59 protein-coding genes (2 of these 59 cut by a window edge) are annotated in these 54795 nt (G+C 76.6%); 29 read left to right on the top strand and 30 right to left on the bottom strand.

Annotation, left to right across the window (positions count from 1 at the left end):
* Both ACQPX6_RS25500 and ACQPX6_RS25505 read right to left on the bottom strand, forming a co-directional pair.
* Nucleotides 1-857, bottom strand: the 5' portion of a protein-coding gene (locus tag ACQPX6_RS25500; RefSeq protein ID WP_433783416.1) for a hypothetical protein. The gene continues 538 nt to the left of window position 1, outside the view; 857 of the gene's 1395 nt are visible here — the first part of the coding sequence; it begins with the start codon at nucleotides 855-857; its stop codon lies off the left edge, out of view.
* An 85-nt stretch (nucleotides 858-942) separates the two neighbouring features.
* Nucleotides 943-2046 (bottom strand): hypothetical protein, encoded by a 1104-nt coding sequence (locus ACQPX6_RS25505; protein WP_433783417.1) that lies wholly within the window; start codon nucleotides 2044-2046, stop codon nucleotides 943-945.
* Between the two features lie 75 nt (nucleotides 2047-2121).
* Here ACQPX6_RS25505 and ACQPX6_RS25510 point away from each other — a divergent pair, with 75 nt between their 5' ends.
* Entirely contained in the window at nucleotides 2122-3240 is a 1119-nt protein-coding gene (locus ACQPX6_RS25510; RefSeq protein ID WP_433783419.1) for a glycosyltransferase, read from the top strand.
* Nucleotides 3241-3292: 52 nt separating this feature from the next.
* Here ACQPX6_RS25510 and ACQPX6_RS25515 read toward each other — a convergent pair whose 3' ends face one another.
* A complete protein-coding gene (locus ACQPX6_RS25515; RefSeq protein WP_433783420.1) occupies nucleotides 3293-4624 on the bottom strand; it encodes a right-handed parallel beta-helix repeat-containing protein in 1332 nt (443 codons plus the stop codon).
* A gap of 127 nt (nucleotides 4625-4751) precedes the next feature.
* Here ACQPX6_RS25515 and ACQPX6_RS25520 point away from each other — a divergent pair, with 127 nt between their 5' ends.
* The 3 genes from ACQPX6_RS25520 to ACQPX6_RS25530 all read left to right on the top strand — a co-directional run bounded on the left by ACQPX6_RS25520 (nucleotide 4752) and on the right by ACQPX6_RS25530 (nucleotide 5528).
* Nucleotides 4752-4877, top strand: coding sequence for a hypothetical protein (locus tag ACQPX6_RS25520; protein WP_433783421.1), 126 nt, complete (start codon nucleotides 4752-4754; stop codon nucleotides 4875-4877).
* Between the two features lie 127 nt (nucleotides 4878-5004).
* Nucleotides 5005-5238 carry a hypothetical protein gene (locus tag ACQPX6_RS25525; RefSeq protein ID WP_433783422.1) on the top strand — a complete coding sequence of 78 codons (234 nt, stop codon included), beginning with the start codon at nucleotides 5005-5007 and terminating at the stop codon, nucleotides 5236-5238.
* A 131-nt stretch (nucleotides 5239-5369) separates the two neighbouring features.
* Complete coding sequence (locus tag ACQPX6_RS25530; RefSeq protein ID WP_433783423.1) at nucleotides 5370-5528, top strand: hypothetical protein; 159 nt, start codon at nucleotides 5370-5372, stop codon at nucleotides 5526-5528.
* A gap of 18 nt (nucleotides 5529-5546) precedes the next feature.
* Here the strand turns inward: ACQPX6_RS25530 and ACQPX6_RS25535 are convergent, their stop codons facing one another.
* The 4 genes from ACQPX6_RS25535 to ACQPX6_RS25550 form a co-directional block, all read right to left on the bottom strand.
* A complete protein-coding gene (locus ACQPX6_RS25535; protein ID WP_433783424.1) occupies nucleotides 5547-6143 on the bottom strand; it encodes a histidine phosphatase family protein in 597 nt (198 codons plus the stop codon).
* Entirely contained in the window at nucleotides 6092-7162 is a 1071-nt protein-coding gene (locus tag ACQPX6_RS25540; RefSeq protein ID WP_433783425.1) for a lysylphosphatidylglycerol synthase transmembrane domain-containing protein, read from the bottom strand. The genes ACQPX6_RS25535 and ACQPX6_RS25540 overlap by 52 nt, the downstream gene beginning before the upstream one ends.
* A 63-nt stretch (nucleotides 7163-7225) precedes the next feature.
* A complete protein-coding gene (locus ACQPX6_RS25545; RefSeq protein ID WP_433783427.1) occupies nucleotides 7226-8125 on the bottom strand; it encodes a class I SAM-dependent methyltransferase in 900 nt (299 codons plus the stop codon).
* Nucleotides 8056-9090, bottom strand: coding sequence for a glycosyltransferase family 4 protein (locus ACQPX6_RS25550; RefSeq protein ID WP_433783428.1), 1035 nt, complete (start codon nucleotides 9088-9090; stop codon nucleotides 8056-8058). Before ACQPX6_RS25550 ends, ACQPX6_RS25545 begins: the two co-directional genes overlap by 70 nt.
* 153 nt (nucleotides 9091-9243) lie before the next feature.
* Here ACQPX6_RS25550 and ACQPX6_RS25555 point away from each other — a divergent pair, with 153 nt between their 5' ends.
* A complete protein-coding gene (locus ACQPX6_RS25555) occupies nucleotides 9244-9738 on the top strand; it encodes a L,D-transpeptidase (RefSeq protein ID WP_433783429.1) in 495 nt (164 codons plus the stop codon).
* Between the two features lie 55 nt (nucleotides 9739-9793).
* Here the strand turns inward: ACQPX6_RS25555 and ACQPX6_RS25560 are convergent, their stop codons facing one another.
* The 4 genes from ACQPX6_RS25560 to ACQPX6_RS25575 form a co-directional block, all read right to left on the bottom strand.
* A complete protein-coding gene (locus tag ACQPX6_RS25560; protein ID WP_433783430.1) occupies nucleotides 9794-10195 on the bottom strand; it encodes a 6-pyruvoyl trahydropterin synthase family protein in 402 nt (133 codons plus the stop codon).
* Nucleotides 10196-10218: 23 nt separating this feature from the next.
* Nucleotides 10219-10407, bottom strand: a complete 189-nt coding sequence (locus tag ACQPX6_RS25565) for a hypothetical protein (RefSeq protein WP_433783431.1) — start codon at nucleotides 10405-10407, stop codon at nucleotides 10219-10221.
* Nucleotides 10408-10560: 153 nt separating this feature from the next.
* Entirely contained in the window at nucleotides 10561-10815 is a 255-nt protein-coding gene (locus ACQPX6_RS25570) for an FmdB family zinc ribbon protein (RefSeq protein WP_433783433.1), read from the bottom strand.
* Between the two features lie 89 nt (nucleotides 10816-10904).
* Complete coding sequence (locus tag ACQPX6_RS25575; protein WP_433783435.1) at nucleotides 10905-11870, bottom strand: zinc-dependent alcohol dehydrogenase; 966 nt, start codon at nucleotides 11868-11870, stop codon at nucleotides 10905-10907.
* A gap of 51 nt (nucleotides 11871-11921) precedes the next feature.
* Between ACQPX6_RS25575 and ACQPX6_RS25580 the strand changes: the two genes are divergently transcribed.
* Nucleotides 11922-14240: a CDP-alcohol phosphatidyltransferase family protein gene (locus ACQPX6_RS25580; RefSeq protein ID WP_433783437.1), complete on the top strand. Its 2319-nt coding sequence runs from the start codon at nucleotides 11922-11924 to the stop codon at nucleotides 14238-14240.
* A gap of 4 nt (nucleotides 14241-14244) precedes the next feature.
* Here the strand turns inward: ACQPX6_RS25580 and ACQPX6_RS25585 are convergent, their stop codons facing one another.
* The 3 genes from ACQPX6_RS25585 to ACQPX6_RS25595 all read right to left on the bottom strand — a co-directional run bounded on the left by ACQPX6_RS25585 (nucleotide 14245) and on the right by ACQPX6_RS25595 (nucleotide 16172).
* Nucleotides 14245-14517, bottom strand: a complete 273-nt coding sequence (locus ACQPX6_RS25585) for a hypothetical protein (RefSeq protein WP_433783438.1) — start codon at nucleotides 14515-14517, stop codon at nucleotides 14245-14247.
* A gap of 33 nt (nucleotides 14518-14550) precedes the next feature.
* A complete protein-coding gene (locus ACQPX6_RS25590) occupies nucleotides 14551-15240 on the bottom strand; it encodes a Clp protease N-terminal domain-containing protein (protein ID WP_433783440.1) in 690 nt (229 codons plus the stop codon).
* A gap of 272 nt (nucleotides 15241-15512) precedes the next feature.
* Entirely contained in the window at nucleotides 15513-16172 is a 660-nt protein-coding gene (locus tag ACQPX6_RS25595) for a hypothetical protein (protein WP_433783442.1), read from the bottom strand.
* Between the two features lie 164 nt (nucleotides 16173-16336).
* Here ACQPX6_RS25595 and ACQPX6_RS25600 point away from each other — a divergent pair, with 164 nt between their 5' ends.
* Nucleotides 16337-16735 (top strand): hypothetical protein, encoded by a 399-nt coding sequence (locus ACQPX6_RS25600; protein WP_433783443.1) that lies wholly within the window; start codon nucleotides 16337-16339, stop codon nucleotides 16733-16735.
* A 198-nt stretch (nucleotides 16736-16933) separates the two neighbouring features.
* Here ACQPX6_RS25600 and ACQPX6_RS25605 read toward each other — a convergent pair whose 3' ends face one another.
* Nucleotides 16934-17161, bottom strand: coding sequence for a hypothetical protein (locus ACQPX6_RS25605; protein WP_433783445.1), 228 nt, complete (start codon nucleotides 17159-17161; stop codon nucleotides 16934-16936).
* A gap of 120 nt (nucleotides 17162-17281) precedes the next feature.
* Between ACQPX6_RS25605 and ACQPX6_RS25610 the strand changes: the two genes are divergently transcribed.
* The 6 genes from ACQPX6_RS25610 (at nucleotide 17282) to ACQPX6_RS25635 (ending at nucleotide 24268) form a co-directional block, all read left to right on the top strand.
* Nucleotides 17282-18565 carry a hypothetical protein gene (locus ACQPX6_RS25610; RefSeq protein ID WP_433783446.1) on the top strand — a complete coding sequence of 428 codons (1284 nt, stop codon included), beginning with the start codon at nucleotides 17282-17284 and terminating at the stop codon, nucleotides 18563-18565.
* 33 nt (nucleotides 18566-18598) lie between these two features.
* Nucleotides 18599-20116, top strand: a complete 1518-nt coding sequence (locus ACQPX6_RS25615) for a class F sortase (protein WP_433783448.1) — start codon at nucleotides 18599-18601, stop codon at nucleotides 20114-20116.
* Nucleotides 20117-20144: 28 nt separating this feature from the next.
* Entirely contained in the window at nucleotides 20145-20657 is a 513-nt protein-coding gene (locus ACQPX6_RS25620) for a mycothiol transferase (RefSeq protein ID WP_433783450.1), read from the top strand.
* 97 nt (nucleotides 20658-20754) lie between these two features.
* Nucleotides 20755-23568: an AAA family ATPase gene (locus ACQPX6_RS25625; protein WP_433783452.1), complete on the top strand. Its 2814-nt coding sequence runs from the start codon at nucleotides 20755-20757 to the stop codon at nucleotides 23566-23568.
* Between the two features lie 155 nt (nucleotides 23569-23723).
* Nucleotides 23724-23981 carry a hypothetical protein gene (locus tag ACQPX6_RS25630; RefSeq protein WP_433783454.1) on the top strand — a complete coding sequence of 86 codons (258 nt, stop codon included), beginning with the start codon at nucleotides 23724-23726 and terminating at the stop codon, nucleotides 23979-23981.
* On the top strand, nucleotides 23978-24268 hold the full coding sequence (locus tag ACQPX6_RS25635) for a hypothetical protein (RefSeq protein ID WP_433783456.1): 291 nt from the start codon (nucleotides 23978-23980) through the stop codon (nucleotides 24266-24268). Before ACQPX6_RS25630 ends, ACQPX6_RS25635 begins: the two co-directional genes overlap by 4 nt.
* Here the strand turns inward: ACQPX6_RS25635 and ACQPX6_RS25640 are convergent.
* Complete coding sequence (locus ACQPX6_RS25640) at nucleotides 24265-24618, bottom strand: VOC family protein (RefSeq protein WP_433783458.1); 354 nt, start codon at nucleotides 24616-24618, stop codon at nucleotides 24265-24267. The two genes, ACQPX6_RS25635 and ACQPX6_RS25640, sit on opposite strands and share 4 nt — an antisense overlap.
* Before the next feature lie 225 nt (nucleotides 24619-24843).
* Between ACQPX6_RS25640 and ACQPX6_RS25645 the strand changes: the two genes are divergently transcribed.
* Nucleotides 24844-25470: a hypothetical protein gene (locus ACQPX6_RS25645; protein WP_433783460.1), complete on the top strand. Its 627-nt coding sequence runs from the start codon at nucleotides 24844-24846 to the stop codon at nucleotides 25468-25470.
* A 38-nt stretch (nucleotides 25471-25508) separates the two neighbouring features.
* On the opposite strand, the gene ACQPX6_RS25650 is transcribed toward ACQPX6_RS25645, so the two are convergent.
* Both ACQPX6_RS25650 and ACQPX6_RS25655 read right to left on the bottom strand, forming a co-directional pair.
* On the bottom strand, nucleotides 25509-26588 hold the full coding sequence (locus ACQPX6_RS25650) for a C39 family peptidase (protein WP_433783462.1): 1080 nt from the start codon (nucleotides 26586-26588) through the stop codon (nucleotides 25509-25511).
* A gap of 76 nt (nucleotides 26589-26664) precedes the next feature.
* On the bottom strand, nucleotides 26665-26829 hold the full coding sequence (locus tag ACQPX6_RS25655; protein ID WP_433783464.1) for a hypothetical protein: 165 nt from the start codon (nucleotides 26827-26829) through the stop codon (nucleotides 26665-26667).
* 195 nt (nucleotides 26830-27024) lie between these two features.
* Between ACQPX6_RS25655 and ACQPX6_RS25660 the strand changes: the two genes are divergently transcribed.
* A complete protein-coding gene (locus ACQPX6_RS25660; protein ID WP_433783466.1) occupies nucleotides 27025-27207 on the top strand; it encodes a hypothetical protein in 183 nt (60 codons plus the stop codon).
* Nucleotides 27208-27230: 23 nt separating this feature from the next.
* Here the strand turns inward: ACQPX6_RS25660 and ACQPX6_RS25665 are convergent, their stop codons facing one another.
* Nucleotides 27231-29249, bottom strand: a complete 2019-nt coding sequence (locus tag ACQPX6_RS25665) for an acyltransferase family protein (RefSeq protein ID WP_433783468.1) — start codon at nucleotides 29247-29249, stop codon at nucleotides 27231-27233.
* Between the two features lie 108 nt (nucleotides 29250-29357).
* Between ACQPX6_RS25665 and ACQPX6_RS25670 the strand changes: the two genes are divergently transcribed.
* On the top strand, nucleotides 29358-30857 hold the full coding sequence (locus tag ACQPX6_RS25670; RefSeq protein WP_433783470.1) for a DUF2235 domain-containing protein: 1500 nt from the start codon (nucleotides 29358-29360) through the stop codon (nucleotides 30855-30857).
* A gap of 2 nt (nucleotides 30858-30859) precedes the next feature.
* On the opposite strand, the gene ACQPX6_RS25675 is transcribed toward ACQPX6_RS25670, so the two are convergent.
* Complete coding sequence (locus ACQPX6_RS25675; protein WP_433783472.1) at nucleotides 30860-31726, bottom strand: hypothetical protein; 867 nt, start codon at nucleotides 31724-31726, stop codon at nucleotides 30860-30862.
* On the bottom strand, nucleotides 31723-32604 hold the full coding sequence (locus tag ACQPX6_RS25680) for a hypothetical protein (RefSeq protein WP_433783474.1): 882 nt from the start codon (nucleotides 32602-32604) through the stop codon (nucleotides 31723-31725). The genes ACQPX6_RS25675 and ACQPX6_RS25680 overlap by 4 nt, the downstream gene beginning before the upstream one ends.
* Nucleotides 32605-33127: 523 nt before the next feature.
* Between ACQPX6_RS25680 and ACQPX6_RS25685 the strand changes: the two genes are divergently transcribed.
* Both ACQPX6_RS25685 and ACQPX6_RS25690 read left to right on the top strand, forming a co-directional pair.
* Nucleotides 33128-34513, top strand: coding sequence for a heparin lyase I family protein (locus tag ACQPX6_RS25685; protein WP_433783476.1), 1386 nt, complete (start codon nucleotides 33128-33130; stop codon nucleotides 34511-34513).
* Between the two features lie 46 nt (nucleotides 34514-34559).
* A complete protein-coding gene (locus ACQPX6_RS25690) occupies nucleotides 34560-35507 on the top strand; it encodes an endonuclease/exonuclease/phosphatase family protein (protein ID WP_433783478.1) in 948 nt (315 codons plus the stop codon).
* Between the two features lies 1 nt (nucleotide 35508).
* On the opposite strand, the gene ACQPX6_RS25695 is transcribed toward ACQPX6_RS25690, so the two are convergent.
* The 4 genes from ACQPX6_RS25695 to ACQPX6_RS25710 form a co-directional block, all read right to left on the bottom strand.
* Nucleotides 35509-35925 carry a hypothetical protein gene (locus tag ACQPX6_RS25695; protein WP_433783479.1) on the bottom strand — a complete coding sequence of 139 codons (417 nt, stop codon included), beginning with the start codon at nucleotides 35923-35925 and terminating at the stop codon, nucleotides 35509-35511.
* Nucleotides 35926-36130: 205 nt separating this feature from the next.
* Nucleotides 36131-36913 (bottom strand): DUF1990 family protein, encoded by a 783-nt coding sequence (locus tag ACQPX6_RS25700; RefSeq protein ID WP_433783480.1) that lies wholly within the window; start codon nucleotides 36911-36913, stop codon nucleotides 36131-36133.
* Nucleotides 36914-36941: 28 nt separating this feature from the next.
* Nucleotides 36942-37415, bottom strand: coding sequence for an SRPBCC family protein (locus ACQPX6_RS25705; protein WP_433783481.1), 474 nt, complete (start codon nucleotides 37413-37415; stop codon nucleotides 36942-36944).
* A gap of 90 nt (nucleotides 37416-37505) precedes the next feature.
* Nucleotides 37506-38879 carry a UDP-glucose dehydrogenase family protein gene (locus ACQPX6_RS25710; RefSeq protein WP_433783483.1) on the bottom strand — a complete coding sequence of 458 codons (1374 nt, stop codon included), beginning with the start codon at nucleotides 38877-38879 and terminating at the stop codon, nucleotides 37506-37508.
* A 104-nt stretch (nucleotides 38880-38983) separates the two neighbouring features.
* Between ACQPX6_RS25710 and ACQPX6_RS25715 the strand changes: the two genes are divergently transcribed.
* The gene (locus tag ACQPX6_RS25715; RefSeq protein WP_433783484.1) at nucleotides 38984-39790 is read left to right on the top strand and encodes a class I SAM-dependent methyltransferase; all 807 of its coding nucleotides are present in this window, start codon (nucleotides 38984-38986) and stop codon (nucleotides 39788-39790) included.
* Here ACQPX6_RS25715 and ACQPX6_RS25720 read toward each other — a convergent pair.
* Genes ACQPX6_RS25720 through ACQPX6_RS25730 form a run of 3 tightly spaced genes read right to left on the bottom strand, consistent with a single transcriptional unit; the run spans nucleotide 39778 to nucleotide 42128 of the window.
* The gene (locus tag ACQPX6_RS25720) at nucleotides 39778-41220 is read right to left on the bottom strand and encodes a PepSY-associated TM helix domain-containing protein (protein ID WP_433783485.1); all 1443 of its coding nucleotides are present in this window, start codon (nucleotides 41218-41220) and stop codon (nucleotides 39778-39780) included. The two genes, ACQPX6_RS25715 and ACQPX6_RS25720, sit on opposite strands and share 13 nt — an antisense overlap.
* Nucleotides 41221-41253: 33 nt before the next feature.
* The gene (locus ACQPX6_RS25725; protein WP_433783486.1) at nucleotides 41254-41904 is read right to left on the bottom strand and encodes a DUF5134 domain-containing protein; all 651 of its coding nucleotides are present in this window, start codon (nucleotides 41902-41904) and stop codon (nucleotides 41254-41256) included.
* Complete coding sequence (locus tag ACQPX6_RS25730; protein WP_433783488.1) at nucleotides 41901-42128, bottom strand: hypothetical protein; 228 nt, start codon at nucleotides 42126-42128, stop codon at nucleotides 41901-41903. Before ACQPX6_RS25730 ends, ACQPX6_RS25725 begins: the two co-directional genes overlap by 4 nt.
* Nucleotides 42129-42421: 293 nt before the next feature.
* Here ACQPX6_RS25730 and ACQPX6_RS25735 point away from each other — a divergent pair, with 293 nt between their 5' ends.
* The 4 genes from ACQPX6_RS25735 to ACQPX6_RS25750 all read left to right on the top strand — a co-directional run bounded on the left by ACQPX6_RS25735 (nucleotide 42422) and on the right by ACQPX6_RS25750 (nucleotide 45513).
* Nucleotides 42422-42982, top strand: coding sequence for a sigma-70 family RNA polymerase sigma factor (locus ACQPX6_RS25735; protein ID WP_433783489.1), 561 nt, complete (start codon nucleotides 42422-42424; stop codon nucleotides 42980-42982).
* Nucleotides 42979-43755 carry a zf-HC2 domain-containing protein gene (locus ACQPX6_RS25740; protein ID WP_433783490.1) on the top strand — a complete coding sequence of 259 codons (777 nt, stop codon included), beginning with the start codon at nucleotides 42979-42981 and terminating at the stop codon, nucleotides 43753-43755. The genes ACQPX6_RS25735 and ACQPX6_RS25740 overlap by 4 nt, the downstream gene beginning before the upstream one ends.
* 84 nt (nucleotides 43756-43839) lie before the next feature.
* Nucleotides 43840-44562 (top strand): DsbA family protein, encoded by a 723-nt coding sequence (locus ACQPX6_RS25745; RefSeq protein ID WP_433783491.1) that lies wholly within the window; start codon nucleotides 43840-43842, stop codon nucleotides 44560-44562.
* Between the two features lie 120 nt (nucleotides 44563-44682).
* Nucleotides 44683-45513: a DUF559 domain-containing protein gene (locus ACQPX6_RS25750; protein ID WP_433783492.1), complete on the top strand. Its 831-nt coding sequence runs from the start codon at nucleotides 44683-44685 to the stop codon at nucleotides 45511-45513.
* Nucleotides 45514-45594: 81 nt separating this feature from the next.
* Here the strand turns inward: ACQPX6_RS25750 and ACQPX6_RS25755 are convergent, their stop codons facing one another.
* Nucleotides 45595-46230, bottom strand: a complete 636-nt coding sequence (locus ACQPX6_RS25755) for a vitamin K epoxide reductase family protein (protein WP_433783493.1) — start codon at nucleotides 46228-46230, stop codon at nucleotides 45595-45597.
* Nucleotides 46231-46586: 356 nt separating this feature from the next.
* On the opposite strand from ACQPX6_RS25755, the gene ACQPX6_RS25760 reads away from it, so the two are divergent.
* From ACQPX6_RS25760 to ACQPX6_RS25780, 5 genes are all read left to right on the top strand, one after another.
* A complete protein-coding gene (locus ACQPX6_RS25760; RefSeq protein WP_433783495.1) occupies nucleotides 46587-47432 on the top strand; it encodes a hypothetical protein in 846 nt (281 codons plus the stop codon).
* Between the two features lie 2 nt (nucleotides 47433-47434).
* On the top strand, nucleotides 47435-48196 hold the full coding sequence (locus ACQPX6_RS25765; RefSeq protein ID WP_433783497.1) for a hypothetical protein: 762 nt from the start codon (nucleotides 47435-47437) through the stop codon (nucleotides 48194-48196).
* On the top strand, nucleotides 48193-49197 hold the full coding sequence (locus ACQPX6_RS25770) for a hypothetical protein (RefSeq protein ID WP_433783498.1): 1005 nt from the start codon (nucleotides 48193-48195) through the stop codon (nucleotides 49195-49197). The genes ACQPX6_RS25765 and ACQPX6_RS25770 overlap by 4 nt, the downstream gene beginning before the upstream one ends.
* Complete coding sequence (locus ACQPX6_RS25775) at nucleotides 49194-50450, top strand: OmpA family protein (RefSeq protein WP_433783499.1); 1257 nt, start codon at nucleotides 49194-49196, stop codon at nucleotides 50448-50450. Before ACQPX6_RS25770 ends, ACQPX6_RS25775 begins: the two co-directional genes overlap by 4 nt.
* Nucleotides 50451-50748: 298 nt before the next feature.
* A complete protein-coding gene (locus ACQPX6_RS25780) occupies nucleotides 50749-52440 on the top strand; it encodes a methyltransferase domain-containing protein (RefSeq protein WP_433783501.1) in 1692 nt (563 codons plus the stop codon).
* Between the two features lie 133 nt (nucleotides 52441-52573).
* Here the strand turns inward: ACQPX6_RS25780 and ACQPX6_RS25785 are convergent, their stop codons facing one another.
* On the bottom strand, nucleotides 52574-53407 hold the full coding sequence (locus tag ACQPX6_RS25785; protein ID WP_433783503.1) for a hypothetical protein: 834 nt from the start codon (nucleotides 53405-53407) through the stop codon (nucleotides 52574-52576).
* 777 nt (nucleotides 53408-54184) lie between these two features.
* Here ACQPX6_RS25785 and ACQPX6_RS25790 point away from each other — a divergent pair.
* Nucleotides 54185-54795, top strand: partial view of a glutamate-1-semialdehyde 2,1-aminomutase gene (locus tag ACQPX6_RS25790; RefSeq protein WP_433783504.1) — the beginning only. It continues 769 nt past the right edge of the window; the window shows 611 of its 1380 coding nt (coding positions 1-611); the start codon lies at nucleotides 54185-54187; its stop codon lies beyond the right edge, outside the window.

Genomic DNA, 54795 nt, shown 5'->3' on the forward strand with positions numbered 1-54795 from the left:
GCCACCGCGAGCCACCCGGCGGCGGCGATCGCGACGAGCCCACCGACCTGGCGCACGAACCCCGTCAGCGCGATGCCGCCCCGGGGGCGCAGGAAGAGGTCGAGGGCGAGGACGACGACGAAGACGCCGAACCCCGCGGTGGAGAGCGTGCCGACCAGACCCGCGAGCAGCAGCACCTTGACCCACCGCGCCCGGTAGCCCGCGGCGTCGGCGAGGAACCACGACGCCGCGCAGAACATGGCCATCCAGCCGGACTCGCGCCCGAACCCGTTCAGACGGGGCACGGCCTGCCCGAAGACGTCGAAGGTCGAGTAGGTGATCGTGAAGGGGAAGTACACCGGCTGCGGCTCGTACGTGCCCACGGGGACGGTCCCGATCTGGGCGGCGCCGATGCCCGCCACGGCCCAGATCATCGCGGTGACCACCCAGCCCGCGCAGACCACGACCGTGACGACGACGACGCCCCGGACCACCGCGCGTCGTGCGCGCGGGTCGGCGAGCACCAGGGCGAACGCGACGAGCGAGCCGACCGTCAGCACGACGTCCTGGAACAGACCGTTGATCCGGCCGGGCGCGAACACCATCGCGCCGTGGCCGACCATCCACAGGTAGGCGAGCGCCAGGAACCCGACGAGCACGGGGACGGCCGGTACCGGTCGCGCCGGCACGCGCTCGCGGCGCAGGAGCGCAGCCCCGCCGGCGGCCAGCGCGAGCGCGCAGCCCGCCAGCGCCGCCATCTCGCCGAGGATCCCGGGCCGCAGCAGCGGGAGCGACGCGAGCACCAGGGCGGCCGGGACGATCGCGGGCAGGGTGGGCGCGGTCAGCGAGCCCCAGAGGCCACGTCCGCGCCCTGCCATCACGCTCCCCCCACTCGTGATCGTCGAGATCCCCGCGAACGGTACCGAACGGGTCAACGCGCGCCGCCGAGTGGCGGTCAGGATCTCACTGCGCGTCGCCGACCAGCCGGGAAGCGAAGTCCTGTACCCCGAGCGAGCGACCCGCCTGCCGGGCGGCCTGCACGTAGCGCGCCCGGTCGGCGACCAGCTGCCCGAGGGACGCCGCGACGGCCGCCGGGTCGTCGACGCGGGCGGGCACGCCGCACCCGGTGGCCGCCAGCACCGTCGCGACCCAGCCGCGGTCGGGCCCGAGCACCGGCACCCCGCGCGCGCACGCCTCGGCGACGATGCCGCTCGGGGCGTCGTTGTCGTGCAGCACCGCGGCCACGTCCACCGACCGCAGCGCGGCGTCGAACTCGGCGTCGTCGAGCAGGCGGTCGTCGACGTCGAGGCGGCCCTCCGCACGCAGGCGCGCCACGTCGGGGTCGGTGGCGAGGAAGTCGCGCACGTCGTCCTCGCACCGCCCGGCGAGGACCACGTCGACCTCGGGGCAGTCCGTGGCCGCGCGCACGAGCACCGGCACGTTCTTGCGCGCGCTGATCACGCCGAGGACGCCGACGCGGGCGCGCCCGTTCGTCGTGCGGGGCGGGGTCTCGGCCGGCGGGCTGACCGGGTCGCGCACCGGGGTCACCCCGGGGAAGCCGCGCCGGCGGGTGACGACGCCGAACGCGTCGGTGAGGAACAGGACCCGCACCCCGGGCAGCCGCCGCAGCGCCGCGACGAGCACGGGCTTGAGCGCCATCCCCACCGTTGCGGCCTCGGACCCGCCGGGCAGGGCCGTCCGCATGAGCAGCACGGTGACGCGGGGCCGGCGGGGACGCGCCCGGGTCAGCGACTCGCGCAGCAGCGCCGCGAGCAGGGGGCGGACGGCCTTGTCGCCGTCGGGGACGACGAGGTGCCCGACGCCGCGGGCGGTCGCGGTGACCAGGGCCTCGGTGACGGCGGCGTCGTGGTCGTCGGCGTCCAGCACCACGACGTCGGCCTCGGTGTGCGCGAGGTACTCCGCGAACTCCGGCGACCGGGCGACCCGCCGCGAGACCAGGAGGACACGCTGCGCGACAGGCAGACGCTCCAGGAGCAACCGGACATACTGCAGACGGTGGCCGAGCGGGTCCATCTCGACGATCGCCGTCGCCCGCGAGTGATCCACGCTGCTCCGTTCTCGCACCGGTTGTGTCCCACGGCTACCGTGCGCAGGCAGCATAGGCACGAACCGGGAGCGGGCATGCAGATCGCGTGGTTCACCGACGCGCAGGCCCCCTATCGGGAACCGCTGTTCTCCGAGCTCGCGCGGCGCAGTGACCTGCTCGTCCACTTCCTCTACGCCGAGGAGCCCGAGCGCCACTTCCGCTACCGGCCCCACCCGGGCTACGCCTCCGAGCTGGTGCCCTGCTGGCAGCTGCCGCGCAAGGGGCCGCTGGCGAGCCTCGACTCGTACCAGGCGGTGCTGCGGCCCGGCGCCGCGAAGCGCGTGCTCGACACCGACGTCGTGGTCATCCCGACCTGGGCGCAGCTCGCGAGCGCCTGGACGATGGCGCGGGCGGTGCGCCGCGGCGTCCCGTACGTGATCTTCTCCGAGAGCACGCTGACCAGCCGCCGCTTCACGCGCGGCCCCGTCGACCGGCTGCGCCGCTGGCTGTTCACGCACGCCGGCGCGGTGGTCGTGCCCGGCCCCGCCGCCCGCGACGCGGCGATCACGTCCGGCGTCGCGCCCGAGCGGATCGTCGAGTCGGTCAACAGCGTCGACCTCGAGCTCTTCGGCGAGCGCCCCCGCCGGCTGCGCGAGGAGGCCGGGGTCGGCGACGGCCCGGGGCCGGCGGCGCACCGCTTCGTCTACGTCGGTCAGCTCATCGCGCGCAAGAACGTCGGTGCGCTGATCGACGCCTTCGCCCGCCTCGACGGCGCGCCCGAGCTGGACGTCGTCGGCGACGGGGTCGAGATGCCGGCGCTGCGGGCGCGCGCGCAGGAGCTGGGCGTCGCCGACCGCGTGCGGTTCCGCGGGTTCCTCGACGAGGACGCGGTCGTCGAGGTGCTGGCGACGGCGCAGACGCTCGTGCTGCCGTCGCTGGAAGAGGTCTACGGGTTCACGCCGCTCGAGGCGCGGGTCGCGGGCCTGCAGGTGGTGGTGTCCGACCGCGCCGGGATCGCGGAGAACCTGCGCGGCGTCGACGGCGCGTGGATCGTGGCGCCGGACGTCGACGGGCTGCACGCGGGGCTCGAGAGGTCGCGCCGGGCGTGGACCGGCTGGGCGGCCGACGTGCCCACCGACTCCGCGTCCCCCGAGCGCTCCGCCGACGACGTCCTCGCCGCCGCGAAGATCGCTGTGTGCGCTCCGCGCACGTGAGCACACCTCGGTGCCGGAGCACCGATTTCTGCTCACGAGCGCGCAGCGCACCTCACGACGGGCGGCCGTTGAGGACGTTGCCCTCGACGCGGACCGCCCCGGTGCCGCGCAGCACGAAGGCGTCGTCGGGGGCGTCGAGGTCGGGGCCGTCGACGCGGTTGCCGGTGATCGCGCCCACGGGGACGTCGTCGAAGGCCACCGCGGTGATGCCCGCGGCGCAGCGCATCTCGTTGTCGGCGACGGTGACCTCGGTCGGCGGGTCCAGCGGGCGCCCGCCCGCGGTCAGCCCCTCGCCGCCGGGCAGCCCGCCGACGATCGGGATCGGGCGGGTGTTCATCGTCGCGTCGTGCCGGTTGCCCCGGACCGTGACGCGGCGGGCGCCGGCGATCACCTGGACGTGCGCGAACTCGGTGAGCCCGCACGCGGTGAACGTGTTGTCCTCGACGAGCACGTCGGTGGAGAAGTCCTCGACGTGCACGGCCTCCATCCGGTAGCGCTCCACCGTGCAGCCGCGAATCGCGACGTCGGCGCAGTGGGCGACGCCGACCGCGAAGCCGGGGGCGTCGTGGTCGCGGAACGTGCAGCGCTCGACGCGCACGTCGCGGAACGAGCCCGACGGGCTGTTGAACTCGAGGTCGGTGTCGGCGTTGCGCACGAACGTGCAGCCCCGGACGGCGACGCCCTGGGTGACCGCGCGGGACGGGTTGGCCTGGTAGAGCCCGTAGGTCGTCGTGGCGACGCTCGAGTCGGTCAGCGCGAGGTCGGAGCTGGTCCCGTCCGCGGTGCCGACCTGCACGCCGTGCGCGAACCGCGTCAGCGCGTCGGTGTGCCCGAGCAGCACCGAGCGCGACAGCCGGAAGCCGTCGACCTGACCCAGCCGCACCAGCACGGTGTCGACGTCGACGAGGCGCTCGACGACGAGCCCGTCGAGGGTCACCCCGGGCGCGTCGACGAGCAGGCCGACGAGCTCGGCGCGCGTGCCCGGCGCGGGCTCGGGGAGCAGGAACGAGCGCCCCGGCTCGCCGGCCACGATGACGCCCGCCGGCACCCGCAGGGGCTCGTCCAGCGCGAGGCGGTACCGGCCGGCGGGGACGGCGAGGGTGCGTGGCCCGCCCGGGGTGGCGACGCCCTGCAGCGCCCGGCGGAAGGCCGGGGCGTCGTCGGCGCGCCCGTCGCCCCGCGCGCCCAGCGCCCGCACGTCGGCCACCGGGCCCTCGCGCAGCGGGGCGCCCGCGGGCGTGGGGACGTCGGCGGGGATGCCGGGCACCAGGGGCACCGGCGCGGCGCTCGCGCACGCGGCCGGCGCGGCCACGACGGCCAGCCCCGTCGCCCCGGCGAGGCGCAACGCGCCCCGGCGCGACCAGGCCCGGCCCGCGTCGATCACCCGCGCAGTATGCCGCCGCGGACCGTCCGGCGACGGCGCGACACCGGATCGGCGACCGGCGTAACACCGGCGCCCCGTCCCGGCGACAGAGCCGTCAGACGTTCCGGGAGCGCGGAGGTTGCCTGCGATGACCATCATCTTCACGGCGGTGGCGGGTGCGACGGCGGGAGCCGCCGCATGGCTGATCGCGCCCTGGGCCAGCATGGCCGTCCACGGCACGGTCGACGAGCGCCAGTGGAGCACCCGGCGCTGACGTCGGGTCACCGGTCGCCTCTTCACGTTCCGGTCTCTTTCCCCCCGCTGACCCCGGACCACCTCCAGGATGGCCACACCACGTCACACGTGGCGGCTTCCGGGGGGATGCCGGCGAGGGAGCGGGCATGGCCACAAGAGCAGTCGTCCTCGGCATCGCGGGCGCCGCGATCGCCGGGTGGATCGTGACGCCCGTCGTCGACCTGGCCCGCCGCGGCACGCTCGACGACCGCACCGTCCGCGCCTGGCGCGGCGAGGGCCGTCCGCGCCGGCGCCCCGCCGTCCCCTGCGCCCCCGTCCCGGACCCGCGGAGGCCGGACGAGCCGTCACGCCCCGTCGACGAGCCGACCGGCGCTCCCTGACCTGTCCCCCGGACGGCCCACGTCGTTCGGGCGGGTGAGTGTCTCTGGTGTCGCTAACGGCGGAGGCCCCGCGCGCGAGAAGCAGGCACGAGCCGGCGACGAGGCCGACCGTCGACCCCGGGGGGACTCCGATGGCCAAGCACGAGGCGCCGCGCGACGGCACCCCCCGCAGCGTCGGGATCATCCGCCCGGTCGCCCTGACCGCCGAGGACTACCTCCGCTCGCGGGCCTCGACGACCACGGCCGTGATCACGGCGGCGCCGCCGCCCGGGCGGCACTCGCGGGCGTGAGCGGTCACCGCGCCGGGATCACGCCGGCTGGACGGTGCCCGCGTGCAGGGGTCCCTCGTCGTTGACCGCGAGCAGCAGGGGCACCGGTCCGCTGGTGTCGATGCGGCAGACCGCGGCGTCGAGCAGGTACATCCGCCACGCGATCTCGATGCCGACGCCGAGCGCCCAGCTGATCGCCGCCTTGATCGGCGAGACGTGGCTGACCACGACGACCTCGCCGCGCGCCGCCTCGTCCGCCAGCTCCGTGCACGCCGCCGCGACGCGCGCCCGCACCGCCGCGAGGGACTCGCCGCCCGCGGGGACGTGGTCGGGGTCGGCCTGCCAGGTGCGCCAGGCCTCGCCGTCGAGCGCGGTCATGGGCTGGCCGTCGAGGTCGCCGTAGTCCATCTCGGTCCAGCGCGGGTCGATCTCCACCGGCACGTCCGCGCCGAGCAGCGCCGCCGTCTCGCGCGCCCGGGCCAGGGGGCTCGAGAGCAGCCGCGTGGGCCGCGGCAGCCCCGAGGCGAGCGCCCGGGCCTGGCGCCGCCCGGTGTCGGTCAGCGGCGGATCGGACCGCCCGCACATCAGCCCACGGGCGTTGGCTGCACTCTGACCGTGGCGGACGAGGGTGAGCACGTCCGCCACGGTAGTGCCGCAGCGGTGAGCACCCGGTGCGCATTCGGACGACCGAGGGCGTCCGCGAGCAGGACGAGCGCGCCGGGCAGGCAGGAGATCAGGGCGAGCACCCCGTAGACGACGGCCGTCGCGAGGCCCTGGCCCGGGTCGAGGCCGACCGCGGCGAAGGCGAGCGCCGCCGCGGCCTCGCGGGGACCCCAGCCGCCGACGGTCAGCGGCACCGTCATCGCCAGCAGCGCGACGGTGACCAGCGGCAGCAGCTGCCCGAGCGGGGCGGTGACGCCGGCGACGCGCGCGGCGAGCACGAACATCGCGAGCAGGCCACCGAGTGCCACCAGCGACAGGGCGACGACGGCCGGGCCCGTGCGGCGCGTGGTCAGGCCCTCGCGCAGGTCGCGGAGACCGGCGAGCAGACCGACCCGCCAGCGGGCGGCGCGGCGGGCCATCGCCAGCCAGGTGCCCGCCGCGGCGAGGACCAGCAGCAGCGCGCCCCCGGCGACCAGGGCCCCGGGCCCGACCAGCGCCGCGCGCAACGACGGCTGCGCGAGCAGCACGACCGCGCCGACCACGGCCACCACGGCCTGGCCCGCGACGCGCTCGAGCACCACGGCGCGGGCGCCGCGGGCGTCGCCGGGGCGGTGGTGGCGCACGGCGCGGTGCACGTCGCCGAGCACGCCGGCGGGCAGCAGGGAGTTGAGCAGCATCGCGCGGTAGGCGTCGGTGGTGGCCGCGCGCAGTGACAACGTCAGCCCGACCCCGCGCGCGACGACGCACCAGCGGGCCGCGCCGGCGACGGTGACGACGGCGCCGAGGACCAGGGCGGCGAGGACGGCGGGCGCGGTGATGCCGGCCAGCGCGTCCACGACCCCGTCCGCGCCGAGGCGGGCGACGAGCAGGACGGGCAGGCCGACGCCGACGAGCAGGCGGACGACGGCGCCGAGGGAGATCTTGGTGGGGGCCTGCGGTCTCTCGGTGGTCTCGGGGCTGGTGCGGGGAGCGGGGATGTCGGGGAGCGACACGGAGGAGTCCAGTGGGGAGCTGGGGAGCGTTCCGGACAGATCGGGGGTCGGGGTTCTCGGGGTTCAGGGCAGGGCGAGGAGGTCGAGGTGGCCGACGGTGACGCGCAGGCGCCCCTGCTCGGCGGCCTCGAGGCGGCGGTCGAGGTAGGCATCGGCGTGGCGCGCGAGGTCGGGGTCCTGCGCGACGGCCGCCGCCACCCAGCCGAGGAGCCAGGCGACCGCGAGATCGACGTCGTCGAGCCCGAGCTGCCACGGGCTCGCACGGGAGCGGACGTGCGCGCCGCGGCGGGTGAACGCGGCCTCGGCGGCGGCCGCGGCGGTGGGGCCGAGGAGGTGCCGCCCGCCGACGGGGCGCTGCTGGTGGGCGTCGAACGCGGCGCCGAAGGCGAGGTCGCGGGGCTCCGAGGGCTCGAGGCGCACCTGGCCGACCACCGAGAGCGTCAGCAGCGCCGCGCACCCCGCGCCGACGCAGGCCGCGGCGATCGCGTCGACCTCGTCGGCGGTGAGCACGTCGAGCAGCGCGGAGGCGGTGACGAGGTCGACGTCGGCGAGGTCGTCGGCGGTCAGCGCCGCGATGTCGAGCACGCGGGTCTCGGCGGTGACCGGCGACCCGTCACGGGCCGTGGCGGGCAGGCGCGTGCGGGCGTGGGCGAGCAGGTCGGTGTCGCGGTCGACGAGCACCCAGTGCTGGGGGCCGGGCATCCGCGACGCGAGCCAGCGCGCCATCGCGCCCGTGCCGGCGCCGAGGTCGAGGATCCGGCCCGGCGCGGGGTGGCCGGCGCGCAGGTCCTCGACGAGGTCGATCGCCCGCGCCTCGGCGTCGGCGGGCTCGCGCAGGGCGAGCCAGTCGGGGGCCGCCGGGGCGCCGGGACGCGCGTGGTCCGGGCGCTCGCTCAGCCCGGTGAGGGGTCCGCGAGGAGGGTCGCCAGCACCTGGGCCACCCGTCGCGACGTCTGCGTCCACGGGAGAAGCCTGCAACGCCGAGATATCGCTGAGATCCGTCGCCCGTTGCGGTGTGCCGGCTCGGCGAACCAGCGGTCCAGGCTTGCGACGAGTGCCGGTACGTCCTCAGCGGGCGTTAAGACTCCGCCGTTCGCCAACGTCTCCGGCAGCCCTCCGGCGGAACTCGCCAGCACCGGGATGCCCCGTGCGAGGGCTTCGGTCACCACCATGCCGTAGGTCTCGGTGCGCGAGGGCGCGACGAGCAGGTCGGTGGCGCGCCAGATCGCGGCGAGGTCGGCGCCGTGGCGGGGTCCGTGGAGGTGGACGCGGCCGGCCAGGCCGTCGCGCGCGATCGCGGTGCGCAGGGCGGCGACGAAGGCGGGGTCGCGGTCGGTGGGGCCGACGAGGTCGAGGGTCCAGGAGTGGTGCGGCAGCGCGGCGAGCGCGTCGACGAGCAGGTCCTGGCCCTTGGTGGGCGTGACGGCGCCGAGGCAGAGCAGGCGGTGCGCGCCGTCGGTGCCGGGGGCGAGCGGGGCGGGGTCGACGCCGGGCGGGGCGACGATGGCGTCGACGCCGTGTTTTTCGCGGAGCCGTCCTGCGGCCCACGGGCTGGTGACGAGGACGGCGTGGGCCGCGCGCAGGACCTCGCCCTCGCGGGCGTCGAGGTCGGGCGACTCCTCCCCGAGCGGCAGGTGCACGAGCACGGCGAGGCGTCGCCGCGCGGCGTGGGGGACGACGACCTCCGGCACCCCGCACGCCACGAGGCCGTCGAGGAGGACGGGGCCGTCGGTCTTGCCGAGGGCGGCGTCGAGGCGGGCGCGGGCGGCGTCGTCGGGGCGGGGCCAGGCGCCGGGCAGGGGGTGCTCGTGGACGGTCCAGCCCTCGGCGCGCAGGCCGTCGAGCACCCGGCGGTCGTAGACGTTGCCGCCGCTGACCAGGGCGGGGTCGTCGACGTCGGCGGGGAGCACCGCGTGGAGGACGGGCACTCGAGCACCTTGTCGCAGCGAACGGCGTGTTCGCTGCTTCTACGCGTACGAACTCCCCGTTCGCTCGATCGGGTGGCGGGGGCGTGGGGGTCGGGAGGTGGCGGGCACGCCCGGTGTGCCCCGCCAACCCCGACCTCGAGGAGGGGCACCCTCATGACTGCTCACCGCACCGGCCGCCACCGCTCCCCCGCGCGCGCCGCCCGCGTCGTCCGCACCGCCCTCTGGCCCGTCGGCGTCGCCTCGGCGGCCACGCTGGCCGCCGCCCCGCTCGCCGCCGCCGCGCCCGCCGCGGACGCGCCCCCGTGCGACAGCACCGCCGACGTCTGCGTCGACCTCTCCGAGCAGCAGGCCTGGCTCACCGACGACGGCCGGGCGACCAGCGCGCCGATGGACATCCACTCCGGCTCGCGGGAGGACCCGACACCGACCGGCACGTTCACGGTGCAGCGCAAGGAGCGCCACCACGTCAGCAAGGAGAGCGGCAACGCGCCGATGCCCTACTCCGTGTTCTTCGACGACGAGGGCCGCGCGTTCCACAGCGGCGACACGACCCGCGCGTCCCACGGCTGCGTCCGGCTCGAGCGCGACGACGCCCGCGACGTGTTCGCCGCCCTGGAGCCGGGCGACGAGGTACAGATCGTGCGGTGAGCGTTGGCGCTGCGCGCTCGTGCGCGCTTGTCCGTGCCCTGGCACGGACAACCGCTCACGAGAGCGTCAGCTCAAAGCTCGCCGACGCCGCGTGGGACTCGTGCAGGGTCACCGAGATGCCGGCGAGCTCCCGTCCGCCGTCGCCGAGTCGGCCGTCGCGGGCGCGGGCGGCGAGGCGCTCGGCGATCACCTTGGCCAGGAACTCGGTGGTCGTGTTGGTGCCCGCGAACTCCGGGTGCTCGTCGAGGTTGCGGTAGTTGAGGTCCTCGAGGGCGGTGTGCAGCTCCTCGGTGGCCCGCCCGATGTCGACGACGATGTTGTCGGCGTCCAGCTCGGCGCGGCGGAACGCGGCGTCGACGACGAACGTCGCGCCGTGCAGGGCCTGCGCCGGGCCGAACACCTCCCCGGCGAAGCTGTGGGCGATCATGATGTGGTCGCGGACGGTGACGGCGAACATGCGCCCATCGTCGCGGGCCCGGCTCAGAGCAGCACGGTCAGGACCGCCACGACCATGCCCAGCGCCAGCACCAGCAGGAACAGCAGCAGGTCGTCGAGCAGCCGGCGCTGCCACGTGCCGGTCGGCGCGGTCGGAGCCGGCACGGACGCGGGCCGGCGGACGGGTCGACGGACGCGGCTCGGGCCGGCCAGCCAGGACGTGGTCACGGACACGGTGATCTCCCCGACGAGGAACGCCGGAGGGTGACGTCGCACTCCTCCGAACTGGTGCTCACCGGCCCAGGAAACGCGCGCTGGTGACCGCGTGCAACATCCGTGTCGAAAAACGGAGTCCGGTTGGGCCGAATAGGTGACGAGCGGCGCGGGTCACCCGCAGCCGCAGGAACCGCCGCAGCAGCCGCCTCCGCCGCCCCCACCGCCGCCGGGCCGGGGCGCCATGGACCGCGGCGTGCCCGTCGGCTGGGCCGTGCGCGCCTTCCCGCCCAGCCCGACCGTGTTGAGCATCTTCACGGTGTCGTCGTGCCCATCGGGGCAGTCGGCCGGGTCGCTGGCGGCACTCATCGGCCGGTCGACCTCGAACGTCGACGCGCAGGTTCGGCAACGGAACTCGTAGCGCGGCATGGACCGCAGCCTAGGGGGGTGCGCTCCGCGCACGTGAGCACCAATTGGTGCTCCAGCACCGAGAAGTGCTCACGTGCGCGCAGCGCACCTCAGTACGAGACCCGCACCCCCAGGCCCGGGCGCTCGCCCGCCGACAGGGCCGCGAGGACGTCGGGCAGCTCGTCGAACGCGCAGGTGTCGGTGACCAGCGCGTCGAAGCGGGGGTCGGCCAGCAGGCGCAGGGCGAGCGCGAGGCGGTCGCGCAGGCTCCACCGGGGCCGGCGGGCCGGGGCGACCTGGCCCACCTGGCTGGCGCGGATCGTCAGGCGCCGGGAGTGGAAGGCCTCGCCCAGCGGCACCCGGGGCGCGCGCTCGCCGTACCAGGACATCTCGACGACCTCGCCCTCGTCGCCCAGCAGCTCCAGCGACCGCGCGAGCCCGGCCTCGGACGCGCTGGCGTGCAGGACGAGGTCGCACTCCCCCGCCGCCGCGTCCGGTGTCGCGAACCCCACGCCCAGCGCGTCGGCCACCGCGCGGCGGGCGGGGTCGACGTCGACCAGCTCCACGCGCACGCCCGGGAACGTCGCCAGCACCCCCGCCACCGACGCGCCGACCATGCCGGCGCCGACGACGGCGACGCGGTCGCCCACCCGGGGCGCGGCGTCCCACAGCGCGTTGACCGCGGTCTCGACGGTGCCGGCCAGCACCGCCCGCTCGGGCGGCACGCCGTTGGGCACCTCGACCACCATCGACGCCGGCACCACGAACCGGTCCTGGTGCGGGTGCAGGCAGAACACGGTGCGCCCGGCGCCGGGGCCCTCCTCGACGACGCCGACCGCCAGGTAGCCGTAGACGACGGGGCCGGGGAAGTCGCCGGCCTGGAACGGCGCCCGCATGCGGTCGTACTGGCTCACGGGCACCTCGCCGCGGAACACCAGCGTCTCGGTCCCCCGGCTGATCGCGGAGTGCCGGGTGCGCACGACGACGTCGTCGGGACCCGGGTCGGGCAGCGGCACCTCGACGATCCCCGCCCGCCCCGGCGCCTCGATCCGGAACGCCCGCGCCGTGCCCGCCATCGCCCACCCTCCTGACACCACGGTCATCCGCGGGCGGTCATGCTGGCACGCGTGACGCGTCCGTCCCCGACCCTCGTCGCCGAGCTCACCGCCGGCGCCCTCGGGAGCGTGGTGCTCCTCGCGGCGCTGGCCCTCGGGGTCGGGCTGGGTCCCGTCGGGCTGGTCGCGGGGGCGACGGCGGCCGCGGCGCTGGTCGCGGTGCTGCTCGGCAGCGGCGTCGACCGGCTCGGTCCCGCGGGACGGGTGACGCTCGCCCGCGGGGTGCTCATCGCCGGAGTGACGGCGCTGGTGGCCGACCCGGTGTCGGTGCCCGTGCTCGTCGTCTGCGCCGCCGTGGCGCTGGCGCTCGACGGCGTCGACGGAGCCGTCGCCCGGCGGCGGGACGTGGCCTCGGCGTTCGGCGCACGGTTCGACATGGAGCTCGACGCGGTCCTGGTGCTCGTGCTGTCGGTGCACGTCGCGGGCCTGCTCGACAGCAGCTGGGTGCTGCTGATCGGGCTCGCGCGCTACCTGTTCGTCGCCGCCGGCGCGGTGCTGCCGTGGCTGCGCGGGGAGCTGGCGCCGCGGTTCTCGAGCAAGGTCGTCGCGGCGACGCAGGGCGTCGTGCTCGTCGTCATCGCCTCCCAACTCCTGCCCGGAGTGCTCGCCCGCGTGCTGGTGGCGCTCGCCCTCGCCGCGCTCGCGTGGTCGTTCGGCCGCGACGTCGTGCGGCTGTGGCGGGCCGCCGACGAGCACCCCGTGCGCTTCCGCCCGGCGCTCGCCGCCGTCGTCACCCTGGCCGCCGCGGTGCTCGTGCTCGTCGCGCTGCTGACCCCCGGCGACTTCGCGCTCCTGAACCGGCTGACCTGGCTGCGCGTGCCGCTCGAGGTGGTCGTCGGCCTCGCCGTCGCGGCGGTGCTCCCGGCGCGGCTGCGGCGGTGGGCGGCGTGGGTCGGCGGGATCGTGCTCGGGCTGGTGCTGGTGCTGACCCTGTTCGACCTCGGGTTCTCGGTGTCGCTCGCCCGCCCGTTCGACCCGGCGCGCGACACGGTGCTGCTCGGCAACGCCTACGACTTCGTCGCCGAGACCTCCGGGCCCGCGGTCGGCGTCGTCGTCGCGGTGCTGGTGGCGGTGCTCGCGGTGGTGCTGGTGGTGGCGACGGGCGGGGCGGTCGCGCGGCTGGCACGGATCGCCGGGACGCGGCGCTCGGCGAGCCTGCGGCTGGTCGCGGTGCTCGCCGTCGCGTGGGCCGTGGCGTGGGCGGGGTCGGCGCAGCTCGTGCCGACGGTGCCGCTGGCGTCGCGGGACACCTCGATCCGCACGGTCGAGCGCGCCGAGGCGGTCGGGGCCGGGGTGCGCGACCAGGCGGCGTTCGAGGCCGAGGCGTCGGTCGACGCGTACCGCGACGTGCCCGGCGACCGGCTGCTCACCGCGCTGCGCGGCCACGACGTCGTGGTCGCGGTGGTCGAGAGCTACGGGATGTCCGCGCTGCAGGACCCGGCGATGTCCGGTCCGGTGCGCGCGGTGCTCGACGACGGCGAGCGCCGCCTCGGGGCCGTCGGGTACGGGGCGCGCACGGGCGTGCTGACCTCGCCGGTCGCCGGCGGCGGCAGCTGGCTCGCGCACGCAACGCTGCTGTCGGGCCTGTGGATCGACGGCGAGCAGCGCCACCGCGACCTCGTCAGCTCCGACCGCCGGACCCTGACCAGCGCGTTCCACGACGCCGGCTGGCGCGCCGTCGCCGTCGCGCCCGGGACGACGCAGGCGTGGCCCGAGGGCTCGTTCTTCGGCTACGACCGCACCTACGGCAGCGCCGACCTGGGCTACGCCGGCCCCCGCTACAGCTGGTCGACGATGCCCGACCAGTACGCGCTGACGGCGTTCGACCGCCTGGAGCGCGGCCCGGGCGCGCCGCCGACGGTGGCCGAGATCGCGCTGACCTCCAGCCACGCGCCGTGGACCCCGCGCCCGCGCACGGTGCCGTGGGAGGCGGTGGGCGACGGATCGGTGTTCGCGCCGACCGACGACCCCCAGCAGTCGTTCGAGTCGATCTTCACGACGCCGCCGGACCAGGTCCGCGACGACTACCGGGCGTCGATCGAGTACTCGCTGGCGACGCTCGTGGCGTGGACCGAGCGCCAGGCCGTGCTCAACCCGGCGCGCGCGCCGGTGCTCGTCGTGCTCGGCGACCACCAGCCCTATCCGATGATCACCGGGCCGGGGGCGAGCCGGGACGTGCCGATCTCGATCGTCAGCCGCGACCCCGCGGTGCTCGCGCGGATCGGGGGGTGGGGCTGGTCGGACGGGCTGACGCCCGACCCCGGGGCGCCGGTGTGGCGGATGGACGCCTTCCGGGACCGGTTCCTCGATGCGTACGGGCCGCGGCCGTGACGGATCAGCCCACGGTCTCGGTGCCGAACCCGCCCTCGGCGTAGGTGATGACCGCGCCCTCCTCGGCCTGGGACAGCAGGCGGGCGAGGGCGTCGCGGCACCGGCCGGCATCCTCGGCGTCGTCGAGCTGACCCGTCACGTCGATGTTGTCGTGGCGGTGGGTCTCGATGGTGACCATGAAGCCGCCGTTGGGGTGCGGGAGCGTCTTGACCGCGACCACTTCCGACGTGCGGTACCAGTCACCGTCCGCGGCACGGATCCAGCTGGGCTTGGCCATGCCGCTGATCGTGCCCTGCCGGGACGGTGATCGTCACGCGTCGGCGGTCTCCATCGTCTCCGCCGTCGCGGGCCGGCGCCAGGCCGCGGACAGCAGGCCGCTGGGGTCGCGGGGCATCGGGCGCGGGGCGACGACCGGGCGCACGGCGATCTCCGTGGCCGCCGTCGCCAGCTGCCCGGGCTCGACGCCGAGCGCCGCGAGCATCTCGGCCGCCTGGCCCCACGGGCGGGCGAGCAGCGTGGTGAGCAGGCCCCCGCCGGTGACGTGACCGCTGTCCGCGGCCGCCTCGAGGACCTCGGCGACGGAGGTGTCGGCCACGGGGTCGTGGTCCCCGCACGGCTCCACGGGCTCCGAGATCGACGACGACGCGATCAGCGTCATCGCGGCGCCGGCGGTGCGGGCGGTGACGCCGACCGCGGCGAGCAGGCCCGCCTCGGGCCCCTCGGCGCGCACGAGCCCGAGCAGCAGGTGCCCGGTGCCGAAGCGCGCGTGGTCGCGCTCGTCGGCCTCCCGCCAGGCGAGCGCGACGACCTGCTCGGCGTCGGGGGCGACCGTCGGCGCGAGAGGGGTGTCGGCGGCGGGGTCGTCGTCGGCCTGCTCGTCGTCAACGACCGGGTCGTCGACGGCGCGGGCGACCGGGACCTCGCGGGCGAGGTCGAGGTCCTGCTGCAGTTCGCGCAGCGCCTCGGCGAGCGCGTCGTGGATGGGCGTGGTTGTCCCCATGACCCGAATTCTCTAGCGGGTTCACTCTCCGTACGCGAACCACGGCTGATCGGGCCGTGCACGTCCGGGGCTCGTGGCGCACGAGTGGTCATCCGTCGAGGTCACGACCGGGCAGGCCGCGCCGGGGCCGGGACGGGCGTGGGGGAACGACCTAACGCTGGGTGACCACGACGGCCGCATCGCGCCGCCGAGTGCACGTCTGGCGGAACCAGTGACGACACGCCGGGCCGGGGCTTCCCGGAGTGCTCCCGGCGTGGGATGCGGCGTCGCCGTCACCCCGGCTGGTCGGGGTCGCGCTGGTGGACGTCGTGGTCGTAGTACGCCAGCACCCCGCGGGCGCCGTGAGCGGCGAAGGCGGCGGTGGGGTCGGCCGGTTCGGCGGGAACGCCGGCGAGGAGGTCGCGCAGGTGGCGGTCGACGAGCGTGTCGAGGGCCCGCCAGCGCCCCACCGCCGCGGCCACGCCGTCCGGGGCGTCGTCGCCGAACGCCCGCTCCGCGGCGGCCACCGCGTCGGCGAGGGCGGTGCGCACGGCGGGGTCGACGCCCTCGAGGTCGTCCGCGGCGTCGAGCACCAGGCGCGCGGCCCAGAGCACCTCGTCGACGTGGTTCCCCAGCCAGCGCCGCTGGCGGTGCACCCCGCCGAGCCCCGACCACCGCTGGCGCGCCGCCTGCCGCGAGCGCCCGGTGACCCCGCCGAGGTCGGCCAGGCTCGCCCCGAGCCACACCGCCGCCTCCGCCCGGCCCGCCACCGCCTCCGCCGCCGCGGCGCGCACGTCGACCTCGACCGTCAGGGCCGCCCGCAGCTCCGCCATCGCGCGCCGCCGGGCGTCCCGCTCGCCCGGGCGGTCGTCCGCCTTGGCGCCCGGGTCGGCGACCTCGACGCGATCCGCCGCTTCGACGACGGCCTCCTCCACTGACAACCCCAGGTTCACACCGCCAGCATCGCATCGATGTCAACCCGAGGTTCACAGCAGCCGATCGTTCCCGAGCGGGCGCAGAACGTGATCGTGGTCACCGCCGCGGACCCGCGCTAGTCTCAGCGGGTGAGTCGGGAGGGGCGCCCACTCACGCTCAGCGATCACGTGGGGGAACGACGATGCCGAGCACGATCACCGCGCCACCGCGGGCCACGACGAGCCGAGTCCTCCAGGACCTCGCGGACCTGCCGACGCTGCGCGGCATGACGCCCGCCGAGGCCCGCGCCGCGCAGGTGCTGGGCATGGCGTGGGACCCGGCCGCGATCGTCGAGCTGGCCATCGCCTGGGTCGGCGCCGGCCTCGACGGCCCGCTGCTGGTCGACCTCGCCGGGCGCGACTGGGACGACCCCGCGCTGCCCGTGCTCTTCGACCTCGTGCTCGACGAGCTGGGCGGCCACCGGCCGGCGGCGAGCACAGCACGCCGCCGCGTCGCCGCCTATCTCGCCCGCCGGAGCCTCACGTCCTGCCCGACGTGCCGCACCGGGCCCGCCATCCCGGCGCCCCGCACGCCGAACTGACCCGCGTCAGCCACCGGCGTCGAGCGCTGCTCGGCGCGGCTGCCCGCGGCCATCGTCGTGCGCGGCCGGCGGTCTCGACACCTGCAGATGCTTCCGTTTCCGAAGCATCCGCAGACACGAGGTCGACCGCCGCCCCCGGATGCGTCGGACCTGGCTCGGCCTCGACACCTGCAGATGCTTCGGTTTCCGAAGCATCTCTCAGCTCCCGACGAAGCCCGTCCGCGGGCCCTCGTCGTGCACCCGCACCATCACGACCGCGTCGGTGCGCACGGCGGTGCCGTCGCCGAGGTCCAGGGTCGGGTGCGACTCGCGGGCCTCGAGGTGCGCGACGATGCGCGCCTGCAGGGACGTCGCGACGTCGTCGTCGAGGTTCAGGGCGGTGTGCTCGTGGCCGCTGCGCAGCGCCACGTACAGGCTCGAGCTCATGGCCCCAGCCTGGCCCGCCCCGCTCGGTGGTGTGGCCGTGTTCGCCCAGGGCAGGATGTCCGGGACCGCGCGTCCCGAGTAGTGGTCCGATCAGAGCAGTGACCCGTTAGGGTGACCGCCGTGCCGTGGGCGGAGTGGAGCGACCCGCTCCGGGCCCGGCGGTGGTGGATCGCCGCCGTGGTGGGCCTGGCGGTGCTGGTCGCCGCTCTGCTCCTGGTCCTGCGCTCGCCCACCTTCACCGCGACGGCCACCGCGGTCGTCGCCGTGCCGTCCGTCGCCGGGCGGCCGGGCCCCTCGCCGGGCCAGGTGGCGCGCAGCGCCGTCGGGCTCGCGGCGACCCCGTCGGTCCGCTCCGCCGCCGCCGACGCCGCCGCGGTGCCGGCCGGGCGCGCCGGCGACGTCGCGGTGAGCGCCTCCGACGGCGGCATCGTCGCCGTCGTCGCCGACGGCCCGTCACCGCCCGAGGCGTCGCGGCTGGCCGGGGCCACGGCGACGGCGGTCGGCGAAGCCCTCGCGCGCCTCGACGACGAGGCGCTGCGGGCCGAGCTCGCGCCGCTCGAGGCCCAGCTCGCCGACGTCACCGCGACCCTGCGCGCCACCCCGTTCGGCGACCCCGTCCGCGGCGCGCTCGAGCAGCGCTACGCCGCGCTCGCCGACACGATCGCCGACCGCACCGCCGCCCCGTCCCCGCGCCTGCTGCCCGACGGCGAGCCGGTCGTCACCACCGCCCGGTCGCCGCTGGCCGAGGCCCTGCTGGCCGCGCTCGCCGTGCTGGTGCTCGCCGTGGTCGGCGGGCTGGTCGCCCGGGGGCTGGGCGGCGAGCACCGGGGCCGGGCGCGGCGCGACCGGACCCTCGCGCTGGCCCGGGTCGAGGGCCCGCACGCCGTGCTGCACCCCGGCGACGACGTCCCCGCCGTGCTCACCCGGCTCTACGCCGACGTCGTGCGCGGACGCGGCGCGGTGCTCGTCCTCCAGCTCGCCCGCCCGGGCGCCCGCGACCTCGGGCGCGACCTCGTCGAGGCGGCCCGCATCGTCGGCGACGACCTGCCCCACCACGACCTGACCGCCGGGCCCGCCGCCGCCCGCGAGGACCCGACCGCGCCGCGGGTCGTGTCGCTGCGCCGCCCGCGGGCGGACGACACCGCGCGCGCCCTCGTGCACCGCGACGGCGTGCGCGCCGCCCTCGTCGCCGTCGACACCCGCCGGGCGGTGCCGGCCCGGCTCGCCGACGCCGTGTCCGTGCTCGACGGGCTCGCCGTCGAGGTCCGGGGCGTCGTCGTCTGGCGGGGACGGTTCCCCCGGGGCCAGACTCCCCCGATCCCCCCGATGGGTGATGCCCGCGACGGCGTCACCACCCGCACGGCCGATCGTCCCACCAGCACCGGCACCCCCACCGCCCGGTGACGACCCCCCACCCCAGCCGTCGAGGAGCTCCCCGTGCCCCCCGAGCAGGACCCGCCCACCGGACCCGTCCTCCCGCCCGCGGAGGGGCCGACCGAGCTGGTGCCCGCGCACGGCACCGCCCCGGCGCGCCCGCGACGACGGCGGGCCTGGGTGTGGGTCGCCGTGGCCGCGGTGGTGCTCGCGGTGGCGTCGGGGACAGTGGCGCTCGGGGTCCGGTCGGCCACCGCCGACACGGCCACCGGGATGCTGCGCCTCGCGCACCTCTCCCCCGCCACGCCCGCGGTCGACATGTACGTGTCGGGCCCGGATCTCCCGCAGACCCTCGTCGCGCCCGGCGTCGCCTACCGGGCCGCGTCGCCGTACCTGACGCAGCCGGCCGGCACGTACACGATCACCGCGCGCCCGGCCGGGGCCGCGGCCGACAGCCCGCCGGCGATCCAGGTGTCGGTCGAGGTGCCCGGCGGCACGGCGCAGACCGCCGCCTTCGTCGACTCGCCCAGCAGCGGGCGCCCCGAGCTCCAGGTGCTCGATGACCAGACCGCGCCCGCCGCCACCGGGAACGCGCAGGTCCGCGTGGTGCAGGGCGCGAACGGCGTCGGCGCGCTCGACGTCGACCTCACCGGCGGCCCGCCACTGGCCCGCGACCTGTTCTACGGCTCCACCACCCCGTACGCGACGGTGCCCGCGCGCGAGTGGGAGATCGACGTCCGCTCGCGGCTGGGCTCGACGAACGAGACGACGGTGACGCTGCCCGACACGGGCGTGACCACGCTGATCGTCACCCGCGAGGCCGACGGCCAGCTCGCCGTCGAGGCCGTCCCCGACGCCGCGACAGTCGCGGGCGTCCCCACCCCGGGGACCACGCCGACGACCGCGCCGCCGACGCCGACCCCGCGCGCGACGCCGGACCCGGAGACGCCGCTGCCCGCCGCGCCGCGCGTGCCGCCGGTGCCACGCGGGGGCACCGGCGCCGGCCTCGGCGGCCTGGCGTCGCCGTCCGTGCTCGGGTCGATCGGCGCGTGGTTCGGGGGCCTGTTCTCCGACGACCCGGAGGCCCCGCCGGCCCCGCGCATGCCGCTGGCCGCCGCGACCGCGCCCGTCCCGGACGGCCTGCGGCCCACGGCGATGTCGATCCCGTCGATCGGGCTGGCCGCGCTGAACCTCGCCGACCTGCGCATCGACTACCGCGGCGCGCTGCAGGTGCCCACCGACTTCGGGCAGGTCGGCTGGTACACCGCGAGCGCGGTGCCCGGCGACCCCGGTCCCGCGGTGTTCGCCGGCCACGTCGACACCCGGCGCGGGCCCGCGGTGTTCGCCCAGCTCGACCGGCTGCGTCCCGGCGACCTCGTCGAGGTGCCGCGCTCCGACGGCGGCACCGCGCGCTTCGCGGTCGACAGCGTCGAGTACTTCCCGAAGGACAGCATGCCCAGCGACCGGGTCTACGGCCCGTCGACGACGCCCCAGCTGCGCCTGCTGACGTGTGGCGGACCGTTCGACGAGGGCACGCTGTCGTACCAGGACAACGTCGTCGTCTTCGCGTCGGCGCGCTGAGCTCCGCACGCGGGAGGAGAGGATCGCCGTGGACGGCATCGAGGTGCTCGTGGACGCCTTCGGGCGCGCGCGGAGCGACGTGACGCGCGCGCTCGACGGGCTCACCGCCGGCCAGCTGAACTGGCGCCCGGACGCCGAGGCGAACCACGTCGCGTGGCTCGTCTGGCACCTCACGCGGGTGCAGGACGACCACGTCGCCGACCTGGCCGGCACCGAGCAGGTCTACACCGCCGACGGGTGGGCGCGGCGTTTCGACCTGCCCCTCGACGACGCCTCCATCGGCTACGGCCACACGAGCGAGCAGGTGGCGGCGGTGCGCGTCGACGACCCGGCGCTGCTGGCCGGGTACCACGACGCGGTGCACGAGCGCACCGTCGCCTACCTGCGCACGCTCGCCGACGCCGACCTCGACGAGGTCATCGACGACGCCTGGGACCCTCCGGTGACGCGCGGGGTGCGGCTGATCAGCGTCGTCGACGACGACATCCAGCACGCGGGCCAGGCCGCCTACCTCGCCGGGCTGGCGCGGCGCCGGGGCTGACGCCGCCGGCGGGGGCGCTCGTCCGTCGGTACCGCGCACGAGCACCGCTGGCTACGGTCGGGCCGCATCGTCGCCGAGCCCCGCCCGGACAGGTGCCATGGACCGCCCCACCGCCGACCGTGCAGCACGGCCCCCTGTCCGCGGGCGCGACGACGTCCTCGCCCGGTACGACGCGGCCCTCGCCCACGCCATCGACGGCTGCGCCGGCCTGCTGGTCGTCGAGGGCGACCCGGGGTCGGGCAAGACGACGGTCGCGGCCGAGGCGGTCCGGCGCGCGGGCCGCAGCGGCGTCCGCGTGGTCGAGGTGGCGGGCCACGACGGCGAGGCCGACCTCGCGCTGGCCGGGCTCTCGCTGGTCCTGCGCCGCCTGGGCGACCACCTCGACGCCCTGACCGACGGCCAGCGCCGGGCGATCGGGGTGGCCACCGGCGCGGTCGACGAGCCCCTGGTCGACCGGTTCGCCCTCGGTGCGGCGACCTTCGCCCTGCTCGGTGCGACGGCGCGGGACCGGCCGCTGCTGCTGGTGCTCGACGACGCCCAGTGGCTCGACGTGACCTCGGTCGACGCGCTGGCCTTCGCGATCCGGCGGCTGGACACCGAGCGCGTGCTGGTCGTGGCCACCACCCGGCCCGGCCTCTCCGCGCTCGCCGACCTCCCCGAGGCCCACCGTCTCGCGCTCCCCGGCCTGGCGACGGCCGAGCTCGGCACGGTGCTCGCGGACCGTGGGCTGCCGACCGCCCCGGACGTCGTCGCCCGGATCGCCGAGGCCACGGCGGGACTGCCGCTCGCGGTCGTCGAGACGGCCCGGACGCTCGACGGCGTGCAGCGCGCCGGGCGCGGCCCGCTGCCCGACCCGCTGCCGATCGGCGGACAGGTGACCCGCGCTTACGAGGTCCGCCTGCGGGCCCTGCCGGCGCGCACGCGCGACGCGGTCGCGCTGCTCGCCCTGGCCGGGTCGGCGCCCGCGCCGATGCTGGCGGCGGCGATGCGCGCGCTCGACCTCGCCGTCGCGGACCTCGCCCCGGCCGAGGACGTCGGCGCGGTGCGGGTCGGCGGCGGGATCGCCTTCACCCACCCCCTCCTGCGGGCGGCGGCCCTGACCCTCGAGGTACCGGCGCGGCGCCGCGAGCTGCACGCGGTCCTCGCCCGCGCCGCCGGCGACGACGTCGAGCGCCGGGCCCGCCACCTCGCCGCGGCCGCGGTCGGACCGGACGAGCACGCCGCGGCGACCCTGGACGCTGCGGCCACGGTCGCCGAGGGCCGTGGTGCCGCGGCCAGCGCCGCCCTGGTCTGGGAGCGGGCCGCGGAGCTCGGCGGACCCGGCAGGCCGCGGTGCGAGCGACTGCTGGCCGCGGCCCGTGGCTTCGCCCTGGCCGGCCTGGGCGACCACGCGCGCCGCGTCGCCGAGGACGTCCTGGTCGCGACCGGCGACCCGGTGCACCGCGCCGACGCGGCGGCCGTGCTGTCGGGCGCCGGGGTCTGGAGCACCGAGGTCGAGCACGCGCTCGCCGTGGCGAGCGAGGCCGCCGAGGAGGTGGCGTCCCTGGACCGGGGCCGCGCGGTGCGGGCGCTGACCCAGGCGCACACGGCCGCGATGATCGCCGGCGAGGTCACGACGGCGCGGCGGCTCGCCGAGAGGGCGGTGGAGCTGGCGGGCGGAGAGGCACCCGGCGCGATCCGGGAGGACGCCCGTCGCACGCTCGCGATGTCGCTGCTCCTCGCGGGCCGGGCCGCGGAGTCCGATCGCTGCCTGGCCGGGTGGCGCTGCCCCACGGTCCACGACGTGACCGTGGACGATCTGCGGGGGCTCCCCCTCATCGGCACGGTCCAGACGCTGCGGGGGCTCGGACGCCTCGCCGAGGCGGCCGAGCTCGTCCGCGTCCTCCTCGCGGCCTGTCACCGCGAGTCCGCGCCCGCGGCGAAGGCGCTGGTCCTCGGCCTGGCCGCCGAGGTGTGGTGGTGGCGGGGGCAGTGGTCCCGGGCGGTCGCGGCGGGCGCGGAGGCGGCGCACCTGGCCGAGGAGACCGGACAGCCGGCGCTGGGGTGGTTCTCGCGCGGAGTCGCCGCGCGGGTGCACGCGGCCCGGGGCGACGAGACGCCGTGCCGGCGGGACGCCGAGGCCGCGCAGGTGGCCGCCGAGCCGCACGGGCTGCGCCCGATCCGGGTGTACACGAGCGCGGCGGTCGGCCTGCTGGAGCTCGGCCTGGGCCGTCCCGCCGCGGCGGCGGACCGCCTGGCCGACGCCGCCGCCGCGTACCGGGCGAGCGGGTGGCGCGACGCGACCGCGGTCCCGTTCGCGGCCGATCACGTCGAGGCCCTGGTCCGGGCCGGCCGCGCCGACGCAGCACGCGCGGCGCTTGCCGAGCACGAGGACACGGCGGCCGGGTCGGGAGCGTGGTGGGCGGACGGCGCCCTCGTCCGCTGCCGCGGGCTGCTGGCCGACGATCCCGAGGAGGCCGACCACCACTTCCGCGCAGCCGTCGAGCACGGTCCGCCCACGGTGCCCTTCGAGGTCGCCCGGAGCCGGTTCTGCTGGGGCGAGCACCTCCGCCGCCGCCGGGACCTCGCCCGCAGCCGGCCCCTGCTGCGCGATGCCCGCACCGTGTTCGTGCAGCTCGGGGCCCACCCGTGGGAGCAGCGCGCCACCGAGGAGCTCCGCGCGGCCGGCGACCGCTCGCCCGACCGCAGCACGTCCCGGACGCCCGCCCTGACGCCCCAGGAGCTCCGCTGCGCCCTCGCCGTGGCGGACGGGATGAGCAACCGCGAGGCCGCCGCCGCCCTGTTCGTCTCGCCGAAGACGGTCGAGTACCACCTGCACAAGGCGTACGCGAAGCTCGGCGTCGGCTCGCGGACGCAGCTCGCCCGCGCTCTCGAGGACCTGGTGCCGACCACCGGGAACGGCTCCGCGTAGTCGGCTGGGGACTCGTGGTTGCCCCCACAGGGGCTGGACGGGTGAACCGTCGTCACCCTCGGCTACCGACTAGGGAAACCACTGATGCCGGTCGGGTGACGGGCGACCAGGCTCGACGTCGCACGAGGGCCGCACGACCCAGGGGGACGATGACGATGGAGCCCGACGACCCGCTCGACGGTGTGGAGCGCCGCACGTACCGCGACGCGGCGGAGCTTGCCCTGCGGGCCTACCCCGGCGCGCTCGGCGAGCTCGTCCACCGCGAGCTGCGGGCGTTCGCCGACTTCGGCTACCGCTTGGCCGGGGACGGGCTCGTCGCACGGCTCGCCGTCGAGGTGCTCTCCGCGGTGCACGAGGGCGACACCGTGTGCGACATCGTGGGCGCGGGGGCGCCGAGGGGGCCCGGGCGGTGAGCACGCCGACGTGGGCCACGACGCTGGCGCACGGGTCGCTGGCGACGCACGCCGTCCCGTCGCCACCGGACGTCCGTGGCAGTGCGGCGGGCATGCCGTTCCACGAGGCGATGCGGTTCCGCGCCGCCGCGCACCACGCCCGCCGCGTCTACCCAGGGGCGCTCGGCGAGCTCGTGGCCCGCGAGCTGCGGGCCCACGCCGACTTCGGGCGCGAGCTCGCCGGCGACGGACTCGCCGCCCGCCTGGCGACGCAGGTGCTGCGGCTGCCCGCCGCGCCGGGCACCTAGCGCGGGCAGAGGCAGAACGGGTGGCCGACGGGGTCGAGCAGCACGCGCCACCGCTCGCCCGGCTGGTGCTCGGGCAGCGTCGCCCCGAGCTCCCGGGCGTGGGCGGTCGCCGTGTCGAGGTCGTCGACGGCGAGGTCGAGGTGGAAGCGCTTGGTGCCCTCGGGGTCGGGCCACGGCGGCGCCGCCCAGCCCGGGACACGGCCGAAGCCGATCGGCGCGCCCTCCCCCGAGATCATCGCGTACTCGTCCTCGGCGACGACGGTCTCCCAGCCCAGCAGGGCGCCGTAGAAAGCAGCCTGGGCACGCGGGTCGGGGCCATCGAGGTTGATCATCGCGAGCGTGGTGGACACCGGTCCTCCGGTCGGTCGACGTGCGGTGCGGGCATCTGCCACCCCGACGCTAGGCCCCGTGCCTGACACCTCCTGTCAGGTCTGCGAGGACGTTTCTCCGTCACCCGACGTGGTGAACCCGGGCTCCACGACGGATTCGGCGCTAACGCCGACCAGGCTCCCTGCGACATCGCTCACACAGCGTTCGCAGAGAGTGCGGACCACTAGGCCATCCGGGGAGCGATCATGGGGATGCACAGCCGGCGGGAGGACCAGGCGGTCACCGTCACCGCCGCCCCCGTCATGGCTGCCCCCTTCCGCCCGGTCCCGCACGACGCCCCGCCGGCCGGGCTCGGCTACCCCGCGCCCACCGCGTACCGGCCGCACCCCGTCACCGGGCTGCCGACGCCGCCCCGGGGCACCGCACCCGTCCGTCCCCGGCGCCGCGCCACCCGCGCTCCGCTGGCCGTGGCCGTCGCCGGCGCCGCGTTCGCGCTGATCGGCACCGGGGCCCAGCTGCCCGGGCTCGTCGACGCCGTCACCGCCACCACCGCGAGCACCGCGCCGGCGCCCGCGAACGTCGGCGGGACCACGCCGGCCCCGGCCGTCGCCGGCCAGTGCGCCACCGTCGTCGCCGACGCGATCGACGACACGGTCACCGCCCTCGGCGGCACCCCGAGCACGCAGTGGGCGCAGATCGTGGACGCCCGCGAGCAGACGCTCGCCGCGACCTACGGCGACACCTCGCGCGAGCAGCGCGCCTACGCCGACGGCGTCGACGACGTGCTGGGCTGGCTGCGCGACGGCAGCGAGGACTACAGCGCCGTCACCGCACGCGTCGCCCGGACCGTCGCGGCGACCTGCGCCTCCTGACCCCATGTGAGTGATCTTCTGAGCTATAGCTCAGAAGATCACGCACGTGAGCGGGCGCGGACGATCCCGCCCGCCACCAGCAGCGCCGAGACGCCGGCGGTGGCGACCGCGACGTCGCGCAGCACGATCGGCAGCAGCACCACGCCCGTCGAGCCCGGCGCGATCAGCGCGCCCGCCGCACTCGGCTTCGCGCTCGGCCCCTCGGCCGGCGGCGTGCCCTCGGGCGCCCCCTCGGGCGGCAGCTCGTGCTGCGGCGCGTTGTCCGCGGGCGCGGTCTCCGGCGGGGCCGTGTCGGTCACGAGCATCTCGTGCCCGGAGTCCGACCACGCGTCCTCGAACGTCTCCCGCGGCACCACCGAGATCGCCCCGCTCGGGTCGCCCGGGTCGGCGAGGTACACGAACTCGTCGTCGATGCCCGTCACGACCACCGCGTGGTTGAGGTCCTCGCCGCCGTCGGTGTCGTCGTCGTCCGTGCGGTTCCAGACCTCGTCGGCGTCGATGTAGGCGATGATGTCCCGGTCCTGGTCGAGCAGGCTCTCCAGCGTCTTGAGGTCGCCGTGCGTCGTCGTCGCCGGGATCCCGTAGCTCTCCAGCAGGGCCTCCGCGTCCGGCGCGCTCATACCCGACGCGTCGTCCGCGGTGCCGTCGCCGTCGGTGTCCGTGGTGGTCAGCCAGCCGTGCGCGATCGCGCGGCCGACGACCTCGCCCTCGCCGACGTTGCTGCCCTGCCACTCGCCGACGATCTGCGCCACGGCCGCGGGCACGCAGTAGCCGTTGACCGACTGCGCGGACCAGTACGACGACGCCTGCTCCGGGTCGCCGTGCATCCCGTCGTCGCGGGCCGCGGACGCCTCGCTCGGCAGCACGCCGTCGCGGAAGTTGTCCTCGTGGCGGTACCAGTCGGTGGACCACCCGCCGTCGCCGACCGGGTGCACCTCGTCGTCGGAGGCCAGCCCGTCGCCGTCGGCGTCGGTCCACGCGAGGTCGAGCACCCCGTCGCCGTCGGTGTCCACCGCGGTGACGTCGACGCGGCCGTCACCGTCGAGGTCGGTGAAGAGGTCCTCGGCACCGTCGGGGACCTCGGTGTCCAGCTCCGGGGCACCGGCGTCGACGTCCATGGCGCTCCGACGGTCCGGGGGTGCCGCTTTGTTCCCGCCGACCCGGACTCAGGGCCGGGTGGTCAGGACTGGGTGATCAGGACTGCGTGATCAGTGCCTCGGTGCGCAGCGCCGACAGGCGGCGGTCCCGCGAGGCGCGGCGCGCGCGGTCGGACGCCGTGCTCTGCGCGACGCTGACGCCCAGCAGGCCCCCCACCACGAAGACGACACCGACGACGACCAGGGCCACGATCACGAACATTTCTCTCCCTCTCGGCGAGCCGGGTACGCCCCGCACTCACGGATCCAGACGGCCGTCGCGCCTCCGGGTTGGCGGCCACGGGGCGTCACCGTCGTCACGCCCCGATCGGGGAAGTCACACGCAACCTCGGCGACGTGACGTGCCCGTGACACGCGGCGGGCGTCGGCGTCACGGCGCGGGGGTAGGAAGGGCGGGATGAGCACCGACCCCAGCACGGACACCGAGGCCCTCGACGCAGAGCAGGGCATGACCCGCCCCGAGCCCACCGACGACGCCGCGCCCGACGCCTCCCCCGACGACGTCGAGCCCGCGTTCGAGATCGACCTCGAGCCCGACGAGCAGGGGCTGGCCGGCGCCGCCGACGAGCCCTCCAGTTAGTCAGTCGCGCCAAGGAGAGCCGGTCACCAGCCGAGCAGCGCGGGCAGCTGCTGTCCCACCGCCGTCGACATGGTGCGGCTGTAGGACGCGGACACGTGGTTGTCGTCGAGGTAGACGAGCACGTTGCCGATCTCCGGCGGGCACGTCGACGCGGTGCAGAGCTCGTTCGACAGGTCGAGGAACGACACCCGCGCCGGCACGTCCTCGCGCACCGCGTAGGGCGCGTCGGCGGCCAGCAGGTCGCCGCGCGGCACCTCGCAGTCCGGCGCGCCGCGGCCGTAGCGCTCCAGGCACTCCGAGGGGCGGTGGTCGAAGCGCGGGTTGTCGCGCACGGCCACCACCGGGATGCCCAGCGCGTCGACCCGCTGCCAGGCGGCCACGAAGCCGTCGGGGGTCTGCTCGGTGAGCCCGGCACGCACGTCACGCGACGCGCTGACCACGACGGCGTCCGGCGGGTCGGCGGCGAGGTGCTCGATCGCGGCCGCGTTCCACGCCACGCACGAGCCGTCCGCCGGATCGGTCTCGGACGTCGTCGCGAACGGGCAGCGCGCGCGGACCAGCGTGCGCACCTCCCACCCGCGCTCGCGCGCCAGCGGCTCGAGGGCCGGCAGGAACTGCTGCATGTGCGAGTCGCCGATCACCGTGATCCGGCGCTGCGGCTCGCCCTCGACGCGGACGGGCACGCACTCCTCGAGCACCGGGTGCCCGTCGACCGGCACGCACCCGTCGCGGTACTCGGCCCAGTCGTCCTGCACCTGCGCGATCGCCGGGCGCACCGGCGCGGCGACGGTGCCGGCGGGGGCCTGTGCGGTGAGGACGGTCGCACCGGGGTGGTCGGGGTCGCCGACGGCCAGCGGCGGGGCCGCGCCGGCGGCGGCCACCGCCGAGAACGCGCCGAGCGCCACCAGCGCCGGGACCAGGGGCAGCGCGACGAGCGCGGGCGCGCGCATCCGGCCGCCGCCCAGGGAGACGTGGCGCGCGGGCTCCTCGAGCAGGTGGTGGGTGGCCACCGCGAGCCCCAGCGACAGCACGACGACGCCGAGGCCGTCGAGCGGCCCGGCCGTGGCCCGCCCGGAGAGCACCAGGGCCACGACGAGCACCGGCCAGTGCCACAGGTAGAGCGGGTAGCTGATGCGGCCCAGGTACTGCGCGGTGCGGCTCGCCAGCAGCCGCTCGCCCGCGCCGGCCCGGCCGGCGACGATCACCGCCGCCGCCGAGAGCACGGGCCAGAGCGCCAGCCAGCCGGGGAACGCGGCGCCCACGTCGAGCACCGCGCCGCACGTCACGAGTCCTGCGACGCCGGCCCAGCCGAGCACCGCGCGGGTGCGCCGCGGCAGCCGCACCCGCTCGACGACGAGCGCGAGCAGCCCGCCCAGCGCGAACTCCCACGCGCGGGCGCGGGCGTCGAAGTAGGCGAAGGGCTGGTCGGCGGCGGTGGAGACCACCGAGTGCACCAGGGACACGGCCGTGACCGCCGACAGCGCCGCGACGAGCGCGGCGCGCACGTCCACGCCCCGCGACCGGGCCCACCAGGCGACGGCGAGCACGACCACCGGGGCCACGACGTAGAACTGCGCCTGGATCGACAGCGACCAGAAGTGCTGGGCGACGCTCGCCGAGCCGTTGCTCGCGTAGTAGTCGACCGCGTCGAGGGCCAGGCGCCAGTTCTCGGAGAAGCCGAGCGCGGCGAGCAGCTCGCGGCCGTTGCGCGCCCACGTCGAGGGCGGGAGCAGGACCGCGGCGGCGACGGTGCTGGCGAGCAGCACGAGCCCGGCGGTGGGCACGAGGCGCCAGAACAGCCGCGTCCACGTGCGCACGACGTCGATCGCGTCGCCGCGCACGGCCGCGCGGGCGAGCATCCCGATGACCAGGAAGCCCGAGAGCAGGAAGAACACGTCGACGCCGCCGGACACGCGCCCGACCCAGACGTGGTAGACGACGACCAGGACCGCGGCGAGGCCTCGCAGACCCTCGATCTCCGGGCGGCGGGCGCTGCGCGCGGTGGGGACGTGCGCGCCGACGGAGGTCCCGGCTCCGGTCACTCCTCGTCCTCCCCGCGTCACCTGCCGTGAGGCTTTAGCTTCTCTCACCCGCCCGCCGGGCCGTGTCCCGGGTGTCACCCGCCCGTCGGCGCGCGGCACACTGATCACGTGACGCGGCGCCTGGTCGTCTGCTGCGACGGCACCTGGAGCACCGCGTCGGACGACACCAACGTCCGGCGCCTCTACGACCGCCTCGCCACCACCGACGACCAGCTCCCCCAGTACTTCGAGGGCGTCGGCACGGACGGCGGGCCCGTGCGCCGGGTGCTCGACGGCGCCTTCGGCGTGGGCCTGGCCGAGCACGTCCGCGAGGTCTACCGCTGGCTCGCCGAGACGTTCCGCCCCGGCGACGAGCTGGTGCTGCTCGGCTTCAGCCGCGGCGCGTTCACCGTGCGCAGCCTGGTGGGCATGCTCGCGCAGTGCGGGCTCGTGGCGTTCGGCCCCGAGCAGGACGACGCCGCCCGCGAGGCGACCGTCGAGCGGGTGTTCGTCGAGGGCTACCGCGCCAAGCGCGACCTGTCGGGGTCCGGGCTGGCGTTCCACCCGGGGTTCGGGCCCGACGACCGGGCGCCGGTGGCGTTCCTCGGGGTGTGGGACACGGTCGGCGCCCTCGGCGTCCCGCGCACGTTCGGGCTGCTCTCGGGCCTCGTGGGGCGGGCGAGCGTCGAGTTCCACGACCTCGAGCTGGCCCCCGACGTCCGCCACGCCCGGCAGGCGGTGGCCCTCGACGAGCGCCGCGGGCCCTACGTGCCGTCGGTGTGGCCGACCCCGCCGCCCGGGCGCCACGACTCGTTCGCGCAGGTGTGGTTCCCCGGCGGTCACGGCGACGTCGGCGGCGGGGAGGCCGCGACGGGGCTCTCCGACGGCGCGCTGCGCTGGATGATCGACGCCCTCGACGCCACCGTGGCGCCCCGCTGGCGCGCCGACGCGCCGGTGCTCCCCGTCGGCGACCCCTGCGCCCCGGCCGACGACGGCGTCGACGGGCTGTGGCGGCTGCTGAGCCCGCGCCCGCGCCCGGCGCCGCACGTGGTCGAGGGCGCGCCGGACGTCAGCGCCTCCGCGGTCGCCCGTCGGGAGGACTGCGAGCTCGACCCGCCCTACCGGCGCGGGCGGGTGCTGGACGTCGGCGAGTCCGCCGAGGTCGCCGTCGACGCGGCCGAGCCGTGGGTGGAGACGGGGCTCTACCTCGTGCCCGGGCGCTACGCGCTCGCGGTGTCCGGTCGCTGGCGCGACCACGGGGCCCCGTCGCCCGGCACGGGCGCGTCCCCGTGGCCGCTCCCGTCGTGGCCGTCGTACGCCGTCGGGACGGCGCTCGACGGGGTGCGGCGGCTCGTCGAGCTCGCCACCGGCAACGCGCGCAGCGACGTCGTGGGCAGCCGCCGGGTGCCCGAGGCCCGGTGGATGGAGCTGGTCGCGGCGGTGGCCGACGACGTCGTCGCCGTGGACGGCACCGTGGCGGAGGGCACGACGGTGCCGATCGGGCCCACCGGGCGGCGCGAGATCACCACGCCCCGCGGCGGCTACCTCTACGCCTTCGCCAACGACGCGTGGAGCGGCTACGCCTCCAACGGCGGCGCGGTGGCGCTGCGCGTGACCCGCGTGGGCTGAGGTCAGCGCACCGGCAGGAACGCCCCGAGGTCGGTGACCTGGTCGGGCGGGGGCGGCGTCACGGTCACGGGCAGGCCGTGCTCGGAGAGCGTGACGGTCACCGTCGTGGCGGTGGCCGGGCGCCCGGGACGGTCGGGCGCGGTGACGGTCTGCACGGTCCGGCGCACCAGCCCCTGGTCGTCGACCCACACGTCGACGGGCACACGGTTCGTGCCGATCTCGGCGACCTGCCGGTCCACCGCCGGGCGGCGCGCGGGATCGGCGGCGGCCGGGGTCGCGAGGAGGTCCACGATCCCGGCGTAGTGGGTGGTCGGCGTCCCGTCGATCGGCTCCGGGCCCACCGCGCGCGCCTCGACCACGCCGTGCAGCGCGTCGATCTGCTGCAGCGGGTCGGTGGGCGTGCCCCCGAACTGCGCGAGCGAGGCGGCGACGGCGCCCGTGCTCAGGCGGTCGAGGGGCACCGAGGCCCAGGGCCGCCCGCCGGGCACGAGCAGCGCGAGGGTCGGCGGCACCTGCGCGTAGAGCACGCCGCCGGCCAGCAGCACGCGGGTGCCGCCGCCCAGCAGCGGGACCGCGAGGGTGGTGTCGGCGCGGCCCCCGACGAGGTCGACGACGCCGTCGCCGGTCACCGGGGTGCCGGGCGTCCCCGGCGGGCCCGTGGCCGAGCTGAACGACGCGCGCGCCGTCCCCGCGGCGTAGGTCTTGTCGACGGCGCCGCGCACGGCGGACACGGGGTCCGGCGGCGCGCCCCCGCACGCGGCGAGGAGTCCCAGCACCACGGCGAGCAGCACCCCCGCGACGGCCCCGGCCCGCGGGGGGCGGGCCGGGGCCGGGGCGGCGCTGGGGAGCGAAGTCGGGCGGAGGTTCACCGCACCCCGTGGGTGCGGCGTCCGCGGGTGTTGGCCTCGAGCTGCTGGCGCCACAGCTCCCAGGTGTCGGGGTCGAGCGCCTGCCCGGTGGGCGGGGTGTGCGGGGCGCGGGGCGACGGCAGCGCGGCCCGGGCCACGGGGAGCTCGCCGGTGAGCGGCTCCCACGGCCACGACTCGCGCACGGCACGGGAGCGGTGGAAGCCCAGGCCCATGACGACGCCGAAGATCAGGTGCCCGACCAGCGAGAGCGTCAGCGTCACCCAGGTCAGGGGGAACATCATCGTCTGGCCGCGCGGGGCGAGCCACACCGTGCCGATGAGCCCGGCCCACACCGGGAAGACCGAGAAGGCCACCGACGCGATCACCGCGGTGCGGCGCGAGCACCGCTGGAGGCCGAACGCCGAGGCCAGCGCGAAGAACGTGATGCCGATGCCGCCGCCGTCGCCGATGTAGCGCCAGAGGTAGCCGACGACCGCGCCGGCGGTCATGTCCTGCGGGTCGCCGGTGATCCAGGTGCCCATGACCGGGATGAAGTCGGCCCACCAGCCGAAGACGTGGACGGTGGTGAGGCGGAACCCGTCGTAGATCGCGCACCCGACGATGCCCCAGAGCATCCCGTCGGCGACCACGCGGTCGCCCTGGTGCGGCGCGAGCACGGTCAGGGCCACGATGGCGGCGGCCAGGGGGATGACGAGGATCGGGGCCGAGTCCTGCATCCTGATGACGCCGAAGACGTGCGCGGAGATCGCCAGGAGCGGCAGCGCCGCGAGCATGAGGTGCAGCCCGATCCGCAGCAGACCGGCCCCGTCGCGCAGGGCGGGGATGCGGGGCGTCCCCGGTCCGGTCCCGGCGGCGGACCGCGGCGGTGTGGTGGTCATCGGCACGACGGGAACGCTAGGGAGTCGGCCGCACACGGGCGGCGAACCTGAGAATCCCTGAAGGACCTGCCGCCCACGCGCCGCCGCGACGCGACGACCGGCCGCGCCGATCACCCGTTCGGAGCAGGTCGGGCGGTGGGCCCGGTCACCGGGCCTCAGATCGGGCGGCGCGGGAGCCGATCGGGCGACGACCCGCACGGCCCGCGCGCCGAACGGCCGTCGCACTCGACCGCCCGCCCGAGGTCCGCCGTCCGTCCGACCGGTCGTCGACGCCGGAGCGACACCGAGGCGTGACCGAGCCGTGACCAGCGCTCCGTGACGGACCCCCACCCCGGGTGGCCGTGGGTCCGGGCAGGATGGAGCAGCCATCCGCCGCCGGTGGCACGCCGTTCGGCCCAGCGACCCGTGGCGGAGCGCGTGTCGCCCACGGTCGGGTGACACGCTGTCCACGCACGCTCACGATCCGCACGGCCGCGGGGCGGGCGACCAGCGCCCGTCCGGACCGACCCGGGAGACGCCCTCGATGACCGACGTGGTGACCCACGCCGACCCCACGCCTCCGGGCGAGGGGCGCCGCAGCACCCGCCGCCACCGGCAGCTCGGCCTCCGGGTCCCCCACGGTGCTCCCGGCGACGGCCCGCCCACCCGCACCCCGGTCGGCAGCCCGACCGACGCGCCGACCGGGGGCCTCACCACGGCGGTGCCCGACGACGACGGACCACGCCACCGCCGCACCGCCGGCACCGCGCCGATCGCCGTGCCCACCACCGCGGAGACCAGCCGGCACCGCGCCGCCCACCGCGGCGAGGCGTTCGACCCGACCGCGGGCTCGATCCCGACCTCGGTCCCCGCCACCCCGCGACCCACGCGCCGCGCCGACACCGGCCGCGCCGCCTCCCCCATCGCCGCCACCCCCACCGCCGCGGCCGCACCGACCGCCACCGGCGCCCACCGTGGTGGCCCCGCGCACGGCGCCGACGCGCCCCGGCGCACGGTGCCGCTGCGGGCGACGGTCGCCCTGCTCGGCGTCGGTGGCATCGCCGCGGTGTTCGCGCTGACCACCCCTGGCGCCCCCGCCCCGGTGGCCGCCCCGCCCGAGGCGCCGCCGCAGCTCGCGGCGCCGGCCGGGCTCGCCTCGGTCGTGCCGCCGAGCCTCCCGCAGGTCGCGCCGTCCCCGGTGCTGGTGGCGCCCCCGACCGTCTCGACCACCCCGACCAGCGACGCACCGCGACCGGTGGTCGGCGCCCTCTTCGACGCCGCGGCCGGCGCCTTCGGCGAGCTGTTCGACAACGGCGGCGACGACGGTCTCGTCGAGGGCGCCCCCCGCCCGCGGGTCGTCGACAACCCCGACGACCCGGGCCGCAGCGCCTGGCAGTTCTCGGTGCCCGGCGGCGGCAAGCGCAGCGAGGTCCTGCCGCAGGGTCCCGGCACCGAGCCGCGGGACGGGGACGTGCAGTTCGTCCGGTACACGGCGATCCTCGACGAGGACTTCCCGACCAACACCGGGTCGTGGCAGCTCATCCTGCAGTGGCACCACAACTCGCCCAGCGGCTCGCCGCCGCTGGCGCTCGAGGTGCGCAACGGGCAGCTGATGATGGCCAGCAACGGGGACGACCTCCGGGCCATCGGACCCGTGTCCCCGGGCGAGCGCATCGACCTGACGATGCGCGTCAAGTTCTCGCAGGACCCCGGCGAGAGCTCGGTGACGGTGTGGCGCGACGGGCGCGCCACCGGCGTCACCGACTGGAGCCCGAGCCAGGGCACCATGAGCACCGAGGGCGCCTACATGAAGATGGGGCTCTACCGGGACCCGAACATCGGCCAGGCCGGCTCGATCGTCGTCACCGACCTCAAGATCGGCCGCGACGAGCAGGGCATCGGGGGCATCGGACCCCGCCCCCGCGGCTGAGCCCCGGCGGACGGCCTCCGTCGGGCCGGTCGTCGCCGTCGTCCCGGTGCTGGTCGCCGCGGCGGTGCTGCTGCCCGACCTCGTCGCGCTCGACCGGTGGCTGCCCTTCGCCGCCACCGTCGCGCTGCGCCCCGTGCTCACCGCGGCCACGGCCGTCCTCGTGCTGCTGCTCGCCCTGTGGCGGCGACGCCGGGGCACGTCGCGGCGCGCGGGCACGGTGGCGCTGGTCGGCACGGCGCTCGTGGTGGGCGTCGCGGCCGCGCTCGTCGTGCCCCGCACCGTCGCCGCCGACCCGCCCCCACCCGGCGGCACCCCGCTGACCGTCCTGTCGTTCAACGCGTACGAGGGGCAGGCGGACGTCGACGTGCTCGCCGACCTGGTGCGCCGCGAGCGCCCCGACCTCGTCGTGCTGCCCGAGGCCGGCGACCGCTTCCGCGCGCGCCTCGCGGCCCTGCTGCCGGCCTACCGGTCGTGGAGCAACGTGCCGCCCGGCGTGCGGGACGTCCGTGGCGTCACCGTGCTCGCCGCCCCCCGGGCCGGCGACGTCACCGCCCGCACGATCTCCGAGCCGCCCGGGTCCCCCGGCGACACGCGCTACCCGTGGGCCGAGGTCACCGGCGGGATCCTCGGCCCCGTGCGCCTCGGCGCCGTCCACGTCGTGTCGATCGTCCCGCAGTGGATCGGCTACTGGCCCGGGGAGCTCGCGCTGCTGGCGCGCTGGTGCTCCCCCGCGGCGGGCCCGTCGCTGGTGGTCGGCGACCTCAACGCCACCCCGGACCACTCCGCGTTCCGGGCCGGCACCCGAGGCTGCGCCGACGCGGCGGGCGAGGTGGGTGCGGGCCTGCGCGGGACGTGGCCCGCGTCGTGGCCGGCGGGCGTCGCCGCACCCATCGACCACGTGCTGACCGCGAACGGGCCACGGGCCCGCGAGGTCGCGGTGGCCGACGTCCCGGGCTCGGACCACCGGGCCCTGGTCGTGCGCCTGCGGTTGTAGCTCAGGAGGCCCGGCGGGCGGGGGCGGGCAGGGCGTGCGCGTGGCGGGGCCGCACGGGGCGCCCCTCGCGGTCGTGGTGCCCGCCGACCAGCCCGCACCAGGAGCAGGGCGGGCCCACCGTGGTGACGGGCACGACGCGCCGCGGACCGGCGGCGCGGTCGAAGGCGGCGCCGACGGCCCGGTCGACGGCGGTGGCCCCGCCGACGACCCCACCCACCCCGACCGGCTCGACGAGCTCGGCGACCGGCGCCCGGCGGCCCCGGACCGCGCGCACCACCCGGCGCAGCGCGACGCGCAGGACGGCGGCGAGCAGCAGCGCGGCGAGGGCGACCACGGCGAGCCACTTGGCCAGGAGCACGGCGCAGAAGGCGATGAGCAGCCCCACGACCGCCGTCGTCACCCGTGCGTCACCGTCCACGCGAGGGAGGGTAAGCCCGACGGGGGACGGCACCGTGTCACATCCACCCCGCGTGTCCCTGACGGATCACCCGCCACACGGGCGAGGGAGGCGGGCCCGTCACGATCGAGGAGGGCCCGGAACGAGGAACGCCCCGCGGGCCACCGGGTCGGGGGTCCGGTGGCCACGCGGGGCACTGGTGACGTCGTCCGGGGTGCGCCGGCCGTTACACCGCCCGCGCGGAATCCTCGACGGGAATCTCGTCCGGCCAGTGGACGGTCCGCGTGAGCACGTCCAGGCCGCCCACGACCCGGCCGCCGGCCAGGCCCACGGCGCGCACGCAGAACTCCACCCACAGCAGGTACTGGATCTGTTTGGCCAGGCCGAGGCGGCTGTAGAGCACGTCGGCGACGCGGTCGCCGGCCCGCGCCCAGGTGGTGATCGAGAACTCGAGGGTGTCGTCGTCGACGTCCCGGGCGGCGAACTCGATCTGCCCGGCCTCGAGGTGGCCGACGAGCGTGCCGAGGCGGAACGAGGTGTCGTCGCGCCGCAGCACCCGCACCGGCCCGTCCCACGGCCCGGGCATGCGCACCACGAGCTCCTCGCCGACGGCCATCGCGCCGCTGCACGCGACGTAGTCGAAGCGGGCGACGCCGGGCACGACCGCGCGGTTCATGTCCCGCGCGATCGCGTCGATGAGGGCGGCGGCGCCGCGCTGCGCGCCGACGGCGCGTATGTGGAACTCGCGGTGCAGCGCCGGGCCGTAGCCGTGCTCGAGCGGCTGGTCGCGCTCGGTGGCGTCGGGCAGGTGCGGGGGCAGGTCGCGGTGGTCGCCGATCTCCTCCCGCACGTGCACCGGCACGTCCGGGCGCACGAGACGCCAGAGGACGCCCGCCACGCCGCGCGGCAGGCGCGTGAGCATCAGCGCCTCGCGCACGACCTGGTGCGGGCCGGGGATCCAGTGCGACGTGCGCAGGGAGGGGTCGAGGGTGGACTCGCCGGACGACATGGACCGGGATTACCCCGGCCCCGCGGACTCACCCCGCCGACCCGGTCACCACCGGCGGCACGCCCGCGCGGCGGCGGGTCTCGCAGTGCTCCTTGAGGTCGGCCGCGAGGGTCTGCAGGTGCCCGTCGACGGTGCGGGCGGTGATCCGGGCCATCGCCGAGCCGATCCAGCCGGCGCGCTCGTGGGTGACGAGCACGCGGGTGCGGGCGCCGTCGCCCGCGGGCGTGGTCAGGGCGAACCGGACGCTCGCGCGACCACCGAGCCCGTCGCCCTGCAGGGTGAAGCGGCGCCGGCGCGCCTGGAACTCGCCGACGCGCCAGGTGCGCTCGGGCAGGCGGGGCGCGCGCAGGCGCACGACGCCGTGCAGCGCGAGGGTGCCGCCGCCGACGAGGGTGGCGTCACGGACCGCGGAGGTCCAGGCCGGCCAGCGGGTGACGTCGGTGAGGACGGCCCACACGTGGTCCGGACACGTGTCGACGTCGATCGCGATCTCGCGACGCATGGTTCGCCTCTCCGCTGAGGACCTCGGACCCGCACTCCACGGTAGGCGGGCGCCGGGCGGGGGACCAGACCCGCCCCCGTGACCTGGTGCTCAGGCCACCCGGCGCCCGAGGCCGATGCCGGTGAGCCCGGCGCGGCGCAGGGTGGCGGGGTCGAGCAGGTTGCGGGTGTCGACCACCACGGGCTGCTTCATCACCCCGGCCATCGCCGCCCAGTCCAGCGTCCGGAACACCGGCCACTCGGTGAGCACCACCAGCGCCTCGGCGCCCTGCGCGGCCTCGATCGGGTCCGACACCAGCGGCACGCCCTCGACCTCCCTGCCGACCGGGCCCTCGACCACACCGGGCGCGACCTTGTCCGGGTCGCCCGGGTCCCCCACCAGCGCCGGGTCGTAGCCCACCAGGTCCGCCCCGGCCTGGCGCAGCAGCGCCGCGATGGCCAGCGCCGGCGAGTCCCGCAGGTCGTCGGTGCCCGCCTTGAACGTCAGCCCCAGCAGCCCCAGCCGCACCCGCGCCAGCGACCCCGTCCGCCGCCCCGTCACCGCCGCGCGCACCTTGTCCACGATCCGCTGCCGCTGCCGGGTGTTGGTGTCGATCGTCGCGCGCAGCAGCCGGAACTCGAAGTCCGCCGCGTCCGCCACCTGCAACAGCGCGTGGGTGTCCTTCGGCAGGCACGACCCGCCCCATCCCGGACCCGGCGACAGGAACGCCTGCCCGATCCGCCGGTCGTAACCGATCCCGTCGGTCACGTCCCCGATGTCCGCGCCCACCCGCTCGCACAGCTCGGCCATCGCGTTGACGTAGGACAGCTTCATCGCCAGGAAGCAGTTCGCCGCGTACTTCATCAGCTCCGCCGACGCCGCGTCCGTCAGCACCGTCGGCGCCCCCAGCCGCGCGTACAGCGCCGCCACCCGCTCCGCGGCCTCCGCGGTGTCACACCCCACCACGATCCGGTCCGGGTTCAGGAAATCGTGCACCGCCGAGCCCTCGCGCAGGAACTCCGGGTTCGACACCACCGCCACGTCCGCACGGTCCAGCAGCTCCGCGGTCCGCCCCGCCGTGCCCACCGGCACCGTCGACTTGTTCACCACGACCGTCCCCGCCGCCAGCAGCTCGCGGGTCTCCTCGACCACCGCCTCGACCGCGCGCAGGTCGGCCACCCCGCCCACACCCATCGGCGTCGGCAGGCACAGGAACACGATCTCCGCGTCCCCCTCGTCGGGGAAACCCGCCGACACCGCCGCCGCGGCCCCCACCACGAACGACAACCGGCCCGCCGACACCTGCTCGGTCACCAGCTCCGACAGACCCGGCTCCACGATGTCCACCACACCGCGGCGCAGCCGCTCCACCTTCGCGGTGTCGATGTCCCCGCACACCACCTGGTGCCCCAGCGACGCCAGACACGCCCCCGTCGTCAGCCCGACATAGCCCGTCCCCACCACCGCCACCCGACGCGTGAACACGGCGCCCCCCTCAGGTCCTCCGTCGACGAATCCGCAGCCCACGCTGCCAGATCACGCTCCGGATCCGAGGGGCCGGTCCCCGCGGCGCGTGACACGGTGGGCCCATGGCCGAGCGGGTGGACCTGCGCGGGTCCGAGCAGACGATGCTGATCACGCTGTTCCTGCGGGAGCGCGACGCCCGCTCGGCGCACCCCGTGCTGGGCGACCGGTTCGCCGCCGAGGTGCTCGCCCGCGTCGACCACGACCCCGGCGCCCTGCGCTGGTTCAGCTCCGACACGGTGACGATCAGTGCCCGCGCGCGGCGCCTCGACGACTGGGCGCGGGAGTTCCTCGCCGAGCACCCCGACGGCCAGGTGCTGCACCTGGGGTGCGGGCTGGACAGCCGCCCGCTGCGCCTCGACCGCCCGCCGGGCGCGCGGTGGATCGACGTCGACCTGCCCCGCGTCGCCGACCTGCGCCGCCGCGTCTACGACCTCCCCGACGACGTCGAGGTCGTGGGCGCCTCCGTGGCCGACCCGTCGTGGTGGGAGCGGGTCGACACCGACCGCCCGACGCTGGCCGTGGCCGAGGGCCTGCTCATGTACCTGCCCCCGACCGACGTCGACGGCGTCCTCGACCAGCTGCTCACCCGGTGCGCGAGCGGCGTCCTCGCCTTCGACGCGGTGTCCCCGTGGGTGCTGCCGGTGTCGAACGCCGCGTTCGGCGTGACGTCGGTGGACACCCGCTTCGCCTGGGGCTACGACCGCGACGCCCTGGTCGCCCGCCACCCGCGGCTACGCGGGCGCGACGACGTCTGCGTGACCGACCTCGGCGCGCGGGCCACGGCGGGCCCGTGGCACCTCGTGTACCGGGGGTTCGACGCCGTGCCGTACCTGCGCGACGCCCTGCGCCTGCACCGCTACGCGTTCTGACGCGCCTCGTCCTGCACCCGGCGGCGGTCGAGCAGGGTCTCGAGCAGCAGGAACGCGAGCAGGCTGGCGCCCAGCAGCGGCACGGCCACGCCGACCGCGATCGTCACGACGACGACGGCCGCGAGCAGCCCGCGCGGCAGTGACCGCAGGACGCCGTCGGCGGGGACGTGGCCCGGGCGCCGGCCCGGGCCGCGGCGCCACCACAGGACGTAGCCCCAGACCACGACGCACGCGAGCCCGAGGGCGAGCACCGCGAGGACGACCTGGTTGGCCACCCCGAACAGGTAGCCCATGTGCGCGTCGATCCCGTAGGTGGCGAGCTTCGCCGCGAGGGGCCAGTCGGCGAAGCGGACGACGTCGACGACCGCCCCGGAGTCGGGGTCGACGGCGATCGCGTCGTGCTCCTCGGGCCAGGTGCGGTCGACCTGGGCGACGGTGGTCGCGGCGCCCGGCTCGTCGCCCGGCGTGATCTCGAGGAGGCCGTCGAGACCGAGGTCGGCGGCCGTGCGGGCGGCGACGTCGAACGACGCCGGCGCCACGTCGGCGGGCGGCATCGCCATCGTCCCGTGGTCGGGGTGTCCGGCGTGGGCCCCCGTTCCGGGGAGGGCGGTGGCGGGCTCGGGGGTCTGCCACGAGAGCTGCGCGCGCAGGGCGCCGATGTTCTCGCCCGCGTAGGTCGACCACGTCAGCCCGGTGGCGGACAGGAAGAGCAGGCCGGCCGCGGCCCACAGGCCGACGACGGCGTGCCACGACAGCAGGCGGGCGCGGCGGCCACCCCGCGTGCGGGGGACGAGGAGCTCCGACGCCCGTTCCGGGAGACGGAGCGGAGCGGAGCTCGACCTTCGGGCGCGGCGGCGCCGGCGGATCAGCCCCACCCAGAGCGTGAGGCCGGCGAGCACGAGCACCCACAGCCACGACGCGGCGAGCTCGGTGTAGAGCCGCCCGGCCTCGCCGAGGTGCAGGTTGCGGTGCAGTTGGTCGACCCAGGCGCGCAGCGGCATCGCCTGCCCCGAGCCGTACGTCACGAGCACCCCGTCGAGCGCGCCGGTGTGCGGGTCGACGAACGCGGTGCGGTAGGACGAGTCGGGCAGCGTGGGGTCGTCCGCGATCACCTGGGTGGTGTCGGTCGGTGTCGGCCCGGGGCGCACCGCGCGCAGCTCGGTGCCCGGCATCGCGTCGAGGCCGGCGCGCACCTGGTCGGCCAGCGGCACCTGGGCGTCCGACGCGGGCACCGTGAGCTCGTCGCGGTAGACCACGGGCTCCAGCGACGGCATGAGCGTGTAGGCGAAGCCGGTCAGCGCCGCGAGCAGCAGGAACGGCCCGACGAGCACGCCGCCCCAGAAGTGCACGCGCAGCACGAGGGGCCGCAGCAGTGCCGCGGTGCCCGGGCGGGCCGGGGCCTGCGGCGGGGCGGACCGGTCGACGGACACGCGGGCCTCTCGGGGTCGGGGCGCTCAGTGGACTCAGTGGACGAGGAGCATGAGGGCCATCCCGGCCCCGGTGACCGCCTGGCAGCCGAGCTGCACGGCGGGGGCGTCGACGAAGCGCCCGACGGGCCCCGGGCCGCCGCCACCGCCGACCGTGACCGCCACGGGCGCGGACGCGCGCACGAGCACCGCCACCGTCGCCCCGGCGTGCACCAGCAGGTACAGCGCCAGCGCCACCCCGACCGCCGACAGCGCGAGCGGGGACGCGGCGCCGTGCCCGGCGTGGCCCGCGTGGCCGGCCGTCCCGCCGCTGGGGAGCATGACCGCGTACATCACGACCATCGCGGCGTTGCTCAGCAGCAGGTGCGTGGGGTGGGCGGCGCACCGGTCGCCGCCGATCGGCGAGCCGAGCGCCCGCCCGCGCGCCCGCAGCGCCACGAGGCGCACCGTCCACGCCACGCCGATCACACCGAACAGCACGGCACCGGCGAGCGGGGGCAGCGCCGTCGCGGTGGCCGGCAGGACCATCGCGGCCATCCCGAGGGCCATGACGACGTGGTTGGCCTCCGCCGCCGCGACCGGGCCCTCGTGGCGGGCCCGGCGGCGCCAGAGGCTCACCGTGCACAGGGCGGCCGCGGCCAGGAAGACCGCGGCCAGGAGCCCGGCCAGAGGCGCGGGCAGGCTCACTCGGCGTCCAGGAGCAGGCCGTCGAGGACACCGTTGCGGGCGTCGTCGACGATGACCGCGAGCTGCGCGAGGCTCATCCGGATCGCCTGGCCGAAGTCGTCGGTGATGACCACGCGGCGGTCGTCGTCGGCGGCGGGGTCGACGTAGAGCTCCGGGCAGCCGCACGAGCACTGGCCGCAGAACGTGGCGACGTGCTGCAGGCCGTCCGCGACCTTCTCCGTCATGGTGCTCCTCCGTGGGCCGGGTGTCCGGGCGGGACCGTACGACCGTGCCTCCTCGGCGCCCACCCTTCGCCCCGGCGCCCGGGGCACGTGTGCCCGGACGGCGGAGCGTTCTCAGCGGCGGGCCCGCTCCTTCTCAGGAGCGGCCGCTACCGTCGAGCGGGCACGGTAGGGACCGTCGGTGCGGTCGTCGGCCCGCTTGTCGGGACGGTCACGGCCGGGAACTCCGCGGGGCCCCGGGACGACGCAGTGACGACGCAGGTGACGTCGGGGCGGACGCGGCGAGGAGCGCACGGGTGGACGACGCGAGGATCACGGCGCTGGCGCTGCGCGCCCGCGAGGGCGACCGCGCCGCCGCCGGCGAGTTCGTCGCGGTCACCCAGCACCAGGTGTGGCGGCTGCTCGTGCACCTCGCCGACCCCTCGGTGGCCGAGGAGCTGGCGCAGGAGACCTACGAGCGCGCGCTCGGGGCGCTGCGCCGCTACCGGGGCGACGCGCCGGCGCGCAGCTGGCTGCTCTCGATCGCCCGCCGCGTCGCCGCCGACCACCTGCGCCGCCGCGCCCGGCGTCCCGTGAGCCCGGCCTCGCTCGCCGAGGACGACCGCCCGTTCGGTCAGGCGCCGGGGTCGGACCCGGCGGAGTCGGTGGCGGTGCGCCACGCCCTCGACACGCTCGCCGCCGAGCGCCGCGAGGCGTTCGTGCTCACCCAGGTGCTCGGCCTGCCCTACGACGAGGCCGCTGCGGTGGTCGGCTGCCCGATCGGCACGATCCGCTCGCGGGTCGCGCGGGCCCGGGCCGACCTCGTGGCGGCGCTGGGCGAGCCGCCGTCGGCCGAGCGCCCGCACCGCTCGGGGTGAGCGGGAACCCGGGCCGCCCGCGCGACGACCAGCACGGCATGGACTGCGACGGCTGCCGCGAGGCGATGTCGGCCGCGCTCGACGGCGAGGCGGACGCCGCGGAGCAGGCCGCGGTCGAGGCGCACCTCGCCGGCTGTCCCGACTGCCGCGCGTGGCAGCGCTCCCTCGCTGACCTCGCCGCCATCACCCGCCGCGCCCGCACCGGGATCGCGGGCGGGGGACCCGACCTCGTCGCCCGCGTCGTCGACCACGCCCCGGGGCCACGGGTGCGCTGGCGCGGCACGGCCGCCCGCGCCGGGCTCGCGGCGGTGGGGATCGCGCAGGCGACGATCGGGCTGGTCGCGCTGCTCGGCGCCGTGACACACACCCACGCCATGATCGATCCCCTCATGGTGCTCGGCGCCGGGATGGCGCACACGACGCACGAGAGCGCGGCGTGGAACATCGCGCTCGGGATCGCGTTCCTGGCCGGCGCGCTGTGGACCCGCCACCTCGCCGGCCTGCTGCCCGCGCTCGGTGCGTTCATCGCGGTGCTCGCGGTGGTCAGCGGCGTCGACCTCGTCGCCGGGCGCGTCGACCCCGGCCGCGTCGCGTCGCACCTGCTGCTGGTCGCGGGGTTCGCGCTCGGCGTCGCCGTCGTGCGCACCGTGCCCCGCCCCGGACGCGGGCCGACGCCCGGCGCGCGCTGGTGGCGCCGCGACGAGCGCCCCGCCGCGGACACCTCCCTGAGCGCCGCCCCGGCCGGACGGGAGTGGGAGTCCGACGTGGCGTGAGCCCGGGAACCAGCGGGCCCCGCGGAGCGACCAGCAGGACGGCGCCGCCCGGTGCCGCCCGCCGACACGAGGAGATCGCCGCCGATGGCCACGCGCTCGAGGCCCGCCCCGCCACCGCCGCGCCGGACGTCGCGCACGCCGACGATCGTCGCGGTCGCCGTCGTGGTGCTCGTCGCGGCCGTCGTGTTCGGGGGCGTGCTGCTGTCCGGCGGGTCGCAGGGCGCGGACCAGGCGATCCCGGTGACCCCGGCGCCCGCGGCGTACCCGACGACCGTCGAGGACGGGGTGGTCGTCGCCGGCGGGCCCGCCGCGCACACCCTCGACCTCTACGAGGACGCGCTGTGCCCGGCCTGCCAGGCGTTCGAGCAGCGCGCGGGCACCGCGATCGCCCAGGCCGTCGCCAGCGGGCGCGTCCAGGTGCGCTACCACCTCGTCAACCTGCTCGAACAGCGCTCGGACCCGCCCGGCTACTCCTCGGGCGCCGGCAACGCGATGATCTGCGCGGCCGAGTCCGGCGCGTTCCCCGCGGTGCACGCGAGCCTGTACGCCGCGCAGCCGCGCGAGGGCGGGCGCGGCTACGACACCGGCCAGCTCGTCGACCTCGGTCAGCGCGCCGGCGCCGGGCCGGGGTTCGGCGAGTGCGTGCAGAGCGGGCGCCACGTCGGCGAGGTCACCGTGAATTACCAGCAGGCGGTGAACGACCCGGCGCTGCAGCGCGACGGGAGCTTCGGGACCCCGACGATCGTGCTCGACGGCCGCCTGCTCCAGCCCGGAGCGCCCGAACTGGACGCGGTGCTGGCGGGCTGAGTGCGCATGATCGCTCCGGGTGCTCCGTGAACCCGAACTGACGGGGTCCGCGGAGCACCGGGAGCGATCTTCGATGACACGGCGTGGAGCCGAGGCCCGGCGCGCTGCGTCGAACCCCGTGTGGACACCGACGACATCGCCGCCCTCCTGCGCCGCCAGGACGGCGTCATCTCGCGGGCCCAGGCACTCGCTCGCGGACTCACGCGGGCCGCGATCGACCACCGCCTCGCCCGCGGGGTGTGGGCCGTGCTCTGGCCGTGCGTGTACCTCTCGGCCGCGCACCGCTGGACGGCCCGCGCCCGCGTGCGCGCCGGCGCCCTGTGGCTGGGCGACTCCGCGACGCTGATCGGGGTCGGCGCGGCCTGGTGGTGGCGCCTGTGGGACGAGCCGCCCGAGGTCCTGCGGTTCGCGGTGCCACCGGAGCGGCGCGTGCGCTCGCGCCCCGACCTCCGGGCCGTGCGGCGGGCGCTCGAGGCGCGCTTCCGCACCACGATCGACGGCGTGCCGATCGCCTCCCGGGCCTACGCCGTGGTCGACGCGGCCGCCGAGCTGGGCCTGCGGCGGGGCGCGGAGCTCATGGACCGCGCGCTGCTGACCGACCGCGTCACGCTCGAGGGCCTGCGCCGGGCGCACCACGCGCGTCTCGGCCGCCCCGGCGCCGCCGTGGTCGCGCGCCTGCTCGTGCTCGCCGCCGGCGGGGCCCGCTCGGAGGCCGAACGGCGCCTGCACCGCCTGCTGCGCGGGGCGGGCGTCGCGGGCTGGCTCGCCGACCACCGGGTCGTCGTGCCCGGCTACGGCGTGGCCGTCCTCGACGTCGCCTTCCCCGCCGCGCGCGTGCTCGTCGAGGTCGACGGCTGGGCGTACCACCGCGACCTGCCCGCCTTCCGCCGCGACCAGGGCCGCCAGAACGCGCTGGTGCTCGCGGGGTGGACGGTGCTGCGCGTCAACTGACACGACCTCGAGGCCGACCCCGCCGGCGTGCTGGCCACGGTCCGCGCGGCGGTGGTCGCCGTGGCGTGATCAGGCCCGTGATCAAGCCAGGCCCACCAGCCCCGCGGCCCAGGCGGGGAACGTCGCGACGATCGCGACGACGATCGCCAGGTACCAGGCCGCGAGCCCCCAACCGTGGTGACGCAGCGCGGCCGGCGCGCCCCCGAGCCGGCCCGCGCGCAGGTTGGCCACGGTGACCGCCCAGAACATCGCGATCGTCGCGACCCAGGCGACCATGCACCACGGGCACAGCGCGCCGATGACGCCGAGGCTCTGGGCGATCAGCCAGTGCACGAACAGCATCCCGGCCGTGGTGCCCGCCTGCAGGCCCCACCAGGCCCAGCGCGGCAGGGCGACGCGGCCCAATACGAGCGCGCCGAGCGCCGCGGCGACGGGGTAGGTCAGCAGGCCCAGCACGGGGTTCGGGAAGCCGAGCACCGCGGCCTGCTCGGTGCGCATGATCGTGCCGCACGAGAGCACCGGGTCGATGCTGCACGACGGGACGTAGCCGGGGTCGGCGAGCAGCGCGAGCTCGTCGAGGAGCAGCACCAGCGACACCACCGCGCCGACCAGCCCGCCGGCGAGCAGCACGATCCCGGTGCCGCGTCCCGGCGCCGCGTCGTCGTCGCCCGCCGCGGGCAGGACGTCGGTCGGGTGCTCGTGCGTCGTGGTGGCCATCGCCGTGCTGGTCGCCCCGGGGACGCCCCGAGTTCCCGCAGCGAACGGGGACTTCGTGCGCTGAGAAGCAGCGAACGGCGCGTTCGCTGCAGACAGCTCGAACGCCCTGGTCGAACGGGGTCCTCACGCGATCGAGGTGCGACCGCGCGGTGTGTTCTTCGCTCCTCCGGGTGACCGGTGGCCCGGCGTGTCGCCCGCCGCGCGCGGCGCCGCGTCGGCCGTCCCCCGCACCCGTGCCCCCGGTCGACCGCGTCCCCCTGCGGGCGGTCGGCCTAGACTCGGCCGACGACCGTCCGTCGAGGTGGACGACGCAGGAGGAACCCAGCAGGTGGAACGGCACGCCCGATGAGGCCCCGATGAGCCAGCCCGCGGGCCAGGCCGGGCCCGCACCCGGCGCCACGGGGTCACCGATGCCCCCCTACGGGTGGATCGCACGCATGGGTGACTGGTGGCAGGCGCGCGCCGACGGCCGCGCCGCGCTCCCCAGCATGGAACCGGGGCGGCCGGCGGGGACGCCGACGCTCGAGGAGTACCACCAGGACTTCCTGGCGCGCGTGCACCGCGAGCGCCTGCGCCTGGACCTCGAGATCGCCCCGATGCACCAGTCCCGCGCGGGCCTCGCCGCCCGCATCCCCGAGACCGAGCAGGCCCTCGAGCGGGTGCGCGCGCGGCTCGACGCGATCCCCGTGCTGCTCGACGCCGACCAGATGGCCGTGCGCCGCGGCGGCGAGACCGACACCCCCGACGACGTCGTCGCCGCCCGCCGCGCGCGCGAGCACGAGGCCACGCGACGACCGCTCGTCGACGAGGCCGCACGGCTGCACGCGCAGCTCACGCAGATGCGCGTGGAGTACGCCCGGCTGGGCAGCTCCATCCGTGCGTGCGAGCTCGTCGGCGCCACCCGCGTCCGCCGGCTCCACGCGCAGGTCATGCGGCGGGTCAGTGCGTACGAGCGCCACCTCGTGCGCCGCCACCCGGCGGGCGACCGCATCGGTCCGGCGCTCGCGGCCCAGCACCCGGTGGTGCCGGGCTGGGTGGCGGCGGCCGAGACGGGCGACCCCGGCGATCCCGGGACGACCCCCACCACCGGGCCCCCGACCGGGCCCGTCACGGCACCGGACGCGCACGCCGCCCCGACCCCCACGAACAGCCCGAGCAGCCCGGCCTTCCGGGACCTCGGGGCCCCGACCCCGCAGGAGTAGCCATGCCCCGCTGGCCCCGGCGCCGCGCGGGCGGCGCCCGCCCCCCGGCCCCGACGTCGTCCGCCAACCCGACCGCGCCGCAGGGCGCGTCCGGGCCCCCGCTGTCGACGCTGCCGGGGGTCGCGACCACGGCGGGCACGCCCGAGGAGCGGCGGTTCGCGCAGGTCTACGCGGCCGACCGGGTCGGGCCCATGCCCTACCCGAACCAGGCCACCCCGGACGTCGGCACCGCCCGCGGACGCGTGCGCACGCTGGTCGCCGAGCTGCTCGACGGCGTCGACGAGGGCACCGGCGGGGCGCTCGACCCGCTGATCGCGTCGTGGGCGTCGGGCTGGCTGGCGCGCATCGACTCGCAGCACGCCGACCACCAGGCCGTCGTCGACCGCCTCGTCGGCGGCGCGCGCCAGCAGCTCGCCGAGGCCGAGGCCGCCCACGAGCGCGACCGCCGCGCCCTGGCGGTGGCGCGCCGCGACTACGAGGAGGCCCGCGAGCGCCTCGCCGAGCCGCTGGGCGGATCGGGCGGGTCGGACGGGTCGTCCGGACCCCGGGACCGCGGTGGACGTCCCGACCGTGGAGACCCGCAGGAGGCCCCGTACCGTCCGGACGGCCCGCCGGCCGACCCCCCGACCGGCCCCCTCCCCCGGCCGATGACCGGGGACGACCGCACCGCCCGCATCCCCGCCCGCCACGCCGCGCGTCCCGCCGAGCCCTCCCCTGACCGTGGAGACCCGATGAGCCACGACCCGCGCGAGTCGGGCCGATGAGCGCCCCCCGCGGCGGCCTGCGGGGCCGGTTCGGTGGCGGCCCCGCGCGCCCGGCCGGCCCCGGCGAGCCCGCCCCCGGCGCCCGCCCGCGCTCGTACCGCGACGCCACGCTGCTGATCAACCGCTCGCGCGAGGACTACCTGGCGCTCGGGATCATCCTGCTCGCCATCGGCGGCGACATCGCCGCGTTCTACGTCGTGCTGGCGCGCGTCTTCCGCGGGGCGCCGTTCCTCATCGTGCTGGGCACGGTCGGCTTCGCGGCCGCCGCCGTGGGCCTCGCGCACCTCGTGGGCCAGGGCCTGGCCCGCCGGCGCTGCGGCGACCCGCGCGCCTCCACCACGCTCACCGTCCTCGCCGCCGCGACGTGGCTGGTGCTGGGCGTCGCCGCGTTCGCCGCGCGGCTGCTCACGCCGAGCAGCACCTCGTCGGGCGGTGGCTTCGGCTCCGGCGGCGGGGGCTTCGGGTCCGGCGGGGGCGGCGGATTCGGCTCCGGCGGCGGGGGCGGCTTCGGCGGGTCCTCGTCGGGCATCGAGCTCTCCGCGGTGCTGCCGGCGGCGCTGTTCGGCGCCCTGTTCCTCGCCAGCGGCATGGCCGCGATGGTCGCGACGTTCGTGTCGTTCAACCCGGTCGCGGGAGCGCTGCGCCGCGCCGAGCGCCGGATGCACGACGCCACCGAGCAGGAGCGCCACAGCCGCGCCGAGCTCGAGCGCGCCCGCGAGGCGCTGCGCCAGCAGGAGAACGAGCGCGAGCGCGAGGACCAGCGCTGGCGCGCCGCGCGCCAGCAGGTCGTCGCCGAGATGCTCGAGCTGCAGAACTACGCCCGCACGCTCATGGCGTCGAAGAAGGGCAACCCGTCGGTCACCGACGGGCTCACCGGCTCGTCGTTCTACCCGCTGTTCACCCCGGCCAACGAGGTCGTGCCCGGCGAGGAGGCCCCGCCGGAGTTCCGCCCGTTCACCCCCGTCGCGCCCGCGCCCAGCACGAACGGAGACCATCGGTGACCTCTGCGCCACGCAGCGCAGCGGAGCTGCCGCGCCGGAGGCGGAACACAGCACGCCGCGCTGCTGGCCTGCTGTCCCTCGTCCTCACCGGTGCGCTCCTCGCCGGCTGCTCGAGCGGTGAGTCCGCGGGCGGCGGCTTCTCCGGCGGCGGCGGGAGCGCGCTGTCCTGCCCGACGCCCGTCGGCCCGATGGCCTTCGCGGTGTCGGGACGCGCGAACAGCCCCGAGCCCGGGCTGCCGCAGGCGGTGCAGGACGCGACGGTGTCGGTGCTGTCCCGCTCGGTGGACGAGGGCTACGAGCCCCGCATCACGCTGATCAACGTCGACGGGCGGCCGACCTCGGCCGGCAACGACACGTTCCGCACCGACGCGGGCAACGCGCTCGCCGCCGAGGACGACCGCAACGCCTTCCTCGACGGCTTCGGCTCCGCGGTGACCGAGCTGCGGGCCCAGACGCCCGAGGTCGACGTGCTGTCCGCGCTGGACCTCGCCGGCCGGTCGGCGGGCGGCAACCGCCCCGGCACCGTCGTGCTCGTCGACTCCGGTCTCTCCACGGTCGCCCCGCTCGACTTCCGCCAGCCCGGCCTGCTCGAGGCGCCGCCCGAGGAGACCGTCGACGCGCTGCGGTCGAGCAACGCGCTGCCCGGCCTGCAGGGCACCACGGTGGTCCTCGCGGGCCTCGGGGACGTCGCCGAGCCCCAGCCCGCGCTCAGCCCGGCCCAGCGGCAGTCGCTGGTGGCGCTGTGGACCGCGATCGCCACGGCGGGCGGGGCGAGCTGCGTGGCCGTCCTGCCCGAGCCCCGCGGCGGCGACGCCCCCACCGACGCCCCGGCGGTGAGCGTGGTGGACCTGCCGCCGCCGCCCGCGATCACGCCGGGGCGCGCGACGGCGCTGCCCGACGACAATTCCGTCGGGTTCCAGCCCGACACCGCGGAATTCCGCGACCGGAATGCCGCGCGCGGTGTGCTGACCCCGTTCGCGCAGTTCCTGACCGCGTCCCCGAACCGCCGGATCGCGCTCACCGGCACGAGTGCGCGCGCCGGGACACCGCAGGGTCAGGTCGATCTCTCGACCCGGCGCGCGGAGGCCGTGAAGGCGCTGCTCGTCGAGCTCGGGGCGCCTGCGGACCGCATCACCACGCGCGGCGTGGGCAGCCAGTTCCCCGGTTACGTCAATGACGTGGGGCCCGACGGCCGCCAGTTGCCCGGCCCGGCGAGCTCCAACCGGACGGTCATCGTGGAGCCCTCGGAGTAGTTCCCCCGCGGCGGCGATCGGGCATCCGAGGACCGACGGGCGGGGCCGGGAGCCCGCTGACACAGCTCCCGGAACTCTGTCCCCGCACAAACGTGGCTGCCATCACATACCGAAGTGGTCACGGAGATCCTTCGCGTGCGCACCCGGTCGGAGCAGCGCTGATGGGCCCGTCCGTCGGTCCAGACCTCCGCGAGCTGTATCGATTCTGTCGACCGTACGGCGTTACCGGCGCTTCCCGGTCGGTCCCCGGCTGCCTAGCGTCGACTCCCCGGAAGCGTCACCGACGTCCGGAGGACACATGACCGCAGCCGCAGACCGGAGCCCCGACACCGCGGCTGGCCTCGACTACACCGAGGCCGACGTAACGCAGGAGTTCGGCGAGAACCCGAACGACGTCCGCGACACGAACCATTACCAAGAGGAATACGTCAAGGGGTTCGTGGACAAGTGGGACGACTACATCGGCTGGGAGGGTCGTGCCGCCAGTGAGGGCACGTTCTTCATCGACCAGCTGTCCGCCCGCGGGGTCGAGAAGGTCCTCGACGTCGCCACGGGCACCGGGTTCAATTCCGTCCAGCTCCTGAAGGCCGGGTTCGAGACCGTCTCCGCCGACGGCAGCGCCGAGATGCTCGCCAAGGCCTTCCAGAACGGTCGTCAGTACGGGCACGTCCTGCGCGTGGTCCAGGCCGACTGGCGCTGGCTCAACCGCGATGTGCACGGCGAGTACGACGCGATCATCTGCCTCGGCAACTCGTTCACGCACCTGTTCAACGAGCGCGACCGGCGCAAGGCGCTGGCCGAGTTCTACGCGATGCTCAAGCACGACGGCGTCCTGATCCTCGATCAGCGCAACTACGACGAGATCCTCGACCACGGGTTCTCGTCGAAGCACAAGTACTTCTACTGCGGCGACACGGTCACCGCGGAGCCGGAGTACATCGACGACGGCCTGGCCCGCTTCCGGTACACGTTCCACGACGACGGTTCGGTGTACCACCTGAACATGTTCCCGCTGCGCAAGGACTACGTGCGCCGGCTCATGCGGGAAGTCGGCTTCCAGAAGATCGATTCGTACGGCGACTTCCAGGAGACCTACGGGACCGAGAGCCCGGACTTCTGGATCCACGTCGCGGAGAAGACCTACCGACCGGATGACGAATTGACCGAGAGCTACTCGACCGCGGTGCACACCGCGCGCGACTACTACAACTCGACCGACGCCGACACCTTCTACCACGAGGTCTGGGGCGGCGAGGACATCCACGTCGGGCTCTACGCGACGCCCGACGAGCCGATCGCCCCCGCCTCGCAGCGCACGGTGGAGCGCATGGCCGAGGGCATGGGCATCACCGCGGACACCCGCATCCTCGACATGGGCGCGGGCTACGGCGGCTCGGCGCGCTGGTTGGCCAAGCAGTACGGCTGCCGCGTGACCTGCCTGAACCTCAGCGAGGTCGAGAACGAGCGCAACCGCGAGAAGAACCGCGCGCAGGGCCTCGACCACCTCGTCGACGTCGTCGACGGGTCGTTCGAGAGCATGCCGGTGCAGGACAACTTCTACGACCTCGTGTGGTCGCAGGACGCGTTCCTGCACTCCGGCGAGCGCCGCCAGGTCGTCGCGGAGATCGAGCGGGTGCTCCAGCCCCACGGGCAGGTGGTGTTCACCGACCCGATGGCCGACGACGCCGCCGACACCGCGGCGCTGACGCCGATCCTCGCGCGCCTGCACCTCGACACCCTCGGGTCGCCGGGGTTCTACCGCGAGGAGTTCGCGAAGCTCGGCTTCGCCGACTTCACGTTCGAGGACCACACCGACCAGCTCACGACCCACTACGGGCGCGTGCTGGCCGAGCTCGAGGCCGCGGAGCCGCGGTTCCGGGGCACGATCTCGGACGAGTACATCGCGAACATGAAGACGGGCCTGCAGAACTGGGTGAACGGCGGCCGCAGCGGCCAGCTCTCCTGGGGCATCTTCCGCATCCGTCGCTGACCGGCTCTACCCGCTCTACCGCTCTACCCGCCGTGGCCCCCACGCCTGGCGCACCTCCGGTGTTGCCAGCGTGGGGGCCACGCTGCGGCACGCAGCGCAGCGGAGCTGCCGCGCCGGAGGCCGAACACAGCGTTCAACGCCAGGAAATCCCCCCGCTCGCCTCCAGGTCGTCGACCGCGCGGGCGAGGGCGTCGGCCACGGCCTCGCGCCGCCCCGCGTCCCGGCGCAGCGAGCGCGAGAGCTCGAGGTGGACGAACGCCGTCGCCCGCTCCGCCGCGGCGAGGCCCTGGACGTTCCGCCGCCCGAGCAGGTCGGTCCACCGCGGGTCCTCGCCCACCCCGACCCGCTCCCCCGTGGCCGCGAGCCGCTCGGCGACGGCGGCGAGCAGCGGCCCGCCGGCGCTCGCCCCGGGCGAGAGGACGACGTCGACGCCCTCCCGGTCGGCGAACCCGTGCAGCTGGAGCTGCGGGAGCCCCCGCGCCACGAGCCCCGCCGCGACCCGCGCGAACGGCGTGTCGGCGCGGGCGGCGACGTCGGCGGGGAAGTCGCCCCGCTCGCAGGCGTCCGGCGACGCCCCGGCGGCGCGGTGCGCGCCCGCCTGCAGGTACAGCGCGCCCGGGCAGCGGCGCCACACGCCCAGCCCGACCGCCTCGGTGTCGAGGTCCGCGTTCGGGTGCGGGACCTCGACCACCACGCCCGGCACGACCCCGGGACGCAGGACGGCCACGAGCCATGCCCGCTCGGTGTCCGGGTCCGAGCGCAGCACCAGCGCCCCACCGACCGTGTCGGAGGCGAGCCCGAGCCGTCCCCCCACCCGCACCGCGTCCTCGGCGTCGCCCCGGGCGAGCGCGTCCGCGAGCTCCGCGAGGTCGCCGACCTCCTGACCACCGGGCGGCCGGTAGCGACCCCGGCGACGCATCGCGGGGACGGTGCCCGCGACCAGCGCCGCCACCTCCGCCCCGACCACGCCGACGACCCTGCCAGCGGGGCGCCGTGATCAGACCGCCGGCTGCGGCGGACCCCACACCGGACGCCCCGCGCGCACCGGCGTCCCGGGCACGTGCCCACGCCGGATCGGGGCCCGGCGCGGCGGGAGCGGCCCGCCGGCGGCCGGCGCGGGGGCGGTGGGCACGGCCGCCAGCCGACCAACCGCCGGAGCAGCAGCCGCCGGGACAGCAGCTGCCGGGACGGGAGCCGCCGCGGGAGCCGCGACCGTCACCGTCGGCGGCGGGTCCACCGGCCGCATCAGGATCAGCGGACCCCCCGCCCGCACCGCCCGCACCGGGACCCGCGTCACGTCGGTCACCGCCGTGGGGGCACCGGGGAGCACGGACGTCACCGGAGCGCCGGCACCCACCGCCGCCACCGGCCACGGACGGCGGACCACCGCGGGCGCCGCGAGGCGGCGACGCGGCCGCGAGCGACCGGACCGGGCAGGCGGGGCGTCGCGGAGCACGTGACGCCCGGCCCGCCCGGGTGCTGCTCCACAAGGGGCGACGGATGCGGCCATGTGGACCAGTCTGAGGGCCCCGGATCCCCGTTCCTGTCCGGGGGACCGGCACCGCGCCGTCGGGGTACCGGCACGTCACGGCCCGCAGCGCGCGACGGCGACACGCGCTGACCGTGGTGCGCGACCACCCTGGTCGGGGGCAACGCCGACCGCACCCCGGACGTCACCCCCACCGAGGGGACAGCGTCGACCCCCCACGGCCACCACCCGTCGTCACCAGGGAAGCTGAGGCCCATGACGTCCGTGTCGTCGTCCTCGACCGAACGGTCCACCACGGCCGCGCCGGAGCCGGTGTTCACCGAGTCCGCCCGTCTGCAGGCCCGGCTGCACGACCTCGTGCCCGGCGGCGCCCACACCTACGCGCGCGGCTCGGACCAGTACCCCGAGCACATGACGCCGGTCATCGAGCACGGCCGCGGCGCCCACGTCTGGGACGTCGACGGCAACCGGTACGTCGAGTACGGGATGGGCCTGCGTTCGGTGACGCTGGGGCACGCCTACGAGCCCGTGCTCGACGCCGTCCGCGACGTGCTCGGCCGCGGGCTGAGCTTCTCCCGCCCGAGCCGCCTCGAGGTGGACGCCGCCGAGGACTTCCTCGGCCTCGTCGCGGGCGCCGACATGGTGAAGTTCGCCAAGAACGGGTCCGACGCCACCACCGCGGCGCTCAAGCTCGCGCGCGCGGCCACCGGGCGCGACATGGTGGCCCTCGCCGACCAGCCCTTCTTCTCCACCGACGACTGGTTCATCGGCACCACCCCGATGAACGCCGGCATCCCGGCGACGACCCGCGAGGGCACCGTCGGGTTCACCTACAACGACCTCGGCTCGCTGCGCGCGCTCTTCGA

The sequence above is a fragment of the Actinomycetospora sp. CA-101289 genome, assembly GCF_050955895.1.
Lineage (GTDB): Bacteria > Actinomycetota > Actinomycetes > Mycobacteriales > Pseudonocardiaceae > Actinomycetospora.

What these genes read in the sequence shown, in the direction of transcription:
- ACQPX6_RS25705 (WP_433783481.1), bottom strand. Translation starts at nt 37,415, where the DNA reads ATGCGTCGCGAGATCGCGATCGACGTCGACACGTGTCCGGACCACGTG.
- ACQPX6_RS25770 (WP_433783498.1), top strand. Translation starts at nt 48,193, where the DNA reads ATGAGCGCCCCCCGCGGCGGCCTGCGGGGCCGGTTCGGTGGCGGCCCC.
- ACQPX6_RS25510 (WP_433783419.1), top strand. Translation starts at nt 2,122, where the DNA reads ATGCAGATCGCGTGGTTCACCGACGCGCAGGCCCCCTATCGGGAACCG.
- ACQPX6_RS25525 (WP_433783422.1), top strand. Translation starts at nt 5,005, where the DNA reads ATGGCCACAAGAGCAGTCGTCCTCGGCATCGCGGGCGCCGCGATCGCC.
- ACQPX6_RS25560 (WP_433783430.1), bottom strand. Translation starts at nt 10,195, where the DNA reads ATGTTCGCCGTCACCGTCCGCGACCACATCATGATCGCCCACAGCTTC.
- ACQPX6_RS25660 (WP_433783466.1), top strand. Translation starts at nt 27,025, where the DNA reads ATGAGCACCGACCCCAGCACGGACACCGAGGCCCTCGACGCAGAGCAG.
- ACQPX6_RS25530 (WP_433783423.1), top strand. Translation starts at nt 5,370, where the DNA reads ATGGCCAAGCACGAGGCGCCGCGCGACGGCACCCCCCGCAGCGTCGGG.
- ACQPX6_RS25655 (WP_433783464.1), bottom strand. Translation starts at nt 26,829, where the DNA reads ATGTTCGTGATCGTGGCCCTGGTCGTCGTCGGTGTCGTCTTCGTGGTG.
- ACQPX6_RS25650 (WP_433783462.1), bottom strand. Translation starts at nt 26,588, where the DNA reads ATGGACGTCGACGCCGGTGCCCCGGAGCTGGACACCGAGGTCCCCGAC.
- ACQPX6_RS25745 (WP_433783491.1), top strand. Translation starts at nt 43,840, where the DNA reads ATGGCCACGCGCTCGAGGCCCGCCCCGCCACCGCCGCGCCGGACGTCG.
- ACQPX6_RS25555 (WP_433783429.1), top strand. Translation starts at nt 9,244, where the DNA reads ATGACTGCTCACCGCACCGGCCGCCACCGCTCCCCCGCGCGCGCCGCC.
- ACQPX6_RS25700 (WP_433783480.1), bottom strand. Translation starts at nt 36,913, where the DNA reads ATGTCGTCCGGCGAGTCCACCCTCGACCCCTCCCTGCGCACGTCGCAC.
- ACQPX6_RS25755 (WP_433783493.1), bottom strand. Translation starts at nt 46,230, where the DNA reads ATGGCCACCACGACGCACGAGCACCCGACCGACGTCCTGCCCGCGGCG.
- ACQPX6_RS25730 (WP_433783488.1), bottom strand. Translation starts at nt 42,128, where the DNA reads ATGACGGAGAAGGTCGCGGACGGCCTGCAGCACGTCGCCACGTTCTGC.
- ACQPX6_RS25605 (WP_433783445.1), bottom strand. Translation starts at nt 17,161, where the DNA reads ATGAGCTCGAGCCTGTACGTGGCGCTGCGCAGCGGCCACGAGCACACC.
- ACQPX6_RS25575 (WP_433783435.1), bottom strand. Translation starts at nt 11,870, where the DNA reads ATGGCGGGCACGGCGCGGGCGTTCCGGATCGAGGCGCCGGGGCGGGCG.
- ACQPX6_RS25590 (WP_433783440.1), bottom strand. Translation starts at nt 15,240, where the DNA reads ATGGGGACAACCACGCCCATCCACGACGCGCTCGCCGAGGCGCTGCGC.
- ACQPX6_RS25780 (WP_433783501.1), top strand. Translation starts at nt 50,749, where the DNA reads ATGACCGCAGCCGCAGACCGGAGCCCCGACACCGCGGCTGGCCTCGAC.
- ACQPX6_RS25600 (WP_433783443.1), top strand. Translation starts at nt 16,337, where the DNA reads ATGCCGAGCACGATCACCGCGCCACCGCGGGCCACGACGAGCCGAGTC.
- ACQPX6_RS25645 (WP_433783460.1), top strand. Translation starts at nt 24,844, where the DNA reads ATGGGGATGCACAGCCGGCGGGAGGACCAGGCGGTCACCGTCACCGCC.
- ACQPX6_RS25630 (WP_433783454.1), top strand. Translation starts at nt 23,724, where the DNA reads ATGGAGCCCGACGACCCGCTCGACGGTGTGGAGCGCCGCACGTACCGC.
- ACQPX6_RS25570 (WP_433783433.1), bottom strand. Translation starts at nt 10,815, where the DNA reads ATGCCGCGCTACGAGTTCCGTTGCCGAACCTGCGCGTCGACGTTCGAG.
- ACQPX6_RS25520 (WP_433783421.1), top strand. Translation starts at nt 4,752, where the DNA reads ATGACCATCATCTTCACGGCGGTGGCGGGTGCGACGGCGGGAGCCGCC.
- ACQPX6_RS25585 (WP_433783438.1), bottom strand. Translation starts at nt 14,517, where the DNA reads ATGGCCAAGCCCAGCTGGATCCGTGCCGCGGACGGTGACTGGTACCGC.
- ACQPX6_RS25680 (WP_433783474.1), bottom strand. Translation starts at nt 32,604, where the DNA reads ATGACCACCACACCGCCGCGGTCCGCCGCCGGGACCGGACCGGGGACG.
- ACQPX6_RS25625 (WP_433783452.1), top strand. Translation starts at nt 20,755, where the DNA reads ATGGACCGCCCCACCGCCGACCGTGCAGCACGGCCCCCTGTCCGCGGG.
- ACQPX6_RS25685 (WP_433783476.1), top strand. Translation starts at nt 33,128, where the DNA reads ATGACCGACGTGGTGACCCACGCCGACCCCACGCCTCCGGGCGAGGGG.
- ACQPX6_RS25760 (WP_433783495.1), top strand. Translation starts at nt 46,587, where the DNA reads ATGAGCCAGCCCGCGGGCCAGGCCGGGCCCGCACCCGGCGCCACGGGG.
- ACQPX6_RS25765 (WP_433783497.1), top strand. Translation starts at nt 47,435, where the DNA reads ATGCCCCGCTGGCCCCGGCGCCGCGCGGGCGGCGCCCGCCCCCCGGCC.
- ACQPX6_RS25715 (WP_433783484.1), top strand. Translation starts at nt 38,984, where the DNA reads ATGGCCGAGCGGGTGGACCTGCGCGGGTCCGAGCAGACGATGCTGATC.